Here is a 53815-nt window from a genome sequence, read left to right as displayed (position 1 = left end):
CGGAGGCATCGGTGGCGCGGTACCGGAAGTCCGGCAGCGCCACGGCAAGGCTTTCGACGGCGATGCCCAGCTCCCAGCGCGCCCGCCGCCGCACGGCGTCCTCCAGGGATTCGTCCGGACCCGGGTGGCCGCAGAAGGCGTTGGTCCACACGCCCGGCCAGGTGGCCTTGGCCAGAGCGCGGCGGGTCACCAGCACGCGGCCCTGCGGATCGAAGACATGGCAGGAGAAGGCCAGGTGCAGAGGAGTGTCGGCGGTGTGGACGGTGGCTTTGTCCGCCGTGCCGATCGGCCGGTGGTCCTCGTCGAGCAGGACTACCCGCTCGGGAGGTGAGCCTGCTCCCGGATGGCTCCTGGCGCCGTCGTTCATCTGTGCTGCCTCCTGCGGTTGAACAGTCAATTCTAGCCGCCCCGGCCGCGGTCCACTGCCTGTGGAGAAGTAGACTGGACTACCGGGTCTTCGCTGGAGGCCCGTTGCAGTACAAAGTTTTTTGGGGGACCAAGTGAATACGACTGAACAGCGCCCGGGCGCCCCGGCGCAGCGGCGGCATGGCCGCAGAGCCAAATTCCCAACGCGCCTTGCCGGCGCCGCCGCGGCGCTGCTGGTGGTCGCCGGCTGCGGCAGCGCCGCGGACACGGACGACGGCGGCGCTTCCGCACCGCCGCCGGCTGCGGAATCGACGGTGGCGGCAACCGCGGCGCCGACGCCCACCCCGACAGCGGACACCCCGACGGCGGACGCAGCGCCGCTGGATCCGGAAACGGCCGCGCCGGCCGCGGAAGGGGCGGCCGCACCGAATGCGCAGCCCGCGTACGCGTCGACCGCGCTGGACGTGCTGGCTACCCTGCCGGTCAAGGGCCGGGCGCCGAAGACCGGCTACGACCGGGACCAGTTCGGCGAGGCCTGGGCGGATGTGGACCGCAACGGCTGCGACACCCGCAACGACATGCTCCAGGCACAGCTCACGAACATCGTCTTCGTCAACAGCGTCCCCTGCAAGGTGTCCACTGGCGTGCTGGCGGACCCGTACACGGGCGTGAGCATCCCGTTCCAGCGCGGCCAAGGAACCAGCGACGACGTCCAGATCGACCATGTCGTGGCGTTGTCGGATGCCTGGCAGAAGGGCGCCCAGCAGCTCACCTTCGAGCAGCGCGTGGCATTCGCCAACGATCCGCTGAACCTGCAGGCGACGGACGGGCCCACCAACCAGCGCAAGGGCGATGGCGACGCCGCCACCTGGCTGCCGCCGAACAGGGCCTATCGCTGTGAATATGTTGCCCGGCAGATCTCGGTGAAGGCTGCGTACAGCCTGTGGGTCACGCAGGCTGAACACGACGCGATGGCCCGAGTCCTGGGGGACTGCTCCGGTCAGCTGGCGCCGACCAACCAGCAGGCTCCGGTCCAGCCGGCGCCCGCTCCCGCTCCGGCACCGGCCCCTGTTCCGGCGCCGGTCAAGCCGGTTCCTGCTCCCGTGCCTGTGCCCGCCCCGGCTCCCGCCGGAGTCCCGGCTGGCCCGGCGCCTGCAGCCGGCGTCAACTGCTCGGACTTTGCGGCGTGGGCTGCCGCCCAGGACTGGTACGAGTACTACCTGCCCACCCACGGGGACATCGCCGGCCTTGACGGCAACAGCGACGGCGCCGCCTGCGAATCGCTGCCCGGGGCGCCGTAGAACCGGCCGCCGCAGCGGCTGTATTCCCGCGGAAGCATCAGTGCTACGCTGGGCCGAAGATCGACGTTGAACCCGTCCCTGCGGGGGCGGGCTGCTCTACTGAAGTACCGTGAAACTGCTCCGGGTCAGCCCGTTGGCCGCAGTTCAGGCAACGGAAATCCCGGCAGCATCAACGGCGCCTGCGGCGCCGGGAACCGGGAGGGAAGTGCGTGACTGCACAACGTGTTCTGATTACGGCCGGAGCCAGCGGCATCGGGCTGGCCGTTGCCAAGGCCTTCGTGCACGAGGGGGCCCGGGTCCATATCGGGGACATCAATGAGGAGGCCCTGGCCCAGGCCATCCACTTCAACGAGGCAATCAGCGGCACGTCCTGCGATGTGGCGGACCCCGTTTCGGTGGAGAACATGTTCGCTGATGTGAGCGAGCAGCTGGGCGGACTGGACGTGCTGGTCAACAATGCGGGCATCGCCGGCCCGACGGCGCCCGTGGCGGACTACGATCCGGCCGCATGGGAGGCAGTCGTCGACGTCAACCTCAGCGGCACGTTCCACGTCACGCGGCATGCGATCCCGATGCTGAGGGAATCCGCACGCGGAACCATCATCGTGATGAGTTCCATCGCCGGCCGCTTCGGCTATCCCAACCGCGTCGGCTACGCCACCACTAAGTGGGGCCTGGTCGGTTTCACCAAGACCCTGGCCATGGAACTGGGGCAGTTCGGCATCACCGCCAACACGATCCACCCCGGCGCAGTTGAAGGAGCGCGGATCGAGCACGTGCTCCATGAACGGGCCAAGGCCTCCGGCCGCTCCGTGGAGGAGGAGACGACGAGCATGCTGGAGAACCAATCGATCAAGCGGTTCGTGGTTCCGGAGGACATTGCCGCGCTGGCGGTGTTCCTGGCCGGCCCGCACGCCCGGACCATCTCCGGCCAGATGTTCCCGATCGACGGCGACTCCAAATCCACGCAGTAACCAAGTCCAGGCAGCAGCCGAATCTACGCAAGGAGTCCCAGCATGTCGTTCAACGATACGCCGCACGTCCTGATCCTCGGCGGTGGCTACGTCGGCCTGTACACGGCGTGGGGCCTGCACCGGAAGCGCGCCACCACTCCGCTGAAGATCACCGTGGTGGAGCCCCAGCCGTACATGACCTACCAGCCGCTGCTGCCCGAGGTGGCCGGCGGGGAGATCGAGCCGCGGATCGTCACCGTGGAACTGAGCCGCGCGCTCAAAGGCGTCCACCTCTTCCGCGGCCGGCTGCAGTCCCTGGACATCGATGCCCGGAAGGCGACGCTGGAGTCCATCACCGGTGCCGTCGAGACCATGGAATATGACCACGTCGTCTTCGCACTGGGCGCGGTGACCCGGACCTTCCCGACCCCCGGCCTGGCCGAACACGGTATCGGGTTCAAGACCCTCGAAGAGGCGCTGTACACCCGCGACCACGTGCTGGACAGCATCGCCTGCGCGGCGGCGACCGAGGACCCGGACGTCCGAGCCAAGCTGCTTACGTTCGTGGTGATCGGCGGCGGGTACACCGGCGTCGAGGCGCTGGCCGAACTCAGCGACCTGTCCAAGCTGGCCGTTGACGAATACCCGAACCTGAGCCGGCAGGAGCTGAACTGGATCCTGATCGAGGCGCTGGACCGGGTGGCCCCCGAAGTGGGTCCCAAGCTGTCCGCATGGACGCTGGAGCAGCTGCGCGAACGCGGCATCGATGTCCGGCTGAAGACGACCATGAAGTCCTGCGTGGACGGGAACTGCGAATTCAGCGACGGCACCACGGTGCCGGCCAACACGATTATCTGGACCGCCGGGGTCAAGCCGAATCCGGTGCTGGATGAAACCAATGTGCCGCGCGGTCCCAAGGGGCATGTGAATGCCAACGCCAAGCTGCAGGTGGTCCGCGAGGACGGCAGCGTGGTTGAAGGCGCCTGGGCTGCCGGCGACTGCGCCCAGGTCCCGGACCTGACCGCAGCCTCGCAGCCGGCCTACTATCCGCCCAACGCCCAGCATGCGCTGCGGCAGGCCAAGGTGCTGGCGAAGAACATCCTGGCGGTGGTCAACGGCGGCGAGCCGCAGGAGTACCGGCACAAGTCCCTGGGCACCGTGGCCACCTACGGCGTGGGCAGGGGAGCGGCGAACGTGCTGGGCCTGCAGCTGAAGAACCGGCTGGCCTGGTACGTGGACCGCGCCTACCACGGGCTGGCCATGCCAACCTTCAACCGCAAGTGGCGGATCTACACGAGCTGGCTGTCGCAGGCCTTCACCAAGCGGGACATCACCTCGATGGAGGCCTACCGGCATCCGCGGGAGCAGTTTATCCGCGACGCCGGCGGCACCCGGAAGCACGCCGGCGGCGGCCGGAAGCACCGACACTGAAAGAACGACGGCGGCGGTCCGGCTTGGGGTGCCGGACCGCCGCCTGAAGGACGGGTTGGAAGTGCTAGAGTGCCCCGCCTGTCAGGCCGGGATCGGCCTGGCTGCCGCCGACCTGGCCCGGGGCGTCCACATCCCCGCGCCAGCCGCCGGTTTCGGTGCCGCGGGACTCGATGAACTCCTTGAAGCGCTTGAGATCGGACTTCACCTGGCGGTCGTCGGCGCCCACGGCTGCGCCGGCCTTTTCCATCATGGATTCCGGACTCCAGTCGAACTGCACCGAGACGCGGGACTGCGTGTCGTTGAGCCGGTGGAAGGTGACCACCCCGGCATGCTCCACGCCGTCGGTGCTCTTCCAGGCCACACGCTCGTCCGGATGCTGCTCAGTGATCTCGGCGTCGAACTCCCGGGTTTTCCCGGCCACGCTGGTCCGCCAGTGCAGATGGGTGTCGTCCGTCTGGACCACGGACTCGACACCGTTCATAAACTCCGGGAATGATTCGAACTGCGTCCACTGGTTGTAGGCAACACTAACCGGCACGTCCACGTCGATGGATTCCTGGACAGTTGTCATCGTGCATCTCCTTGTCGTCGGACTACACCTGCTACTAAGCACCGGTTGCTAAGTACGCTTAGTATGGTTCACGCTAGTGGCGGCGCACGGAGAGGGTCAAGGACCGGCTCAGCGGCAGCCGCCCGGACGCTAGCGTCTGGACAAGGAGTGGGAACCGATGGCACCTTTCAGCACAGTACCGTCCACATGGCGGGGACTGCCGGTCTTGGGAGGAGCCGCGGTCCTAGCCCTGTTGCTGGCGGGCTGCACCGCCGGTGACGGCGAGGATCCGGCGGCGACGGCTTCGCCGAGCGTCGTCGAATCCGGGACCGAGGCCCCGGCCGTTCCGCAGATCGCCGGGACGGCGGACATCCCGCAGATCGTCGCAAACGTGCAGCCGTCGGTGGTCACCGTGTTTACCCAGGGCGGCTCCGGCAGCGGGGTGATCTACACGGAGGACGGGCTGATCCTGACCAACGAGCATGTGGTCCGCGGGGCACAACAGGTCCAGGTCGCCTTTGCCGACGGCCAGCGCGTGGACGGCACCGTGGTGGCCACCGACGTCGTGACCGACCTGGCGCTGGTCCAGGCAGACCGCACGGGTCTGCCCCCTGCCCAGTTCGAAACCTCCCTGCCGCGAGTGGGCGAGCTGGCCGTGGTCATCGGCAGTCCGCTGGGCTTCGAGAACTCGGCCACCGCCGGCATCATCTCCGGCTTGCACCGGGACATTCCCGGCTCCGCGACCAACAGCCAGTCCCTGGTGGACCTGATCCAGACCGATGCCGCCATCAGCCCGGGCAACTCGGGCGGCGCCGTTGTCAATTCCGCCGGCCGGGTGGTGGGCATCAGCGAGGCCTACATCCCGCCCCAGGCCGGGGCCGTCTCGCTGGGCTTCGCGATCCCGGCGGCCACCGCCGTCGAGGTCGCCGAGCAGCTGCGCGAGGACGGGACGGCGGAGCACGCGTTCGTGGGCCTGGTGCCGGCCGCCATCACGCCGCAGATCGCCGACCAGCTGGGTCTGGACAGCACCGAGGGAGCGCTGGTGATCAGTGTCGTCGACGGCGGCCCGGCGGACGACGCCGGTATTCGCCCCGGCGATGTGCTGGTCCGGCTGGGCGACGCGCAGCTGCATTCCCCGGAGGACCTGCTGGCCGCGCTGCGGAACTACAGCCCGGGGGACACCGTCCCGGTGGAGGTGCGCCGCAGGGACGGGACAGCCGAGGTGGAGCTCACCCTGGTGGACCGGCCGCGGTAGCGCGTCCGGCGGAACTCAGGTGCCGGTGCCGGTCCTAGCCCTTCCGGTTGCGGCGTTCGCCAAGCCGCAGCTGGGCGATGCGCAGGCCGCCGATGATCGCCACCAATGCCCCGCCGGCCACTGCGGCGATGAACAGGGCCATGCCCAGCGTCAGGGAACCTTCGATGCCCAGGAAAGTCACGGTGACCAGCCGCGGGTTCTGCAGGATGAAGACGATCAGCAGGATCAGCAGGATCAGGGCCACCGCGGTGGCGACCCAGATGACACCCATGCGTGTCACATGCTGCTTCTGGGCAGACGGTTGCTGCGCCGGGGTGCGGTCCGGGGAAGGTGCCCGCTTCCCGCCTGTTCCCGGCATACCTGACTTCCGTGCCGAGCGGCCGTGCGGAACTGGATTCGTGGTCATGCTGCCTCAATATCCGTTGATGCCAGTTGATATCAGCGTACGCCGGGGAGGCTGCTTGAGCGACAGCCCGTCCCCGGCGCCGTCAGGACACTCTTCCTTTTTGCCACCTGCCCGGGCAAAGTTGGGTTATGTCTGTCATGGTGAGGTCCCTGGAAACAGCTGTCCCCGAAACCATCCTGGTCCAGAGCCAGGTGCGTGACGTTTTCGCGGAGCAGCCGGGGCTGAGCCGGCTAAGTTCCAGGCTCATCGGCGCCGCGTTCAATGCGTCCGGGATCGAGAAGCGGCATACCGTGTTGAAGGAATTCACCCTGGAGCCCCGTGACGCGAGGGTGTTCTTCGAGCCGGACACCCACCGGCTCAACAGCCCCAGCACCAAGGTCCGCAACGAAATCTACGCCGTGGAGGCCACCAAGCTGTTCGTCGAGGCCGGCCGGAAGGCGCTCGCCGCGGACCCGGCCCTGACCAACCGGGACATCACCCACGTGGTCACCGCCTCCTGTACCGGCTTCTACGCCCCTGGCCCGGACTACCAGCTGGTCCGCCAACTGGACCTGGACCCGGCCGTGCAGCGCTACCACATCGGGTTCATGGGCTGCTATGCAGCCTTCCCGGCCCTGCGCGCAGCCAAGCTGTTCTGCGAAGCCGACCCCGCCGCCGTCGTCCTGGTCATCAGCGCGGAGCTGTGCACGCTGCATGTGCGCAGCTCCGATGACCAGGACACCATCCTGGGTTCCTCGCTCTTCGCCGACGGCGCCGCGGCCGCCATTGTCAGCGCCCGCCCTCCGGAGGCCGGGACCACGGTCCTGGCACTGGACCACTTCGAGACGGTCCTGACCCCGGTGGGCGAGGAGGCGATGGCGTGGAACATCGGGGACGAGGGCTTCGAAATGGTCCTGGGCACCTACGTTCCGCACATTATCGACGACCACATCACCGGTGCGCTGGCACCCCTGCTGGCACGCGATCCGTCGCTGGAGGGCATGCCGCACAAGACGATCGAGCACTGGGCCATCCACCCCGGCGGACGCAGCATCCTGGACAAGGTGCAGGCCCGGCTGGATCTGAGCGACAAGCAGCTGGTGCCCGCCCGAGAGATCCTGCGCAACTACGGGAACATGAGCAGCGCCACGGTGATGTTCGTGCTCAAGCACATCCTGGACCTGCCCTCGGCCGGCGCGGCCGAGCGGGTCTGCGGCATGGCCTTCGGCCCCGGGCTGACGGTGGAATCCGGGCTGATGACCAAGCTGGTGGTGGATGCCTAGGTTGCCGGGAATGCCTGGTATACCTCCGCTGGGTGAGCGGGCCGCGGACCTGCAGGAGCAGATGGATGGTCCGGACTGCGACCCGTACCTGCTGGAGCGGACCTACGCCCAGTTCGGCATCGTCAATGCCTTCGTTTCCGGGTGGCGGCGTACGTACGCCACGCATATCCGCCCGCAGCTGTCCCACAGCCGGACCACCACCCTGCTGGACATCGGTTCCGGCGGCGGCGACATTCCCCGCGCCCTGGTCCGCTGGGCGGACAGCGACGGCTACCGGCTTGAGGTCACCGCCATCGACCCGGACGAACGGGCCCACGCCTACGCCACCTCCCGCCCAGCTGTGCCGGGCCTGACGTTCCGCCGGGCGTTCAGCTCCGATCTGGTGCGCGAGGGGCAGGCGTTCGACCTGGTCACGTCCAACCACATGCTCCACCATCTGACCGCGGACGAGCTGACCGGGCTGCTCCGCGACTCGGAGGCGCTGTGCCAGGTCAGGGCGGTGCATAGCGACCTGCGCCGCAGCGCCGTGGCGTATGGGCTTTTTTCGGTGGCCGCCCGGGTGTTCCGCCGCTCCTACATCCGCCAGGACGGGCTCACCTCGATCCGCCGCAGCTACACCGACGCCGAGCTCCGCGCCGCCGTCCCGCCGCAGTGGCACGTGTTCAGGCGCTTCCCGTTCATCAATCTGCTGGTGCTGGAGAAGTGTCCCGGCAACGGCGCCGCCGGGGCACGGGAGGCGGGCCGTGCTTGACGTCCTGATCGTGGGCGGCGGGCCCGCCGGCCTGTTCCTCGGTGCGCTGCTGGCGCAGCAGGGGGTCGATGTGCAGGTGCTGGAACGCCGCCGGTTGGAAGAGCGCAGCCCGCATTCGCGCGCGATCGGCATCCACCCGCCGTCGTTGGCTGCGCTGGAGCGGATCGGCCTGGCCGGCCCGCTCGTGGAGTCCGGCGTCCGGATCCGCCGGGGAGTCGCCCGCAGCCAGGGTCGGTTCGTTGCCGGACTGCATTTCGGGTGCCTGTCCGGCGCCTATCCCTTCGTCCTGTCACTGCCGCAGACCCGGACCGAGGACCTGCTGCGGCGCCGCCTCGAGGAGCTGCGCCCGGGGGCCGTGCGGTACGGCCTGGAGGTCCGGGACGTGGAACCGGCCGGCGGAAAGGTGATGGTCGCCGCCGTCGCAGGCTCCGGCGGCGCACGCCGGGAGTGCGCCGCGCGCTACCTCATCGGTGCGGACGGCGCGCGCAGCACGGTCCGCGGCGCGCTCGGCATCACCACCCGCCTGAAGAACCATCCGGATACCTACGTCATGGGCGATTTCGCGGACACGACGCCGGACGGCAGCACCGCCGTGCTCTACCTCGAGCCGGAGGGCATCGTCGAGTCCTTCCCGCTGCCCGGCGGTGTCCGGCGCTGGGTCGCATGGACACCGTCCCTGTTGGAGCACCCCACCGCCGAGGGCTTGGCGCGGACCGTCCGGCGCCGCACCGGAGTCGAGATCGATGCGGCCGGCAACACGATGCTGAGCGCCTTCGCGGTCCGCAGCCGGCTGGCCGCCGCCATGGCCGCGGACCGGTGCTTCCTGATCGGCGACGCCGCGCACGAAATCAGCCCCATCGGCGGGCAGGGGATGAACCTGGGGTGGCTGGACGCCGTCGAACTGGCCCCGTTGCTGGTCCGCGCGCTCGCCGGCGAGTCCGTTGCGTTCCAGCATTATGAACGACGGCGGCGGCTCGCCGCCCGGCGCGCGGCCGTCCAGGCGCAGGTCAACATGGCGCTGGGCCGGCCCCTGCGCCCGGCGCTGCTGCAGCCGCGGAACCTGGTACTGGGCAGAGGACTGGGCACAATATTCGGCGACCAGCTGGCGCGTGCGTTCAGCATGGCGTGGGCGGGCGTCCCCACCGAATGCCGTCAGCCGGCTGCGCCGGAATGACGGTCCGCCGCCCCGGCGGTGCCGGATGCGGCAAGCGCCGCGGCGGCCCGGGTGATGTTCCGGGACATGGCTTGGAAAATGATGCCGTGGAACGGGAGGACAGCCAGCCAGTAGAGGCGGCCGGAGAGCCCGCGGGGGAAGAAGATGGCGCGCTGCCGGTAGGTGCTGCCGGCGCCGTGGCTGTCCGCGGCCAGCTCCAGCCATGCCCTGCCCGGCAGGCGCATCTCCGCGCGCAGCCGGAGGCTCTGTCCCCGGTTGATCTGCTCCACCCGCCAGAAATCCAGGGCGTCGCCGGTCTGCAGCCGGTCCGGGTGGCGGCGGCCGCGGCGGTGGCCCACCCCGCCGGTGAACTTATCGATCCAGCCGCGGACAGACCAGGCGGCCGGGAGCGAATACCAGCCGTTCCGCCCGCCGATCCCTTCTATAACCCGCCAGAGGTAGGCTGCGTCCACCTCGCAGTCCCGGGTCCTTTCGTCCGTGAAGACCTTGTAGCCGGCCCAGTCCGGATCGCTGGGCAGCGGGTCCGCGGAGGCACCGGTTCCGGAGGCGCTGGCCCACGTGGTCTCGACCTCACCGGAGCGCATTTTGCCCAGGGCCAGGTTCACTGCATCCCGGTAGGATGTGAGGCCGCCGGGCGGGGCAGGCAGCAGCGCCTCGATGTCCCTTTCGGCAGTGACCGCATCGTGTTGGAGCGACTGGACCAGCGGCACCGCCATGGTGTGCGGAATCGGAGTGACCAGGTTGATCCACAGGCCGGCCAGCCGCGGCGCGGGTATCGGCAGCGCCAGGATGAGCCGGTGGGGCAGGCCTGCCGCCTCCGTATACACATTCATCATCTGTGCGTATGTCAGGACATCGCCGGAGCCGATGTCAAAGGCCCGGTTGATATTCGGCGGCAGGGCGGCTGCTCCGGCCAGGTAATGCAGCACATCCCGGATGGCGATGGGCTCGATCCGGTTGCGCACCCAGCGGGGCGCCGGCATGAACGGCAGCACTTCGGCCAGATGGCGGATCATTTCAAAGGACGCAGAGCCTGATCCGATGACGACGCCGGCTTGGAAAACGATGGCATCAACGGGACTGTCCAGCAGGATCTTGCCGACGGCGGCGCGGGACCGCATGTGCGTCGAAAGGTCCACATTGGCCGGGTGGAGTCCACCCAGGTAGACGATCCGCTGCACTCCGGCTCTCGCCGCCGCGGCGACCACCAGTTCTGCGGCCGACTTCTCCCGTTCCTCGAAGCCTTTGCCGGCGCCCATCGAATGGACCAGATAGTAGAGGACCTGGACGCCCGCCAGGGCCGCTTCGGTTGAATCAGGATCGCTGAGGTCGCCTTCCACGATGTCGACGTCGGCCGCCCACGGCACGTCCCGGAGCTTGTCCGGGGAACGGACCAGCACGCGGACCGCATGGCCGTCGGCGAGCAGGCGGGGTGCCAGGCGGCCGCCGATGTAGCCGGTGGCGCCGGTGACCAGGACAACCTTGCGGGAAGGGTTCATGGTGGAAAGGGTACGCTGCCGCATTGCCAAACGCGTTAGTAACTCCCGCCTCCGGTTGACTCCGCAGCACGCGCACGTCTGGGCGCTCAGACATGCGTGTACTGCTGACTCCACGAATGGGGCGACCGGGGTGGGGGGATAACCCCCGGTCAAGGATGCCAGCCAGCCGGATGGTCCGCGGAGATGCCCAGGCCATAAAGTCAAAGACGTGAAGAAAAAGACCGCGTTTTTGTGGGCAGCCAGCGTTGATCTGCTGCTCGACGCCATCATGGGAATGGTGTGGTTCCTCGCTGTATTCGTGCTCTACGCCGTGGGTGTGGGACTGGTGCCGGCGTTCGGGATCGGCCTGCTGCTGGTGGGGGCCGCCGGAGCCCTGACCCGGGCGACCGGGGAGGCCGAACGGGTCCGCGCCGCCGCGCTCTACGGGATTGACATTCCGGCCCCGGTCCGGAAAAGGGCCGCCGGCCGCAGCCCCTGGCGCCCGCTGAAACAGGCCCTGCTCGACGCCGTCGATTCGGCGACCTGGCGGACGATCCTGCACCATTTCATCAGCATGGTCTTCGGCTGGACCGTGGTTACGGTGGCGGTCGGCGGGCTGTCCTTCGGTGCCGCGCTGCTGCTGTCGCCGGTGCTGCCGGACGCTGTCCCCAGCATGTTCGGTGGCTCCGTCGACCCCGCCCGTTGGGCCGGACAGGCAGGGTGGGGCGGTGCCGCAGTCCTGGTCCCGCTCCTCGGCGCAGCCATTCTGGCGGCAAGCCTCGCAGCGGTTTACTTGGCCGGCAAGCTGGACCGTGCCCTCTCCGCCGCGCTGCTGGGTCCGCCCCGGAACGTGCAGCTCGAGGAGCGCATCGACACCCTGGCCGATGCCCGCCAGGGCGCGGTGGATGCGGCGGCACTGGAGCGGCTGCGGATCGAGCGGGACCTGCACGACGGCGCGCAGCCGCGGCTGGTCTCCGCGGCCATGACGCTGGGCATGGCCAAACGGAAGTTCGACGACGACCCAGCCGCCGCCCGCGAGCTGCTGGACCGGGCACACGCGGAGACGAAGGCCGCGATCACGGAGCTGCGCCAGCTGGCCCGCGGCATCCACCCGGCGGTGCTGACGGACCGCGGGCTGGACCCGGCGCTGTCCGCGCTGGCGGCCGGCTGCATCGTCCCGACCGCCCTCAGGGTTGACGTTCCCAGCAGGCCCAGCCCGGAAATCGAGGCCGTCATCTACTTCACCGTCGCCGAAGCCCTGACCAACGTGGCCAAGCACTCCGGCGCCTCCAAGTGCGAGGTCGCCGTCGTCCAGGACCATACCCGGGTGACCACGACGGTGCGGGACAACGGAACCGGAGGTGCCGCCGTCGTCGGCAAGGGCGGGCTGGCCGGCATGCGGGACCGCGTCCGGGCCGTCAACGGCACCCTGGCCGTCCACAGCCCGGCCGGCGGACCGACCCTGATCACCGTGGAGGTGCCATGCGAATCGTAATTGCCGAAGACGCCGTGCTGCTGCGGGCGGGACTGGTCCACCTGCTCACCGATGCCGGGCACCAGATGGAGGCCGCCGTCGACAACGCCACCGAGCTGCTGAAGGCGGTCAACGACCACCAGCCGGAACTGGTGATTGTGGACGTGCGGATGCCGCCCACCTTCACGGACGAAGGCGTGCGGGCGGCCGTCTTGATCCGGGCGCAGAACCCGTCCGCCGCGGTACTGGTGCTCTCGCAGTATGTGGAGGAGCGCTACGCGGGGGAACTGATCGCGGACAACTCCAACGGCCTGGGCTACCTGCTCAAGGACCGGGTCGCGGACGTCGACGAATTCCTCGACGCCGTGGCCGAGGTCGGCGCCGGCGGGACCGTCCTGGATCCGGAGGTGGTGGCGCAGATCGTGCTGCGCTCGCGCCGGACCAACAGCCTGGAATCGCTGACCGAACGGGAACGCTCCGTCCTGCAGCTGATGGCGGAGGGCCGGTCCAACGGTGCCATCGCCCGCCAGCTGACCATCGCTGAGGGTTCGGTGGAGAAACACGTCTCCTCCGTCTTTTCCAAGCTTGGGCTGTCCATCGAGGACAGCGGGAACCGGCGCGTGCTGGCCGTCCTGCGGTACCTCGAAAGCCGGCCCTGACCACTTCATCCACTCACTAGAAGGAACCCGCCATGACCATCGCTCCCGGAACCCCGTCGAGACCTCCTGCCGGATCTTCAGCCCGGCTGAACACCCTGCGGACCGCGCTGCTGGCCATCGGGTCCATCATCATTGCCTTTATTCTGGCGGTGATTGCCCTGAACCTGTTCAGCTCCGCCTCCCGGACCGATGCGTCCGGCACCTTCATGGTGGCCGAACCCGTCCGGGCGGTCCAGATCCGCACCGAAGCCAGCAACGTCCGCGTCGGGTACGGCGACGTCGCCGAACCGGAACTGCGCTTCGAGCAGGCCGAATCAACCAACAATGCCACCTTCACGCATGCCGTGGAGAATGGAACGCTGGTGCTGGACGTGCGCCACGACGGCGGACAGTGGTGGGACTGGCTGGTCTTCGGCAGCGACGTGTCCCGTCTGGAGGTCACCCTGCCCGCGGCCCTGGCCGAGTCCCGGCTGCCGGTCATCGTGGACAGCGGGGCGGGCAATGTTGATGTCCACGGAACCTTCGGATCGGTGGACGTGGCGACGGCGGCCGGCGGCCTGGAGCTGACGGGGCAGGCGGAAGACCTCAATCTGGAAACCTCTGCGGGGAACGTCCGCGTGGACGACTATGCGGTGGCCGGACGGCTCCAGGCCTCCACCAGCGCCGGCAACCTGACCATCGGCCTTACCTCCGTGCCGGACAGCGCCACGGTGGAAAGCTCCGCCGGCAACGTCGAATTCACCGTGCCGGACGGCGACTACCGGATCACCGCTGACACCTCGGCCGGCCGGGTGACGCAGAATGTGCCGAGCAATCCGCGCTCTGACCGCCACTTCCAGCTCACGACGGCGGCCGGTAACGTCACGGTCACCAGCACGGTCCCGTAGGTCCGCGCCGCCGGATGATGCTGGCCCTCTGGTGTGACCGGCGTTACGGGCCTATGGTGGGCAGACAGCTATGTCCCATCCGAGGGAGAGCACATCAATGTGTCAGGTGGAGGATGAGAACGTTGAGCAGTGAGCGGCTGGTCCTGAGGCCGTGGACGGACCGGGACGCCCAGTTTGTTCTTGATATGTATTCCCGCTGGGTGGTGCAGCGCTTCATCGGCGCCAACCCCCAGGTACTCACCCACGTCGAGCAGGCCCGTGAGCGCATCCGGCGCATGACGCAGGAAACTGCGCCGCCCCACGGCTACTGGGCCATCACTCTGGCGGAGAGCGGCGAGCCGGTAGGCAATGTCATGCTGCGGCCGGTCTTGGCCTCGGGTGAATCCGAACCGCTCCAGCCGTCCGGGGAAACCGAAATCGGCTGGCATCTTCATCCCGATTTCTGGGGCAAGGGCTATGCCACCGAAGCGGCAAAGCTGGTCCTTGACTACGGATTCGAGAACGGCATTCCCGAGATCCTGGCGCTGGTCAACAACGCGAACCGGGACGCAATGGAGGTGTGCAACAGGTTGGGCATGGAGCCCCAGGGATTGACGTCGGCCTACTACAACGACACCGTGGAGCTTTACACGCTGAAGGCGCCGCCGGAATAGGCGCGGCCCCGACTTGAGCCGGCCCTGGCAGGAAAGAACGACGCCGGCAGGCAACAAAGGCGCGATCGGCACCTTTCTTCCCTAGACTGGCATGGGCTGGCAACAGGAAGGAGTCGCTGGTGGACGCTGATATTTGGAACGGCCGCTATCGGGCGGCGCGCACGGAAGCCGGTGCCGGACTCTGGTCCGGCAAGCCGCACGGCAGGCTGCAGCAGATCGTCGGTGAGCTGGTCCCCGGTACCGCCCTGGACCTCGCCACCGGCGATGGCCGGAACGCCGTCTGGCTGGCACAGCGCGGCTGGACCACCACCGCCGTCGACTTTTCCACCGAGGGGCTGGACCTTGCCCGGGAGCGCGCCGGACAAGCCGGTGTCTCGGTGGACTGGCAGCTGGGCGACGCCACCGACTGGGAGCCGGCCGGCCGGTTCGACCTGGTGACCATCACCTACCTGCATCTGGCCGCGGAAGCCAATGCCGCCGTCCTCCGCCGCGCTGCGCGCTGGCTTAACCCGGGCGGCCACCTGCTGGTGATCGGCCATGACCGGGACAATGTGGAGTACGGCTCCGGCGGACCCAGCGACACGGCGATCCTCTACACCGCGGAAATGCTGCGCGACGCGGCAGCGGGGCTCCAGATCCTTGATGCGAAGCAGGTGCTGCGGAACACGGACGAGGATCCCGAAGGGCCGGGGGAGCGGCGGCGCATCGCGGTGGACACGCTGCTGCTGGCGCGGAATGCCGAATGACCGAACTCCGGCCCTGACCCGCCCTCCCGCTGTCCACGCCCCAGCCGTAGACTCGTACGTGGCGGGGAGCTGCCCCGCCTTTCCACCGAGGATTCCACTTCAGGAGGCTGCAATGAGCGGTCGCGTCGTGCACTTTGACATTCCCGCCGATGACGTGGAGCGGGCAACCATCTTCTACGCCTCGGCATTCGGCTGGAAGCTCGATCCGGTGCCGAACACGGACTACACCATCGCGTACTCCACGCCCAGTGATGAGCAGGGCATGCCCACCGAGCCCGGGGCTATCAACGGAGGCATCACGAAGCGGGGCGAGTCCCTCCCGCACCCGTCGGTGACCGTCGATGTCCCGGATATTGACGCCACGCTGGCCCGGATCACGGAACTCGGCGGCCAAACCGTGGTTCCCAAGCAACCGGTCATGGAGATGGGTTTCGTGGCCTACTTCAGGGATACCGAAGGCAATATCGGCGGGCTATGGGAGACCGCCAAGGCGCCGCTGCAGTAATCCGCAACTGAACACAAGCGCGACGGCGGCACGCCCGCTTTTGGTGCGTGCCGCCGTCGTCGGCTGTGGCGCCTACGGCTCCATCCGGGTGAGTGTGAAGAACCGGTTGCCGGCTCCGGGCCGGGTGCTGGGGATCAGCAGCTTGCCGTACTTTGCGCACCACTGGGGCGAGTCCTGGGTGTCCGCGGCCGCCGCGGCAACGGCGTCGATGTCATCAGACCAGAGCATCAGGTGCTCGCCGCGGTAACAGAACCGGACAAGTCCCAGTTCATGGTCCACGTGGATGGCGACGTCCACCCACTCCTCGAGGACGGTGGCCGCCGCCGGCGGCGCGCCGGTGGCGTCAGCGGGGTCGGTGCTGTTTTTCGTTGTGTCGGTAACCATCATCTTTTTCTCCATGTTGTTCTTGCCCGCAGCGGGCTGCAGAACTTCTCTGTCCTGCGGATGCGGACCGCTTCGTCATCCAAACCACCCGCGAACATGGGGTTGGTGTGTGACCGGTTGGAGCCTTCGCGGCGCCCGGCGGTTAAACGTCGTGTGCCACAGGTCACATCTCGTGAAGCACTTATGACTATATGTTCATCGTCTGGAGATAACAAAACATGTCGTCATGTTGAACAACAGCGGAAGTCCGTCGGCGGGTTGGTCGAGACTGGCTGAACCTGCGGCTCCGGTCTTCCGCCCCAGGGTCCGCCGCTGGAGAATTCTGTTGAGAGCCGGGATGCCTGGAGTTGCAGCAGGGTGCCGGCGGCCGGCAAAGGAGGACCGTGATGGAGACAGCAGCCGGAAGAGTGGTCGTGGGTCTGGATGGATCGGACGCTTCGATCGAGGCCCTGCGGCTGGCGCTTCAGCTGGCGCCGGCGCTCGATGCACCCGTCCATGCGGTGTACTGCTGGGGAATCCCCACCGTCTACGCCGCCTACACGGAAGCGGGCTACATACCCTACGAAGAGGCTGCGCGCCAGGACCTGGACAGGGTCCTGGCGCGCGTCTTTGGCCAGGAGACGCCTGCGTCGGTGACCGCCGAACTGGTGCACGGCCACGCCGCCGCGGTGCTGACCGAGGCCGGTTCGCAGGCGCGCATGCTGGTGGTGGGCAGGCGCGGCCACGGCGGTTTCGGCGGCCTGCACCTGGGGTCGGTAAGCAGTGCCTGCGTCACCCACGCGCAGTGCCCTGTCCTTGTGGTGCATGAGGGCTCGTCTTGAGCCATCGGAAGCGGTGGCTGAATTGGTACAATATGTTGTACCAACAGGAGGAATAATGGCTATCACCGCATCCGAGGCACGGGCCCGGCTGTTTCCTTTGATCGAGCAGGTCAATAACGACCACGCACCCGTGGAAATCGTGTCGAAGAAGGGCAGTGCCGTGCTCATGTCCCTTGAGGACTATGAGGCGCTGCAGGAGACAGCGTATCTGCTGCGCAGCCCAGCCAATGCCGCGCGGCTAACTGAAAGCATTGCTCAGCATCGGGGAGGAAAAGCGGTGCCCAGGCGGCTGGCTGAGTGAATGTCCTGTTCACCGACATCGCCTGGGAGGACTACCAATACTGGTTAGTGACGGACAAGGCGATGCTGAAGCGGATCAACCGACTGATCGAGGAATGCCGCCGGACTCCGTTCGAGGGCATAGGCAAACCCGAGGCGCTCAAGCATCAGTTGTCCGGATACTGGTCCCGCAGAATCAACGAGGAGCACCGGTTGGTGTATGCCGCGGAGGATGAGAAGCTCATCATCATCGCCGCACGGCACCATTACTGATCTGTATACCTGGGCGAGGGTGGTTTCGTGCTCAGACTGCGGCAGGCCCCTAAACTGACCAATGGTCGCTTTGCGTTGGCTTGGTGGCACGAATCCCAACCTGAACTGACCATTGGTCACTTCATTCCGGCCTCCCGCGCGGCAGAACCCGTCGATGCCGCCACGGCGTCAATCATGCTCAGCGCCTCGTCCGGGCCTGCCGGCACATCGGTGAGGGTCACAGGAACCGGCTTCCCCAAGAAGTCGCCGGGGACGGTTACCGCCGGCGCCAGCCAGACTGCATTCACCACCAAGTAGGTTCCCGCGCACGGCGGTTCCCGCGAAGTGACCATTGGTCGGTTCGTGCTGGTTGAGCCTTCGGATTCCAGCGTCAAGCGACCATTGGTCAGGGGCCTTCCAATGCCAAGTGGCCATTGGTCACCGGAGACGGGCCCTTGGTCGCGCGCCGCGGGGGCGGGACAATGAAGGAGCAGACAAGCCCGCGAAGGAGCCACCGATGGATCCAGCCACTCCAAAGGTTATCGTGGGAGTTGACGGCTCCGAATCCTCAGTGGAGGCCCTGCGCCTGGCAGTGCAGCTGGCGCCAGCGCTCGACGCCCCGGTCCACGTCATGTGCTGCTGGGATTTCCCCGGTATCTACGCCGGCTACGTTCCGCCGGATTTCGAAGGCTTCGGCAGCGCCGCGCAGCAGCGGCTGGACAAGGTCTTGGAGAAGGTCTTCGGCCATGAGGTGCCACGGAACGTCACCAGCGAGGTGGTGCGCGGCCCCGCCGCGGCGAAGCTGGTGGAGGCCGGTGCTGGGGCCCGGATGCTGATCGTGGGACGGCGCGGTCACGGCGGTTTCCGCGGCCTGCATCTGGGCTCGGTCAGCTCGGCCTGCGTCAGCCACGCCCAGTGCCCGGTCCTGGTGGTACACGAGGGCGCAAGGCCGGAGCACCACCATCACCACCGGCGCGAACGCAAGTCCCAGCCGCAGTAGCCGGACAGCTAGGCCAGGCGGCTTTCCGGCGACTTGGTGCGCGAGGGATCGCGCTCCGCGAGGTCCCCGACCACCTCGTCGATCCGGGCCATGATCTCCGCATCCAGGCTGACGCCGGCGGCCTTGACGTTGGAGGCGACCTGCTCGGGCCGGGAGGCGCCGATGATGGCTGCGGCGACGTTCTGGTTCTGCAGCACCCAGGCGATGGCCAGCTGCGCCATGGTGAGCCCGGCGTCGTCGGCGATCGGCTGCAGCTTCTGCACGCCGGCCAGGACGTCATCGGAGAGCCAGCGACTGATCATGTCCGATCCGCCCTTCGCATCCGTGGCCCGGCTGCCGGCCGGCGGCGCCTGCCCGGGCAGGTACTTGCCGCTCAGCACGCCTTGGGCCATGGGGGACCAGACAATCTGGGAGATGCCCAGCTCCTGCGACGCCGGCATCACCTGATCCTCGATCACCCGCCACAGCATCGAGTACTGCGGCTGGTTGGAGATCAGATGGAAGCCCAGTTCGCGGGCCAGCGCGTGGCCGGCGCGCAGTTGGTCCGCGGTCCATTCACTCACGCCGATGTACAGCGCCTTGCCGGCCCGGACGACGTCCGCGAAGGCCTGCATGGTTTCCTCGAGGGGTGTCTCGTAGTCGTAGCGGTGGGCCTGGTAGAGGTCCACGTAATCGGTCTGCAGCCGGGTCAGCGAGCCGTTTATGGACTCCATGATGTGCTTGCGGGACAGCCCGGTGTCATTGTGTCCCTTCGGGCCGGTGGGGAAGTAGACCTTGGTGAAGATCTCCACCGACTCGCGCCGCTCGTCCTTCAGCGCCGCGCCGAGTACGCCCTCGGCGATGGTGTTGGCGTAGACGTCCGCCGTGTCGAAGGTGGTGATGCCGGCGTCGAGGGCGGCGCGCACGCACTCGGTGGCGACGTCGTTCTCCACCTGTGAGCCGTGGGTGAGCCAGTTGCCGTAGGTGATCTCGGAAATCTTGAAACCGCTGTTGCCCAGATATCTGAATTCCATATGGCCGATGCTAGCGGCTGGGCCGGTGGCCTGTCTCCGACGGCGCCTGCCACTACAGCCGCGCGAACCGGTACATGAACGCGGCCATGGCGTCGCGGCTGATCGGCTGGAACGGCCGGTAGGTCCGCGTTCCGTCCGCCTCCACCCACCCCGTGGAAATCCGGGCGTCGGCCAGCCAGGCCATTTCCTTGTAGAACTGCTAGCCGGTCAGCACGTCCGGAACAGCGAGACGGCCGGCGCCACGTAATCATCGGAACCATCCACAGCCCGCAGCGCCGCAGCCGCATCCACCAGCCCCACCCCGCAGCCCTCGGTGCAGAGTCCCGGCAGCGGCCGGACCGTATCCTTGAGGGTCTTTTCCACCACCGCCGGGGTCGCCGCCGATCCCAGCTCGGCGATCAGCAGCGCGGCCACGCCGGAGACGTGCGGCGCCGCCATGAAGGTGCCCTGCATGTAGGAGTACGACTCCAGCCCGGGCACGGTGGTTCCGGAGTTCAGGGTGGAGGCGATCCCGCCGCCGGGTCCCCAAAACAGCTCGCCGCCCGGCGCGGTGACATCGACGCCGCCGCCGTAGTTGGAGTACGAGGCGCGGCTGCCGTCGCGGTCGCTGACTGCCACCGTGATGACGTTGCGGCAGTTGGCCGGGTGGAGTTGGCGGCCGGCTGGTTCTCGTTGCCCGCGGCGACGATGACGGCGGCACCCGCCTGGGTGGCGATGTTGATGGCCGTCTGGGAAGTGGAGGAGCAGAATCCGCTGCCGCCCAGGCTCAGGTTGATCACGTCCGCCGGGTTCGGGTTCGCCGCGATGCCGCTGACCGAGGCCCGCGCCTCAGGTGGGAGTCGCCGTCGTTCTTGGGGCCAGCAAAGTATGCTGATGGTTCCTGAGCTGAAAGGAACCGCCTCGATGAAGCAGCCGCAGGCCCGCGGGCCCCTCAGTACTGTCCTTCTTGAGCTGCTCGGCGGCACCCCGGGCACCGGTGCCGTGGCTGCGTCCGGGCTGCCGGCCCTGGCGGAGGCCGCTGCGGCGGCGGCCGATGACCTGATCGGCGACGACGACGTCCAGCTCGCGCTGTTCTGCCTGTACGAACTCCACTACGGCGGGCTCGACGGGGTGGACGAGCGCTGGGAATGGAACCCGGAGCTGCTGGCCGTGCGGGTGGAGCTGGAGGAGGCCTTCGAGCGCCAGCTGCGCGGCACCGCCGTCGTGCCTGCCCTGCCGGAACCGGAGGCGGGCGCGGTCGCCAAGGCGCTGTTCGAACTGACCGCGGACGACGGCGGCCCCAGCGTTTCGCGGTACGTCGCCGCCAAGGCGGGCAAGGATCAGCTCAAGGAGTTCCTGATCCACAAATCCGTCTACCAGCTCAAAGAGGCGGATCCGCACACCTGGGCGATCCCGCGGCTGGCCGGGCGGGCCAAGGCGGCGATGGTGGAAATCCAGGCGGACGAATACGGCGGCGGGCGGCCGGAGCGGATGCATTCGGCGCTCTTCGCGGCCAGCATGCGCGGCGCGGGACTGGACGACTCCTACGGCGCCTACGTGGACGCCGTTCCCGCTGTGACGCTGGCGAATGTGAACATGATGTCCCTGTTCGGGCTGCACCGCCGGCTGCGCGGCGCGATCGTCGGGCACCTGGCGGCGTACGAGATGACGTCCTCGCTGCCGAACAAGCGCTACGCGCGCGGCTTCCGCCGGCACGGCTACGGGCCGGATGTTGCAGGCTACTTCGACGAGCATGTGGAGGCCGACGCGGTCCACGAACAGATCGCGGCACGGGACCTGGCCGGGGGACTGGTGGAGGCTGAACCGCACCTGCTCGGAGACGTCCTCTTCGGCGCGGCCGCCGCGCTGGCGGTGGACGGCCGCCAGGGGACCCACGTTCTGGAGGCGTGGACCGCCGGCCGGTCCTCGCTGCGCGTTCCTGCGGTGGTTTCGGCGTGATAGCCAACGTCCGCTACATCCTGCCGCTGCGCTGGACCGACGACGGCGGCCTGGCCGAGCTGGTGCAGTACCTGGAGCAGCTGTACCGGTGGATCCCCGTGACCGTGGTTGACGGCTCGGAGCCGGAACTGTTCCGCGCCCACGCCCGGGCCTTCCCGGCGGCGGTGGAGCACATCGCCCCCGGGCCCTGGCCCGGACGCAACGGCAAAGTCGCCGGGGTCATGACCGGAGTGCTGGCCGCGGCGGAGGAGTACCTGGTGCTGGCCGACGACGACGTCCGCTACAGCCGCCCGGCACTCACCCGGCTGGTGGCACTGCTGGGGAGTGCAGACGTCGTACGCCCGCAGAATTTCTTCACCGCCCTGCCCTGGCATGCCCGCTGGGACACCGCCCGGACCCTGCTCAACCGCGCCCTCGGCGCGGACTGGCCCGGCACCCTGGCCGTGCGGCGGTCCCGGCTGGTGGAGGCGGGCGGCTACGACGGGGATGTGCTGTTCGAGAACATGGAGCTGATCCGCACCATCCGGGCCGCCGGCGGACGCGAGGTGCGGGCGCGGGACTTGTTCGTCGGCCGCGTTCCGCCCACCGCGCGGCACTTCCTGAAGCAGCGCGTCCGCCAGGCCTACGACGACTTCGCCCAGCCGCCGCGGCTGGCGTTGGAGCTGGCGCTGCTGCCGTTTCTGCTGTGGTGTGCGCGGTGCCCGGGCCGGCTGGCGGCTGTTGCTTTAGGTGCCGTGCTGCTGGCGGAGCGGGGGAGAAGGCGCGACGGCGGTGCGCGCGTCTTCGCGCCGGATGCGGCGCTGTGGGCGCCGGCCTGGCTGCTGGAACGGTCGGTCTGCGTGTGGCTGGCCGTGCTGGCACGGGCACGCGGCGGGGTTGGCTATGCCGGATCGCGGATCCGGACGGCCGGGAATTCGCCGAGGGAACTACGACGGCGGCTGGCCGGGAGCGGTGATCAGGTGCCGGCTGTGCAGCGGGCTGCGTAGGAGGGATGGACATGGAAGATGACGTGCAGGGGCAGAGTCGGGCGGAGATCGTTCCCTGTCCGGACGGACCGCTGCTGGTCCGCGGCGACTTCGAAATCGTCACCGCAGCCGGTGATCCGGTGCCGCGGACCCGGAAGACCGTAGCGCTGTGCCGCTGCGGAGCTTCCGGGCTGAAGCCGTTCTGCGACGGCACGCACAAGCTGACGGGGTTCCGGAGCGGGGACTGACGACTGCTCTGGTCCGGGCAGGAACCCGGGAGTATCGTGGGCCTCCGGCGGGGTCTCCCGTCGTCCTCTTTTCTAGTCGAAGGAGACGTTGTGAGCACGAAGGTCGAAAAGCAAATCCAGGTAAACGCGCCGCTGAGCACGGTGTACAACCAGTGGACCCAGTTCGAGGACTTCCCTCAGTTCATGGGCGGCGTGAAGAGCGTGTCGCAACTCGGCGATGACCGGCTGCAGTGGGTTGCCGAAATCGCCGGCGTCCGTCGGCAGTGGGAAGCAAGAATCCTGGAGCAGATACCGGATCAGAAGGTGGCGTGGGCGGCGACCGAGGGCGCGACGAACGCCGGTTCGGTGGCTTTCCAGGACGTAGATGGGACCCAGACCCTGGTGCATCTGACCCTCGAATACGAGCCTGAGGGCCTGGTGGAGAAGATCGGCGACAAGCTCAATGTCGTAGAGAAGCAGGCTGAAGCGGACCTGGAAAGGTTCAAGGCATTCATTGAGTCCGAGGACTACGCCACCGGAGCCTGGCGCGGGTCGATCAATGAAGGTGCCGCCGTGGGGACACCCGGCGTGGAGAGCGCCGACGCCTCACGCGGCGACAGCGGCAAGGCCGGCGTGTCGGGAAAGGTGGCTGCCGCCGGCATAGGTGTTGCAGCCGCCGCAGCCGCCGGTGTGGCCGCAGCGGCCGGACAGAAGGAGTCGTCCGAAGAAGAGACGACGCCGGCGCCCCGCGTCGCGAATCCGCCGGTGCCGGAAGCCCCGTCGGCCGGTACGGCGGAAACCGTCGTCGTTCCGGAAGAAACTGATCCAGGTGCCGAACCCCCGTCAGGGAGAATTATCGCGGACGGCCCGCCCGCCGGCGGGATCTAGAGAACGGTCTGGGGCGACGCCGGGCCGCCTGAACGGGCCGCCCGGGGTCGTCGTTGCGCGAAAGTGTCACCCGTCTTGGCACCGCGGCTATCCTTGATAGATGAGTGCCGAAGCACAATCAACTGTCATCTTTGACGATCGCTTCGCCCGGGAACTCACGGAGCTGGCCGTTCCCTGGCAGGCGCAGGATGTTCCGGACCCGCAATTGCTTGTGCTCAACGAGCCGCTGGCGACCGAACTGGGCCTCGACCCTGTCTCCCTGCGGAGTCCGGACGGGTTGCGTCTGCTGATCGGCAAATCGCTGCCGGAGGGTGCCACTCCGGTGGCGCAGGCCTATGCCGGCCACCAGTTCGGCTGGTACTCTCCCCGCCTCGGCGACGGGCGTGCGCTCCTGCTCGGTGAGATCGCCGACGCGGACGGCAACCTTCGCGACATCCACCTCAAGGGTTCCGGGCGCACACCGTTCGCCCGCGGCGGCGACGGCCAGGCCGTCGTCGGTCCGATGCTGCGCGAGTACATCGTCAGCGAGGCGATGCACGCGATGGGCATCCCCACGACCCGATCCCTGGCCGTGGTGGCAACCGGGCGTCCGGTGCGACGCGAGGCCGAACTGCTGCCGGGAGCCGTGCTCACCCGGGTGGCGAGCAGCCATCTGCGCGTTGGCAGTTTCCAGTACGCCCGGGCCACGGACGACATCAACCTCCTGCGCCGCCTCGCCGACCATGCGATCAGCCGTCACCACCCTGGCGCGGCGGAGGCCGAGCGCCCCTACCTCGCGCTGTTCCAGGCGGTGATCGCCGCGCAGGCGTCGCTGGTGGCCCAGTGGATGCTCGTGGGTTTCATCCACGGGGTCATGAACACCGACAACATGACAATCTCCGGCGAGACCATCGACTACGGCCCGTGCGCCTTCATGGACGTGTTCGATCCGGCCACGGTCTACAGTTCGATCGACGAGGGCGGACGCTACTCCTACGCCAATCAGCCGGTCGTGGCGGAGTGGAACCTGGCCCGGTTGGCGGAGGCCCTCCTGCCCCTCATCCATGAGGACCAGGAGCAGGCGGTCGCCCTTGCGGTGGAGTCACTCGGCGCGTTCCGCCAGCAGTACAGTGCTGCCTGGTTTGCGGGGATGCAGGCCAAGCTTGGTCTGCCCCAGAGCGCCGACGACGACGTGACCTCGCCTCTGGTGGACGACCTGCTCTCCCTTCTGAAGGCTGGCCGGATCGACTACACCTCGTTCTTTCGCAGCCTCGGCACGGCCGCCGGCGGCAACGCGGAACCGGCGCGGGGCCTGTTCCCCGACCCGGCAGCGTTCGATGCCTGGGCCGAACGCTGGCGCGCCTTGGGTCCGGACGCCGAGGCGATGGACCGGGTCAACCCCGTCTACATCCCCCGCAACCACCTGGTCGAGGAGGCCCTCGCCGCCGCGACCGAAGGCGACCTGGATCCGTTCAAACGGCTCCTGGGCGCGGTGACTTCCCCCTACGACGAGCGCCCCGGGCTCAAGCGTTACATCGCCCCGGCCCCGGAAAGCTTCGGCTGCTACCGGACCTTCTGCGGGACCTGAGGCTCTGCTTAAATCTTTAGCCTTTCCTGCCGATAATCCGGCTTGTTTCTTGAGGTTGGCGGGGCACAGTTAATGCATTAGCGGGGAAGCGCCGGGATTTAGGGCCTGACCCCGCAACGGGGGGGAGCAGCTTCTGCCGGGATCGTTCCAGACTGGGGGGTATGGACGGTCCCGGCAGAAGCTTTTAAACCGGCAGCAATATCAGGGGCTCTGTTGCGCCCCCGAAAACACCGCAGGCCCTGTGGTCAGACTTCCCAGTCTCCGGACTCGCCGCCGTTGAGGAAACCGCCGAAGAGGCCTCCGGCCTGATCGGTAAAATCACCCGCCTGATCGGTGAACCCTTCGCCCGCGGCGGAGAGTTCCTCTCCTGCAGCGGTCACATTTTCGCCCAGTCCTTCCGCTGCACCCGTGATGCCGTCGCCGATATCGGAGAAACCGTCGAGCAGGGGACCGGCGATCGCCGAACCGATGAAGGCGCCGGCCACCCCGGCCAGCAGCCCGGCACCGAGGCCTCCGGCGGCTCCGGCCGCCAGGGAGCCTCCCATACCGCGGCCGGAGCCGCGGCCCAAAAGCTTTTCCATGAAGCCGGGCCGGGACATCTCCGCGCGGGTCGCGGCCCGCGCCAGATCCGCGGGCCGGTCCGAACGGGGACGTTCGGAGGGTGGCAGGTGGCCGGAGAGTTCGGACTGCAGCATCGACCGCTGCTGCGGGGTCAGCCTGGCGAACGCCTCGGCATGGGCCCGCTCCATGTCCTCCGGAGGGGCCGTACGGAGCATGTACTTGTACTTGGCAATGGCAGCCCGGTCAGCGTCCGATCCCTGGACCGGAGGCCTGTTCTGGCTGCGGTGGTTCACCGGCTGGCCGTAGCCGCCGTAGCCGCCGGAGCTGCGCTGGCCGCCACCGTAGCTGCCGCCCCCGTAGCCGCCAGAGTTGCGCTGCTGACCGGTGCGCTGGGACAACTGGTCCTTCACATATTCCCCGGCCATCTTCTTGCCCTTTTGGAACAGCTTGTCGAACATTCCCATACTCGGCTCCTCGCCTCGTCTAATAAGTGCGCGGCGAATCGGCCGCCTACTCGTACAACTGCCGGCAGCCAAAGGCAGTTCCATGAGCGGTTGGAGCCGGTTGCGTTCTTGATGAAGTTCCGCCGGCCATGGATTGTGCTGGAGCGCGGTGGTAAGTTGCGTCCTATTGACGCTCAGGAGCGACGACCCAAAGGAGTGAGCTCTCATGACTGAATCCCATGGTGCTGGCGCAGGCTCGGATGTTGTTGACATCCTTACCGCTGATCACCAGGAAATGATGGAACTGCTCGGCCAGATCGAGGGCACGGCGGATGCCGGCCAGCGGCGTGACCTGGCCGATACCGTGATCGCGGAGGTGATGCGGCATGCGGTCGCCGAGGAGATGTTCGTCTACCCCGCGATGGAAAAGCATGTGCCCAACGGCGCCGAGGAGGTCGAGCATGACAAGAAGGAGCATGACGAGATCGTCCAGGTGATGAAGCGGATGGAGGACGTCGACGCTTCCGATTCGGCGTTCATGGACTTGGTCCGCGAGCTGGAGGGGCAGTTGCGCCACCACGCGAACGACGAGGAGTCCGAACAGTTCCCGAAGCTGCGGGCCCACATCCCCGGGGAGGAACTGGTGAAGATGGGTGAGAAGGTGCAGAACGCCAAGAAGGTGGCGCCGACCCGCCCGCATCCGCACGCGCCGCACTCCGAGCTGTTCCACAAGACCCTCGGACCGGGTGTGGGCATGGTAGACCGGCTTCGGGACAAGCTCACGGGGCGGCACACCGGCTAAGTGACGGGGCTCCGGAGCCGGACTGGCGGCAGGGCCGACGCGCCCCGCTGATTTGAAGAGTGCCGTCGTCGTTCCTAAAGCGAAAAGAGGTCGAGTCGAGGCCGACGATACGTCGAGTTCTCTGGATGCCGCCCGTGATTGATTGGAACGCCCTCTTCGCCCCCGACACCCCGTGGGTGGAGTTGTTCATCAGCGAGACGTCGGCTCGGCCGCCGGCATCAGCCTCACCGGCGATGTGGACAAGATCCAGGACGGGCTGATCCCGGGGGCCACCGTCCTGTTCTGGAGCGTAGCCGTGGACGCGGCGGCGTACCGGTGGCCGCGCCTGGCCAGGATCCTCAAGGGCCACCCCCGGTCCCTGATCATGGACGGGCGCCTGAACCGTCACGCGATGCGCCGGGAGTTCATCACCCTCGAGGAACTGGAATCCCAGCTGCCCATCCACGGGTTCGACGACATCGCCCAGGTCCGCCGGGCCTATCTGGGGCCCGGCGGAAAGCTGAGTTTTGTCCCTACGATCATGACACCAAGGACACACGATCCTCCGACGCGGAGCCTCCGGCTCCTTGAAAGCTGTCGGCTCCCCGACAGCCCGCCGGCGGACAGCTGGCTATCGTGGGACTATGCGCATGGACTTCAGCCCCAAGGAACTCTCCGGCCGCGACTTCTACAAGCTGCTGACGGCGGTGGTGGTGCCGCGGCCGATCGCCTGGGTCTCCAGCACCTCGGCCGCCGGGCTGGACAACCTGGCCCCGCATTCCTTCTTTACCGTGGCCTCGGTGAATCCGCCCATCGTGCAGTTCACCTCGGTGGGGGAGAAGGATTCGCTGCGGAACATCGTGGCCACCAAGGAATTCACGGTGAACCTGACGCCGGCCAGCCTGCTGGCGGAGGTCAACGCCACCGGGACCAACTTTCCTCCCGAGGTCAGCGAGTTCGACGCCGCCGGGCTGACCCGGGAGCCGAGCCTCACCGTGCGTCCGCCCCGGGTGGCGGAATCACCGGTGGCGTTGGAGTGCAAGCTTCACCGGACCTTGCCGATGGGGGACTGCACCCTGGTCTTCGGCGAGGTGACGCACGCCGTCGTGTCCGGCCGGGTCCTGGATGGCAGCCACCCGCGGATCGATCTGCTGGAACCGCTGTCCCGACTGGGTCTGGATGAATGGGGGACCATGGGGTCTATTCACGAAATCACGCGGATCCGCAAGGCGGACTGGCCGGGGCATTTCCGGCCGCGGAACGGTCTGCCGGAGTAGGAGCAGCGGCCAACAGGCTGCCTGCGCCGCTGATGGCGGGCTGCTGGCCCAGTGCCTTGAGGATCTCGTAAGTAGTGGCGGTGGCCGCGGTAACGACCGGCAGCCCGAGTTCATCCTCGACGGCCTGGACGGCCGCCAGCGACGGCATCTGCACGCAGGCGGAAAGTACGACGGCGTCAGCACCTTCGCGCTGCAGGTTCCGGGCGATCCCGGGCAGCTTCGCCGGATCCAGGCGGCCGACGGCCAGGTTGTCCGCAACTTCGAGGCTGACGGCGTCGAGGACTTCGATGCCGGCGCCTTCGATGTACTCGCGCACCAGCTGCGTCAGCGGCTTCAGGTAGGGAGCGACCATCAGGATTCTTCGGGCACCCATTTCCTGCAGGGTCCGCACCAGCGCACCGGCGCTGCTGGTCACAGCGGCCGGGTGTCCGTTGGCCGCGGCTGCTTCCGCAATGACCTTTTCGGAACCGGCATGGGCGCCGGGGCCCTGGGCCATTACCGCCACCAGGCAGGCATAGGCAATCACGTCCACGCCGGCGTCGGACACGGCGGCGGCGCAGTCGGCGGCCTTGCCAACCATGGCCATCAGTTCCTCGCGGTTGACGTTCTTCATGCCGGCCCGGGCCGAGTGGAAGGTGTAGGTGTGGCCGGTGGCTTCCGACTGCCGGCGGAACAGTTCCGGCAGTTCCGTTTCCATGGTGATGTTGGAGCTGGGAACGATCAGGCCGATCCGGGTCAGGTCAGGGATGTTCATGTGAGTCTCCGCTGCGTAGTGGTCCAAGTCTAAGGGTCCTTCTCCGAACTGGATCAGGGGCGGATCAGGGCAGGTCCCGATACCCTCGCGCGGCCTCCGCTGAAACGCTGAACGCAGGGGCTTTCCGTCCGCCCGCGTCCAGTTGAACCGAAAGAGGCCACCATGACCGCCCGAACACCCATGCCCAGCCACAGCCGAACAGAACCTGGGACCGCAGGGCTGACCTTCCGGTCGGTCCGCACTTTCTTCCTCGCCACTTTCGGCCTGTCTTGGGGCGCGGGCGCGTTGTACATGCTGTTCCAGGCCCAGGTCGACGCCGTCTTCGGGCCCATGGGCTATAACAACCCTGTCTTCATCCTCATGGTGTACACACCCGGAATTGTCGGCGTGGCCATGGTGTGGCGCCACTACGGTCTGAAGGGTCTGGGGCACTTCTTCCGCCGCTTCGCCCTGTGGCGGATGGCGCCGTCGTGGTGGCTTCTGCTGCTGGTCGCCATGCCTGCCGTGTACTACGCCGGGGCTGCGATCCAAGGCAACCTCACCGATCCGTTCCCCTACTCGCCGTGGTACGCCGTGCTGCCGGCCCTGCTGCCGATGCTCCTCATCGGCCCCATCGAGGAGCTCGGCTGGCGGGGCGTGGCGCTGCCGCTGCTCCAGCGCCGGTTCTCACCGATGCTGGCAGGACTCCTGCTCGGTTTGCTGGTGGCCATCTGGCACGCACCCTCGTTCCTGCTGAGCGGCACCAAGCAGTCCGCCTGGGAGTTCTGGCCGTTCTTCTTCGGTATCGTGGCGATCAGCGTCATCCTCACACCGATGTTCAACGCCGCACGGGGAAGCCTGCTGGTGGCCTTCCTGTTCCACGCGCAGATGAACAACCCGGTCTGGCCCGACGCCCAACCGTGGGACATGTGGCTGTTCGTGGCGGTGGCCGTCGCAGTGGCAGTGGCGAACCGCGAAGCCATGCTGGCCCGGGGCGCGGGGGCGACCGCGATTCTGGACACGAAAGGGAGAAGACATGAGCAGTAAACCGGCATTCGTCTACGTCACCTACCTCCACAGCACTCCGGAAAAGGTCTGGCAGGCACTGACCGATCCGGACATGACCACCGCCTACTGGGGCCACAGCAATGTCTCCGACTGGCAGGCCGGCTCCAGCTGGGCGCACCAGCGCACCGACGGCTCGGGGATCTCCGACGTGTTGGGCATGGTTGTGGAGAGCACCCCGCCCACGCGGCTAGTGACCACCTGGGCGGAGCCCAATGCGGAAACCGCCGAGCCAGGTGCGGCCGGGGTCTCCCGGGTCACCTTCGGGATCGAAGCCTACGGGGAGATCGTCCGGCTCACCGTCACCCACGAGGACCTGGCCGACGAAGCCGAACGGGACGAGGTCGCCGGCGGCTGGGCCGCGGTCCTGTCCAACCTCAAGACCCTGCTTGAGACCGGGCACGTCCTCCCGCAGGCACCGTGGGAGCTGCCGCAGCAGTAACACCACCGTCCCCGCGAAACCTCACCTTTTGTCGGATTTTCGTCCCCGAATAGGCATCTTCAGCAGTTTCGCGGGGTGGGGTACGACGGCGGCCGGTGACGTTCCAGCGGAAGCCCGCCGGCCGCCGCGGTACCGGTGGTCAGGATGGGCGAGGTTCTTGCTCCGTCCTTGCGCTTCCTGGCTCCTCGGGTCAGGCTCTCAGGTGGGAGGTGGACCAGGATCACGGCAGGCGGAGGAACTGCGGAGCAGTCACGGCGTGCAGCCGAACGGGCCGAGAAAGCACGGCGTGAGCTGGAAAACGCCGAGCGTTCCCAGAGAATGTGGGAGGCGGGAGCGGCTGGCGAGGTCCTCGTGGCCGGCCTGCTGGCGGAGCTGGAAGCGGACGGGTGGCGCATCCTGCACGATGTCCACTGGCCGGGCAGGCCCAAGGCAAACATCGACCACGTACTCATCGGTCCCGGAGGTGTCCTGGTCATCGACGCGAAGAACTGGACCGGCCGCGTGGAGATCCGCAATAACGGCCTGTACCAGAACGGCTATTCGCGTAGACGCCATGTGGAATCGGCCGAGCAGCAGGCCGCATCGATTGCAGCCCTGCTGGATCCGCCCTACCGCCGCTTTGTCCAGGCCTGGCTCTGCCTGGCCGGGCACCTGCAGGTGGACGGCCAGCTGTCCGGGGCAGTAAAAGTGCACGGCGTGGAAACCGTGCGGGACGCTGTCCACGCATTGCCCAAGGTCCTGGAGCCGCAGGCCGTGGCGGCGATCCACGCCAAGCTGCGGCTGCTGTTGACCGGCACCGCCTCTCCCGAGCTCCTCACCACCCGGACGATGCGCGACCGGGAAGACGACCTCAGCGTCCACAGCTACAGGACGTGGCAGGACCACAGGCAGGGCAGGCGTGACGAACCGGCCGGGGCCGTTCAGCAGCCGGGTAGCCTGCCGTCTCCCGCCCCGAAGGCGACACGGCTGCCGAAGCCCGGCAGCCGGCGTCGTAAGCGCCAGTTCCGGGGTGGAGTGCTCCGGATTCTCTTCGGGATGATCCTGATTTATGTCGTCGTGGCTTTGCTGTGGGGACTCCTCATGGGCCTGGTCCTGCGCACACCGCAGCCCACGCCACAGCCGGTACAGGGCGCGGCGGCAATGTGGGTGCCCGGCCTGCCCGCTGCAGCCGCGGTCTCAGGGACGGCCGTATTCCCGGCTTGAGGCAGGAACCTTCCGGACATCGCCGAACAGCGGCGAACCATCTGCGGCCTCGATGGACTCCCGGATGTGGGCCAGTGGGGCGGCTCCATAGTAGGTGAATTCGACGGCGGGCCCTTCCATGGCCAGCGTGGCTGAATGCGCGGTCCCGTCGCTGGTCCAGGTCACTTGGCCCATGACGCCTTCAGCCGTCGGGCTGATGGTGAAGCCGGGGCGGGCGAGCGCAGGACTGTACGGCACCAACAGCCGGTCGAGGCCCTGACGCTGCCGCCATTTGGTGCCGGCGGAATACAGCAGGAACTTCAACGCCTCGTCAGGGCGGCGGCAAACGAAATCAGGGCCGTTGCCGCTGCGGTTGTTCTGGAAGATGTTGAAGTACACGTCGATCCGGCCATCGCGCGGTTCGAGGACGATGCCGTAGCTGTCTTGGTCGTAGCAGAGCCAGCGCCCGTTTTTCCAGAGTGGTTCGGGGTCACCGAACCACTCGGCAGCCAGCTGGAGATACTCAGAATCGAAGCCCGCGTTCATGCGCTTTGGCCGCTGGTGGCCAGCTTGTCCCTGAGCCATTGCGGAGTGTGATCGGCTGTGCGGGGGTAGCGTTCCAGATCGGTTACATACTCGTCATCGCCGATGGGAACCTCCCATTCGGGCTCGTAGTCGTAGTTGTAACTGGCATGCAGATGGCCATCGTTCTCGACTTCCACGGCCATAGCGAACCACGTCCCGTGCCCTTCCCGGTACATGATGTCCCGGAGCTCCCTTACCCGCCGGTAGGACGGCCGTGGAGGAAATTCACGCTCTTCGACGCCGTTGCGATCCACGAAAATCAGGCCGCCCTGGACATTGCCGACGCACTTCATGCCGAACTTCAGCGAGGTCCATCCCGTCGCGGGCACCTCCGCCACCAAGCGCGCAATTTCCAGTTCAAGTTCATTCCGGCGGCCGACGATGTCAGCTGCGGTAGCACCTGCATTCACTCGTGATTCACTCCCAACTGTAGAAAGCTACCCGGACCCCGGCGGGCCTGCTACAGCCGCGCGAACCGGTACATAAATGCGGCCATGGCGTCGCGGTTGATCGGCTGCAGCGGGCGGTAGGTCTTGGACCCATCCGCCTCCGTCCAACCGGTCGAAATGCCCTTCTCGGCCAGCCAGGCCATTTCCTTGTAGAACTGCTGGCCGGTCAACACGTCCCGGAACGGGGCAACGGCCGGGGCGGTGTAAGCCGGAGATTCTGCCAAGCGGTACATGAAAGCCGCCATGGCGTCGCGCCCAATGGGTTCGAACGGCCGGTAGGTCTTCGTCCCGTCGGCTTCGGTCCAGCCGGTGGAAATCCCCGTGGAGGCCAGCCAGGCCATTTCCTTGTAGAACTGCTGGCCGGGCAGCACGTCCTTGAAGGGAGATACCGCCGGCGGGGTGTACGCGGGCGATCCTGCCATCCGGTACATGAAGGCTGCCATAGCATCCCGCTTGATCGGTTCGAACGGCCGGTAGGTCCTCGAGCCGTCCGCTTCGGTCCAGCCGGTGGAAATTCGCGCGGCCGCCAGCCAGGCCATCTCTTTGTAGAACTGCTGCCCCGTCCGCACATCCCGGAACGGGGAAAACGCCGGCGCCACATACTGTGCCGGCTCCAGGCTTCCTGTGACGGAGCGCAGGGCCGCCGCCGCATCCACCAGTCCAACGCCGCAGCCTTCGGCACAGGTTCCGGGCAGCGGCCGGGCAGTGTTCTTGAAGATGGCCTCGATACCGTCCGGCGTCGCCGCCGGCCCCAGTTCGGACACGAGCAGCGCGGCCACGCCGACTACATGCGGGGCCGCCATCGAAGTGCCCTGCATGGCGGAATAGGCTTCCCACGTGGGCGTGCTGGTCCCGGCGTTGAAGGTGGAGGCGATGCCGCTGGCGGCGTCCCCGCCCGGGGCAGTGAGGTCGACGGCGGAGCCGTAGTTGGAGTACGACGCGCGGTTCCCCTCACGCCCGCTGGCGGCCACGGTGATCACGTTCCGGCAGTTCGCCGGCGTCGAATTTACCGCCGGCTGGTTCTCGTTGCCTGCCGCGACGACGACGGCGGCACCGTGCTGGCGCGCGACGTTGATGGCTGTCTGGGAGGTGGTGGAGCAGGTCCCATTGCCGCCCAGGCTCAGGTTGATCACATCCGCTGGATGCGGGTTCGCGGGCACCCCGCCGGCTGGACCGCCCGCGGCCCAGATGATGGCGTCGGCCAGGTCGGAGGTGTAGCCGCCGCAGGCGCCCAGGGCCCGGACGGGCAGGATCTTGGCTGCCGGTGCCACGCCGGCGACTCCCTCTCCGTTGCCGGCGACGGCGGCAATGGTTCCGGCCACGTGGGTCCCGTGCCAGGAGGAACCGCCGGCGGCCGTGCCGATGCCGCACTCATCGACGGCATTCCAGTCGCCTTCGTCCCGCGGATTGGAGTCGCGGCCGCTGCCGTCGCGGGCCATGGTGGCGCTGCTGATCATGTCGTAGCCGGGCAGGATGTTGGCGTCCAGGTCGCTGTGGCTGGTGATGCCGGTGTCGATGACCGCCACCACGGCTCCGGCGCCGTGGGTCACATCCCACGCCCCGGGCACGCGCAGACCCGCGCGGTCCTCCCAGAGGCCCCACTGGCGGGGGTACAGGGGATCATTGGGCGGGACGGCAGCCGGCTGCAGGAGCAGATCAGGTTCGGCGTATTCGACGGCGGGGTCCGCCTCCAGTTCGGCGGCGACTTCCTCCGCCTCCGCGGCGTCCAGCTCACGGTTGGCCTCGACCACTTGCGCACCCATAGCCGTGCTGCGCACTTCCTCGACGGCGACGTCGAGCTCGTCGGCAACGGAGTCGTAGGCGTCTTCCCGCTCGGCGGGGTCCGGCGCGGCCGAATACTTGAACTTCACGATGATCCGGTTGGTCGCTGGAGCGGCATCCGCGGTCGCCGGGGCAGCGGGTGCAACCGGCAGCGGAGGTTCTTCAACGGCGGCGGCCGGGACGGCCCAGAGGGTGCCTCCGACAACGGCGGCGGCAAGGAGTGAAGCAGTGCCGGAGAGAAAACGTCGGCGACGCGGCTGCGACAAGCTGGCCTTCCTGGAATCGCGGCGTACAGGGACGATCGAAAACGTCGTTCCAAAAGTTTAGTGGTTAACAACTGGAATGGCGAGGGTTAATTATGCGGGCACGGCCAGTGCCCTGCGAGGAACTCACTGTGAAGGGTGCCAAGACTCTGCCCGGGACAGCGCCAGCTCCAGCTGCCTGCCGCCTGCTTCGGCGAGCAAATCAGAGTCGCCGACTACCACCAGCAGGCTGCGCGCCCGCGACAGTCCGACGTAGAGCTGTTCAGCCGCCCGCTCCAGATCCTTGAACCCGTTGACGCACAGGACGATGACAGAGCGTTCCAGGCCCTTGAAGCCGAGCACGTGGCCGTAGAACTCCTCTTCGTTGGCATGGAACTGGCGCCAGTACTCGGGGATGTCGTCGCGCTCGAAGAAGTCCTGATGGACGGGGTGGCGGCTGCTGGTGGTCAGCAGTGCGATCTGGTTATTGGCCCAGCCCTCCTCGATCAGGGCGTCGATGCAGTCCCCGGCCACGTCCAAGGCATCGTGGGTGGAGCATCGGACGCGGCGGACGGGCAGGCCGGTGCCCCCGCGCGGGGTGAAGTGCTCGCCGGCGAAGACTCTGAAGGTCTCCGCGATCCGGCGCGTGTTGCGGAGGTTGTCATCGATGTGAATGGGCACCAGATCCGTTGCCGGGTCGAAGGAAGAATCTCCAGCCGGGCCGTTCCAGCGGCGGTAGACGTCCTGGCCGTCGTCCATGAAGGCATACACTTCGCCGGCGGACGGATCCTTGAGGCAGGCTAAGAGGGCTTCCCACCACAGCGGAGCGAAGTCCTGAGCCTCGTCGACGACGACGGCATCTAGTTTCTGGTCAAAGTCCAGTTCCGCTGCAAGGTCCTTGAGCATCCGGGGCATATCCTCGTCGAAGTAGGCCTGTCCGGTGCCGTCGGGGATGCCCAGAGACCGGACGTACTCGTGGAACTCACCGGTGAACACCGGTTTGGCCTGGCGCCAGCCGGAGGTCCGGTCCTGCAGGTACTGGCCCAGGCCCTTGTTGTAACAGAACAGGCCAACGCGCTTGCCTTCCCGGCACAGCCTGCGGGCCTTCTCGACGGCCAGCCACGTCTTGCCGCTGCCGGCGCCTCCGGCGAACCGGACCCGCGGCAGGTCCCGGGTGGCGGAGAGCAGCACTGCCTGCCGCTCGGTGAGGTGGTCCTGGCGGTCCTCGTCTTCCTGCGGGTTGCCCTCCGGCCAGGCGTCGGACCGCAGGGCTCCCGTCAGCTGGGCGACGATGCGTTCCAGATACGCCGGCGCCAGCGGACCTGCCCCTCCGCCTTCCTGCTCGATCGCGGTCCGGATCTTTTCGGCAGGATCGGTCAGGTCATGTTCGTCGAGGACCAAGGTCCGTGGTGCTCCGGCCATGGACCAGTCCTGCGGCACCTGCGTATAGGGCAGGCAGACCATGTACGCGAAGCGGTTGCTCAATGGTGTGCCGAGCCGGTCACCGATCCAGTTCCGGAAGGCGTGCACCGATCCCTGCGACTGCGCCACCGGGCTCTGGATCGGGTGCCAGCCGTTCTTGTCGGACTGGTACCACTGCCCGTTGTCGATGCCGACGAGGCCGCCCTTGACCTCGATGGCGGCCATGCCGACCCGTGGCCACAGGACCAGCAGATCGATCTCATGTTCGGCCCTGCCGTCCCGGACATTGACGGAGTGGGCCAGGACGACGTCGTCCGGAAGACTCTTACGAAGCTTCTCCCAAACGGCCCGCTCGGCCATCTGACCTTCCCCGAATTCGGGCTCCTCCGGAATACAACGCATTTTCGTCCCCCTGAACATCCTGTGCTGCACCCCGTGATCCGCAGCACCCTCCCAAATGTAGCGCGAGATCGGTACTCCGATTCCTCGGCTAAGGCTGGGAACACAGTCCGATGAACGCCCCCAGTTCCTCCAGCGCCTCCGGTTTCGACGGCATGAAGTTGGTTAGTTCGGGGGAACGGATAATGACAGCGCGCCATTGTCCACGGGAGATGGCCACATTAAGCCGGTTTCGGTTGAGCAGGAACTCCATGCCGCGCGGGGCCTCGGACACGGCGGAGCAGGCCATCGAGACGATGACCACTGGTGCTTCCTGGCCCTGAAACTTGTCCACTGTGCCAACACGCACGCTGTCAAGCCCCTCGGCATGGAGGTGTTCGCGGATCTTCTGGACCTGGGCGTTGTATGCGGCGACCACCAAGATGTCCGATTCTTCCAGGGAACGAGGTGCCGCGTCAGGGGATTCGGTCCACGGCAGGCCCAGATGCCGCTGGATCTGCCGGACGACTTCTTCGGCTTCTTCAACGGATAGAGTCGAGTTTCCGCGGTGCGGTACCCGCACGCATTCAACTCCGGCCGGGAGTCCGTCCAAGTGACGTCCTCCGGCCGCCGATGCGGCTTCAAGCCGGCCCTCATAGGAGAGTTCGGATACCGCCCTGCACAAGTCGGGATGCATGCGCCAGCTGTCAGCCAGGAAGTAGCCGAAATCGGGCGGCAGAGTGGCATACCCCTTCGACAGCCAGCCCAAGGCTGATTCATCGACGGGCTCGGGGTGGGTTCCCTGCGTGACCTGGGGGAGTTGCTGCGGATCGCCGAGCAGCAACAGCCGCTTGGCGGCTTTGCAGACGGCCAATGTGTTCGCGAGCGAAAACTGGCCCGCCTCGTCAATGACCAGCAGGTCCATCGAATCGGCAGGTACGTTGGAACCAGTCATCGTCCATGCGGTACCGCCGACCAGACAGCCAGGTTCTTCGGCCAGCAGACGCGCAACGTCTTGGTCGGTCCGGAATTCCCACGGCACCTCGGACTCGTCGGTCTTCTTCGCAACCTGCTCGGCTGGAACGCCTGCCTTGACGATCGCGGCCCGGAGCATATTTTCGACGACGGCATGTGACTGGCCGACGACGCCGACTTTCCAGCCCTGCGCGACGAGGTTGGCGATGACGTGGGAACCGACATGGGTTTTGCCGGTGCCGGGAGGTCCCTGCACGGCAAGGTACGACCGTTCCAAGGCAGCAACTGCCTTAGTGATCGCTTCGACGTATCCGCCGCCGTGGGGAGCCACAGGGGGAAGCGAATCCAGCCCCTGAAGCCGCGGCGCAGCACGGCGCAATAGTTCCAGGGCAGCATTGCGCGGCAACTCCGGCAGAGTCCCGCCGACGGTGCGGGCAAGATCGGACAGGGCCTCACGCTGGCCCTTGGTCCGGATTGGCTCGTCGGGAGTCAGGGCGACGGGGAACTCTTCATAGGAATCGTCACCGCGTTTAAGCTTTTCTTTAACCGTCAAAACCGTTCGGTCGCTGACCCTCTCGAGGTCCACTATCTCGGTGCCGAACCGGCCGCTGCGCTGGTTCTTCCCGTCATCGTTCAGCCGAAGGGGCTCCGGGAACGGCGCGTCATACATCCGGTGCCACGTGGAACCCGGCCTGAAGTCCGAGCCCTCGGCCGTGGTCCCGGATAGTCGGATGGTGCGCGCAGGATTGCTGCGCGGCGTCGGCCTCGCCCAATCGTCGACGACGTCGGCACGCTCCACAGTGAACACGTTCCGGTCTTTCGCCCAGGCCTCGACGGGAGCGTTCAGCCGGTCGAAGTGTCCCCACCAGAACTGGCGGTCTTCGCGCCGGTGGTATCCGACAGCGGCGGCAACCATGGCGATCGCCTGGTCATCTGCGGACAGTTCCTTCTCGGTTGGCAGAGCGGCAACGTAGTCGAGCAGGGCGGCTTCCTCGGGCAGAAGTTCGTCCTGCGGAAGTTCATCCTCCTGCAGGACGCCCTGGGCGGGAGAGATGCCTCGTTCACCGGCAAGTGTCAGCAGCCAGTTGCGAAGCTCCAGGGTCGAGAGGCAGTCATATTCGTTGTAATCAGCAATCCCTTTCAGCAGTCGCTCAGCCTCCGCCGCCTTGCCGTCATTCCGCGCGGCACAGAAGTCAGCGTAGGCAACCACGGAGGCACCGGCGTCGGTCACGTTTCCGTGCCGCAGTTCGCTGCCCATGTACAGGGGTTCAAGCTTCTTGATGCTGTAGGAGTTCTCAGAGATTCGCAGGCTATTGCGAACCGTGGCATAGAGGTCAATCAGCACGCCGTCCCGCAGCAGCTTGTTGACCGCGTCCTCGCCCACCACATGCATCAGCGAGAGCCGGCGCAAAGCGGCTTTCTCATAGTCGGCGTAGTGGTAGATATGCATGTCCGGATACTGCCGCCGGCGCTCCGTCACATAATCAAGGAAATCAGTGAAGGCCTGGCGTTCCTCGGCACGGGAATGGGCCCAGAATGGGCGAAATGGAGGCTTGGCGTCCGGGCTGCAGGGCGTTTCCACCACACCGAATAGGTATTCCAGCCCCCATTTCCCGTCCGCGGGGTCCTGCCAGAGCGGATCGCCTTCGAAGTCGAAGAAGATGTCCCCGGGGCTGGGCTTCGGAAGCCTGCCGAGGGTGTGCTTCTCCAGCACACGGTAGCTGATGGTTCTCTCTTCATCGTTCTTGACGAAGGTTACGGCACCGTCCGGGTCCGCGGCGCCCGTCTGCATCCGTGCCTGGTCCCTCAGTTTTGCCAGAGCGCCGTCAGCTGGTTCGCCGGCCGGCAGATTCATCGCCGCCAGCTGGTCGATGGTAGTGACTCCCTCATTCATGAGGTTCCGGCGCCGGTCAAGGCTCATCCCGGCAACCATGAGCAGGTCCCGGTGTGCAGTGACCTGCTCTGCGCAGTAGTCACACCGGCCGCAGGCTGTGAAGCCGTTGCTGCCCCAGACGACGGCAGTTCCTGACGCGCGATGTGACCTCGTTAAATCCAGGAATTGGGACCGGCGCTCGCGGAAGACCGGCAGGAGATCCGCCAGCCTGTGGTCGCTTGACTTGCCGTTGCCAAGGATGAGGCTGACCATCGGCACCGGAGCGATCCCGGCCTGGATCAGCTGATCGCCATACGCTGCCAACTGCAGCAGAGCGGTGGCTTTCGCGTGCCGGGCCAGCTTCGTGTCGAACACTGCGTAGGCATCTCCCTGTTTAACCAGGAAGTCGGAGCGGCCGTGGAACTGGCCGTCGAAGAAGGCCGCTTGGAAGACCACGTCCGCTCCGCTATGGAGGGCGGCGATGGATTCGGAATGTTTCGTCAGCAGGGTCGCGCGGTCCGTGTCGCTGGCCGGAACGACGTCGTACACGCCGGTGCCGCTGTCAGCGTTCCATTCACCGAACTTGGTCAGGTACTGCGCCAGCACCGTGTGTTCATGGACATCGCCCAGTACCGCAGTGCGCGCGAGCAGCTCGTCCTTCTCGAAATCCGGCTTCTCGGCGCGGCCAAGTCGCTCGTCCAGCTTGCGCAGCAATTGGTACTCACACTGCGCAGCGATCACCAAGTCGCTGGCCGAATAAATCAGGTCCGGCTCCTGGCCGGCCAGCTCCGAATCAAGCAAAAACATGCTGCCCCCAATTCCCCTGTAATGCCCGTTTCCAGACCATTGTGTGTCGGGGCCAGCGTCCCCCAACGTCCGCTGGCCCTGACAGTTTCAGGTTTGCAGCCGGCTCCGACGTTTTTCGAAACTCGACTCCGGCGCCGGGAGAATTTCCCCGTCCAGCGGATGCTGATGACCATAAACCCTGCGGCGCCGACGGCAGTAATTACAAAAATTGCTTAGGCGTCAGGCCGGTCTAATGCGGCGTTACGAAAATTTTTTACGCCCGCAGCACCTTCAGAAACCGCGCATTCGGCCGTGCCGCCAGCAGCACCTTCCGCACCTCATCCAGCGCTTCCAGCGGCGTCACCTCGGCGGCCAGGGATCCGTACAGCGCCGCCACGGTCGGAGTCCGGCTCTCTGCCCGGACACAGTGCAGCAGCACCCGCTTGCCCTCGGACCGGAACAGCGCGACGGCGGCCGCCGCGTCCCGGAGCACGAAGTCCAGGTGCGCGTTGTCCTCGGTCTCCGGCGAATCGACCAGCCAGAACGCGGCGTGGTCCCGCTCAGCCACGTGGGTTTCGGCGGTGCCGACCCGGCAGAGGGAGACGACGGCGTCGTAGCCGTCCCGGCGCAGGGCCCGGGCCCCGCCCAGAACCACGTCCGGATCCAGCGGGTGGGCCACCACGTCCGTCCGGTCATCGCTGATGAACCCGGAGTTGTCGAAAACTCCGACCTCCGGCCAGGACCCCGGCGTCCGGCCCCGGCCCCTGACTAGCTGAGAGCCCAAGCGCAGCAGGTCGCGGGCGGTGTAGCCCGGCCAGCCGTGCAGGTCCCGGCGCCACTCGAACGGCACCGCCGACCAGCCGTAGACAGCGCCCAGCAGCCCGCCGGCGATGGCCGCGACGGTGTCCGTGTCATTGCCGCCGCGCACGGCCTCCTCCAGCGCCCGCCGCAGGAGATCCGGACCGGAAGTGACGGGACCGGCCATCCCGGCGGACTCCGTCGTAATGGCGGACCAGGCGCCTTGGAAGGCTTCGACCACCCAGCCGTTGTGCGCGAAGTCGCGCGGCCGGGACGCCTCGGCGGTCTCGATCCGCCGCCGCCAGACGTCCGCCCGCTCCGGCGGCAGGAAGCGGAGCCCGCCGCGGAGGTCCAGCTCGCCGGTGAGGATAGCGCGGCGGATGGCCACGGACCAGAGGGCGCAGGCTTCGCCGGCCTCGGGGTCGAAGTGGGTGAGCGCGCTGATGTCCATTGCGGCCTGCCACAGTCCCGCCTCGTCGCGGTCCAGGAAGGCCAGGGCCAGGGGAGCGGTCCGCATTTGGCCGCCAGCCCGCGGGCCAGCCAGCCGGGAGTGGAGCGGTCGCGGTACTTGGGGTGGACCAGGCTGGCCTCCAGCAGCGCGGACTCGAGCAGCGCCCGGTAGCGCCGGCGCAGCAGCAGCGCGTTGCCAAAGACCTCCAGCAGAGGCACACCGCCCAGTCCGATGATTACGCCGCGCTGCCCGTCCAGCAGGGCAGGGAAGACCTTCGACGCAGCCGAAAGGGCGCCCGAGCGGCGGAAGGACTCCAAATGGTCCACCAGCGATCCGGTCTCCGACGGGCCGTGCACCTGGCTGAACCGCGCCACCCGGTCCCACACCCGCGGCTGGGCGGCTGCGGTGCCGCGGTGAATCGCCAGTTCGGCGCGGACCAGCAGCGGAGCGCGGCGCTTCTGCCGGCGGTGGTCCCCGCCGCCGAGCCAGCGGCCCTGCTCCACGCAGTAGGTGCCGATGTTCCGGCGCTCGCCGGGCAGAAGTACGACGTCGGCTGCGCTGGTCCGGTGCTGCAGCCCGCCTTCCAGCAGCTCCCCTTCGAGGAGCAGGGCGGGCTTGACGCCGTGTTGGTCACGGTGAGCTGCTGGACCTGCGGTCCGTCCGCCAATTCCGTGACGGTGAAGTCCCCGGACTGGCCGCGCCGAGGCCGGTGACTGCCGGTGCGGCGGTCCACACCGAAAAGACGGTCAGCGGTCCGGCCTGCGTGCCGGCGCCGACGTGGAGCTGCGGAATTTTCATGAGGTCCCCCAACCTGTCCGAACGACTTTGAGCATTTCTGCTCTTTCTCCAGCGTAGGGCGGGTTGCCGAATTAAAGCAATAGTGCGCAAAATAGTTTTGTGACCTATATGGACAACGCCGGCAAACCCCTCACCGACTACCCGCGGCCCTCGGTCGCCGTCGACACCGCGGTGCTGACGGTTTCCGAAAGGGAGCTGAAGGTCCTGGTGGTGCGGCGCGAGGCGGAGCATCTCAAGGGGACACTGGCGCTGCCGGGCACGTTCCTGCACGACGAGGAGACGCTGGCCGGCGCCGTCCTGCGCTCGCTGAAGAACAAGGCGGGGATCACCGGGCGGCAGCCGCGGCAGCTCCACGTCTTCGACGACCCGTGCCGGGACGACCGCGGCTGGGTGCTGTCCGTGGCGCATGTGGACGCGGTCCCCATGGAACTGCTGGCGGAGACGCTGGCGGGCCACACCGTGGAACTGCTGGGAGTGGACGATCCGCGGATCGGCAAGTTGCCGTATGACCATCCGGCGATCGTGGCCAAGGCCGTCGAGAAGGTGCGCGCCGACTACCGGGAGCGGCCGGATCCGGCCGGCCTGGTCCCCGAGCCCTTCACGCTCCGAGAGCTTCGCCGCATCCATGAAGCGGTGCTGGGGGAGGAGCTGCAGCGGGACACCTTCAGGCGCTCCATGATGTCTTACCTGGAGCCCACCGGCGGCATGAGCGACGGCAGCCTTGGCCGGCCGGCAGCCCTTTTTCGGCGAAAGACGGAAACGTAGGATGGAACCCCGGGCCGATCGTTGAAAGAGGAAGGCCATGCTGCTGGAGCTGGGCGGTTTCGAACCCGGAGGCCCCCATGGCTAGCCGGAGCGACCGCCGCAACGCGCCCAAGGACAACTATGCCGAGTTCATTGACCGGCTGGACACAGCCAAGAAGAACCTCAGCGCGCGGCGGACCGCGCTCACCGAATCGCTGATGATCGTGGCTTCGCTATTCGACCAGAACGACACCGGCCTCCAGCTGTGGGCACAGCGGCGTGCACGCGCGGAAGCCTTGCTGGCCCGCCACAGCGGGACGCCGAAAGACTACGGGTCGCTGAGCGAACTGCACGATATCGCGCTAAAGATGGAGTCGATGTTCCGGAACCGCACGGACCGCGTAGGGGAGAGGCTCGCCGCCATCCAGGACCGCTGCGACGAGATTGATAGTTCCCTGCGCGAGCTCCAGAAGAGTCGGGACAAGTTGACGACGTCCCGGATGCTTTCGCAGGCACGGGAGAGCCTCAATAAGGCTGTCGCGGAGGTCAGCGGGGCACCGTATGACGGGGCTGTGCCGCCCGTTCCGGACCGGGGCCTGCGGGACGATCTGAAGCAGGCGCGGGAGGCCATCATCCTGGCCGAGGCGTTGCTGGAAGTGAAGGGGACCTGAGCATGGCCAAGCAGCCGGCGCCGGAGCAGCACATCATCGGTACTTTCACTTCCGAGCAGTGGCCAGGCACGGCGGGTCAGAATGTTGGGAGCGTCTTCGTTGGGATGGGCATCATCGGGTTCGTTCTGTGCCTGGTCCTGATGATTGTCATCCCCGGACTGAGAAGTTTCGGGGCGGTGACGTGGTTCACTGCCATCTTCGCCGTCACCTTCACCGTGCTGGGCATCGCCGCTCAGATCTCCGCGGCCCACGGGTTCTTGCGCAATCTCAATGCCAAGGTGAATGACACGATCCTGGCTCTGACCGGCGATCCGAATGCTCAGCTGTCCGTTCCGGAGCTCCGAGCATTGATCGACAACGGAAAGCACCACCCGCTGCCTGTCAATGGGATTCCCGGGATCGACCTGGCCGTCGTCCGGACACCGGGAGCGAAGCCCGGGCAGAACACGGTCTCTACGGTACGCGTCATTGTGACCGTCACGCCGCCCGATTACGGGATTGCGAGTTTTGACCGGTTGTTGGATGCGGCGGGCGGGACAGGTTCAGGTCCCACTGCGACTTACTGATCTAGGCCCATTTCTGACAGTGCATGGTGGACGCGCTTCCACCCAATGGTGGACCGTTCTTCTTCTGTCACGGTCTTCAGAAACTGGCGCACACGGGACGTAAAGCTTTGTTCAGGGGTGGACAACGCCAGACGGTACTCCTCGCTGAACAGGTACGAGTGACGACGCGCTGGCCGGGATCAACTCCGGGATCTTCGACCGGATCGCGAAGCTGCCGATGCCGGTGATCGCCGCGCTGGACGGATACGCGCTCGGCGGCGGAGCGGAACTGGCCTACGCGGCCGACTTCCGCATCGGCACCCCGGCCCTGCGGATGGGCAACCCGGAGACGAACCTCGGGATCATGGCCGCGGCCGGGGCGACCTGGCGGCTGAAGGAGCTCGTCGGGGAGCCGGTGGCCAAGCAGATCCTGCTGGCCGGGAAGGTCCTGCGCGGCGAGGACTGCCTGGCCGTCGGGCTGATCACCGAGCTGGTCGAGCCGGAGGAGCTGATGAGCGCGGCACATGCACTGGCGGACGCCGTTGCCGCTCAGGACCCGTTGGCCGTACGGATTTCCAAGGCTGTGTTCCACGCCCCGCGGGAGGCCCATCCCGTCATCGACACCCTGGCCCAGGGCATGCTCTTTGAGTCCCCGGCCAAGTTTGACCGCATGCAGGCATTCCTCGACAGGAAGAAGAAGTAGATGAGCAGCTCAGCACAGCCCACCGCGCTCCCCACACAGGTCGGTGTTCTCGGCGGCGGACGCATGGGCGCCGGCATCGCCCACGCGTTCCTGGTCAAGGGGGCCGACGTCGTGGTCGTTGAGCGGGACGAGGCCTCGGCGCACGCCGCCCGCGAACGCATCGAGTCCTCCGCCGCCAAATCGATAGAGCGCGGCGCCGCGGACGGCAGCCTCCACGAGATGGTCTCCAGGTTATCGGTGTCCGTGGACTACTCGGATTTCGCCGGCCGCCAACTGGTGGTCGAAGCCGTGCCCGAGCTGTGGGACCTCAGGGTCTCCTCGCTGCGCGGCATCGAGGAGCACCTGGACGCCGGCGCGTTCCTGGCCTCCAATACGTCGTCGCTGTCCGTGTCCGGGCTGGCCAGGGAGCTGGCGCGGCCGCAGAACTTCCTGGGGCTGCACTTCTTCAATCCGGTCCCGGCGTCCACACTCATCGAGGTAGTCATTGGCCAGCAGACCCGGCCCGAGATCGTCGAGACCGCCCGCGGCTGGGTCCAAGCGCTGGGTAAGACGGCCGTCGTCGTCAACGATGCCCCGGGCTTCGCCAGCTCCCGGCTTGGCGTGGCGATCGCGCTCGAGGCCATGCGCATGGTTGAGGAGGGCGTCGCGACCGCCCGCGGCTGGGTCCAGGCGCTGGGTAAGACGGCCGTCGTCGTCAACGATGCCCCGGGCTTCGCCAGCTCCCGGCTTGGCGTGGTGATCGCGCTTGAGGCCATGCGCATGGTTGAGGAGGGCGTCGCGACCGCCGAGGACATCGACAACGCCATGGTGCTGGGCTACAAGCACCCCACCGGTCCGCTGAAGACCACGGACATTGTCGGCCTGGACGTGCGCCTCGGCATCGCCGAGTACCTGCACAAGACGCTCGGCGACCGTTTCGCCCCGCCGCAGATCCTGCGCGACAAGGTCGCACGCGGCGAACTTGGCCGCAAGACCGGCAAGGGCTTCTTCGACTGGAGCTGAACCGGACCCTGGTGGCTGCCTAGTCCTGCCCTCGCGGATCCCGTTGCCCCGGACTAGGATGTGCCTCGTGGACGAGCGCCGCCGTCGAATTCCCGAAGGCCACAATTCCAGCGAAGCGCGGAGGCAACCATGGGCAGCGTCGTAATCTTCGCTCCTTCCCCAGTCCTGACCGTGACCGTGGAGGAGACTGAAGGCGCCGCAGATATCCATGTCCATGCCGGGGGCCAAGGCGTGTGGCAGTCCCGCATGCTCAACGCGCTCGGCGCACCGGTGACCATGTGCGCCGTGTTCTCCGGGGAAACCGGGCGCGTGGCGCGGCATCTGATCGCCGATGAAGGAATCCGGTTGATGACCGTCGAAGGCCAGGGCAGCAGCGGGGCGTATCTCCATGACCGGCGGGGCGGCATGCGCTACGTGGTTGCGGAGTCGCCGGGGGACCGGCTCACCCGCCATGAACTGGACGAGCTCTACGGGCTGACCATCCAGGCCGGACTGGACGCCGGAACGGTCATTCTGGCCGGGACTGCCCGGGAAGACGCCGTGCCCGCTGATATGTACCGGCGTCTGGCGGCGGATCTGGGTACCGCTGGCTGCACGGTGATCGCGGACCTGGCGGGGGAGAAGCTGACCGCCGCGCTGGCCGGCGGACTGGCCTTCCTGAAGATTGCCGACGACGAGCTCATGGCCAGCGGCCGCGCCGGCGGCGACAGCCCGGAGGAGATCGTGCAGGCCATGCGCCGGTTGGCCGGCGAAGGCGCCGACACCGTGATTGTCACCCGCGCCGAGCACCCGTCGCTGATGCTCCACGAAGACGAGGTCTGCGAAGTGCGCATGCCGCAGCTCGAAAGCGTCGATACCAGCGGCGCCGGGGACTCGCTGACTGCCGGCGTCGCTGCCGTCCTTGCCGACGGCGGGACCATGCAGGAGGCGGTCATCCTGGGCACCGCAGCCGGAGCCTTGAACGTGACCCGCCATGGGTTGGGAACCGGCCAGGCGGCGACGATCCGGCAGCTGTCCCGGCTGGTGAGGATCGTTCCGTTCCAGGAAGGCGCCGACGGGGAACCCGAAGAGCAGTTGAGCCCGGACGAGCTCGCACAGAAAATACGGAAACAATGACCACGCCAAGGATGGTCCTCGTGACCAACGACGACGGCATCGACTCTCCGGGGCTGCGGGCCCTGGCGGCTGCCGTGCACGAAGCCGGACTGAATGTCACCGTGGCCGCTCCTGCAGTGGAAGCCAGCGGCAGCAGCGCATCGATCACCGCGTCCGAGAACGAGGGACGCATCCAGATCGACCGGCGGGAACTGGACGGGCTCGACGGCGTGCCCGCCTTCGCCGTCCATGGCGCCCCGGCATTTATCGCCATGATCGCCACCCACGGCGCCTTCGGTGACGCTCCCGACGTCGTTCTTTCCGGCATCAACCGCGGAGCGAATGTGGGCAGGGCGATCCTGCATTCCGGGACCGTGGGGGCCGCCCTGACCGGGGGGACGAACGGAGGCCGCGCCATGGCCGTGTCCCTCGACACGGGCATGCACCCCGTCCATCTGCACTGGGGCCAGTGTGCACGGCTTGCCACCGGGCTGCTGCCGTTCCTCATGGACCAGGCCCCGGGCACGGTCCTGAACCTGAATGTCCCCAATGCGGTCAGCGCTGAGCCCCCCGAGTACCGGCCGGCAACACTGGCCGAATTCGGCATCGTCCAGACCACGATCGCCGAACGGGGCCATCAGCACGTGCGGCTCTCGGTCGCCGATACCCAGGAGGAGCCGGCACCGGACAGCGATTTTGCCTTGCTTTCCGCTGGCTTCGCCACGGTGACCGCCATCCAGGCTGTCACGGAAATGGCGCTGCCTGCCCTGGGCCACGCCCTGCCGCGGGTGGCCTTCTGAGTCCTTGGGGGCTCCGGGTCCGGCACTCTTGACGGACCACCTTGACGGTGGGATCCTCGGTTCTGTTTCGAGGAGGCGACCACCATGGAAGTGAAGAACTGGTCGGTAAATGTCGTTATCGACGAACACGAAGGCCAGACGCGCGCCACGGCGCGGCTGCAGGCTGAAGGCAAGAATGAACTGACAGGCAACGGGCTGGCACGGCTGAATCCGACCGACTCCGATGTGCCCGCGATCGGCGATGAGCTGGCGGCGGCACGGGCGTTGGCGGACCTGGCGCATCAGCTGATCGAGGCCACGGCGGCGGACATCGAGAAGTCCACCCACAAACCGTCGCAGCTCTACGCCTGAGCCTGAATACTGCTTCCGCAGCCGCGGGTTACCCGGCCGGACTTCGCCGGCCGGGGCAGCAGTGCTGTGCTGCGTTCAGACGGCATACTTCCGGTAGGGCCCCGGATGTCCCCGCAGTCGGCTGTCCGTAGCATTGGCTTCGCCTGCGGCAACGACACCTCAAGGCTCGGCACCCGATAAGGTGGCCGCCCGGCGTCGTGCTTTCAGGTCCCGTGCTCAGACTGCTCATGTTCCAGAACCGGAACCCGGAGTGTTGCGGCAACACGCCTGGTTTTCGGCGCTGAGGGCGCTAGAAAGTGAGCAGACTCGGCACCCCTCCGCCCGGGCGGCGTCGCGCTGCTGTCGACAAGGCGCGGGGCCAGGTTCCGACGGCGGCCGGTTGGCCTACTCAGACAAACGAACGAGAATGAACCACATGACTACGCCAACAACAGCCTCCCGGCCCGCGCCCTCGGCCATCCTGCTGGACAATCCCGTCGTCGCCGTGCTGCGTGCCAAGCATGCCTCCGAGTACGCGCCGGTTATCGACGCACTGATCCGCGGCGGCGTCCGTTCGATCGAACTGACGCTGAGCACCGAGGGCGTCTACGACCTGCTCCCGCGCATCGTGGAGGAGTTCGGCGGCGCGGCGGAGATCGGCGTCGGAACCATCACGGTTCCGGAAGAGGCAGCTCTGGCCCTGGACCAGGGCGCCCGGTTCCTGGTGACACCGGTGATGAACCTGGACGTGGTCCGCACGGCGGTGGAGCGCGGCATCCCCGTCTTCCCCGGCGGCCTGACCCCGACCGAACTGCTGGCCGGCTGGACTGCCGGTGCCACCGCGGTGAAGCTGTTTCCGGCCTCCACCGTGGGACCGGGGTACATCGGGCAGCTGCGTGGTCCGTTCCCACAGCTGCAGGTCATTCCCAGCGGCGGCGTCGGGATCGATGACGCGCCGGGCTGGATCAAGGCCGGTGCGCTGGCGGTCAGCCTGGGCGGGCCGCTGCTGAGGGACGCCTTCGCCGGCGGCGACCTGGCGCAGCTGACCGAACGAGCCCGGCGGGTCAGCGGGCTGGTCGCCGATGCGGTTGCCGCGCGGCAGGCCAAGGGGACCGGCAAATGACCGCAACGGCAGGCATCCAGGCGGCCACCGACGTCGTCACCCTGGGCGAGACCATGGCGCTGATGCGGGCGGACACCCCGGGCCCGCTGCAGCACGTTTCCACGCTCAGCCTGGGCATGGGCGGCGCGGAGAGCAATTTCGCGATCGCGCTGCGGCGCCTGGGCACGTCGGTGACGTGGGCCGGCAGGGTGGGCGCTGACAGCCTGGGCGATAAAATCCTGCGCGAACTGGCCGCCGAGCACATTACGACGGCGGCCGTCCGCGACTCTGCCGCACCCACCGGGCTAATGATCAAGGAACGCCGCACGGCGGAGTCGCAGAGGGTCTGGTACTACCGGAGCGGCAGCGCTGGCTCCCGGCTGGACCGCGGCGATGTGCCGGAGGACGCCATCCGGCAGGCCCGCCTGCTTCACATCACCGGCATCACCCCGGGGCTTTCGGCGACGGCAGCCGCCGCCGTCGACCATGCCGTGGATTGCGCGCGCGAGGCCGGGACGCTGGTTTCCTTCGACCTGAACTACCGGGCAGCGCTCTGGACACCAGACGTGGCCGGCCAGGTGTTTCGGAAGCTGGCGGCCCGTGCGGATGTGGTCTTTGCCGGCGAGGACGAGGCAACGCTCGCCGTCGGACACACTGACGATCCGTTGAAGCTGGCCCGTAGGCTGGCGGAACTGGGACCGTCGCAGGTGGTGATCAAGCAGGGCGCGGAGGGCTGCACCGCGCTGGTCGACGGCGTCACGTACGTCCAGCCGGCCGTGCCTGTCCGGGCCGTGGACACGGTCGGCGCCGGCGACGGCTTCGTGGCTGGGTACGTGGCGGAGCTGCTGGCCGGCGCCGGCGTGGAACACCGGCTGTGGACCGCCGTGCGGGTGGGGGCGTTCGCCTGCCTGGTGCCCGGCGACTGGGAGGGGATGCCGCGGCGTGCGGAACTGGGGATGCTGGAGGCCACGGAGCCGGTGACGCGGTAGGGAGCCGCGGTAGGGACTCGCGTTAGGGAAGAGCCCGTGGCTCCGGCACACTTAGACCAGCCGGTCGCGGAGTCTCTGGACTGCCTTGATCATCTGGCTGAACCCCGGCTCCTCGGCCGGGAAGTGGCCGCAGCCTTCGAGCATGACCAGCTCCTTTTCGGCAGCGATCCGGTCGAAGAACGGCTTGCTGACCTTCAGCGGCGTCCACCTGTCGTCGGCCGGATGGACCATCAGTACGGGCGTATCGGTGTAGCTCTCCGGCTCCACCGCCGGGGCCGCTTCCAGGAAGCTGCGCATCCATCCCAATGGAACCCGTCCGCCGCCGCCCCGCTTGTCCTTGAGTACTTCCTGCACCAGGCCCGGGTTGTTGGCGATATGGCGCATGTCCGCGATCCACCGGATCGGCATCCGCAGGCCGGCCAGCGGACCGGCGAGCAGGCGCATGGCAGGCCCGGCTGCCCGGGCCAGGGCGGGATGCCAGGTCAGGCGCTCGCGGACGTGGCCGGCGCGGAGATCCAGCAGGCAGGTCACGACCAGCGCCGCTGCCTTCCGGGTCGCTGCGGCCGCATCGTAGGCCAGCAGTCCGCCCATGCTGGCGCCGACGATCATCAGCGGCCGTTCGTCCTGCTCAGCCTCGACCAGGTCGATCAGCAGCTGCCGCCAATGGCGGTACCGGACGGATCCGGGGTCCGGTACCTCGGTCAGGCCGTAGCCTGGCAGGTCAGGGACCGTCACCCGCGTGCCGACCGTGGACAGATGAGCGGCGTAGGGCCACATGGCTGCAGTGTTTCCGCCGGCGCCATGGACCAGCAGCATTCGGACCGGTGCATCCGGATCACCCACATGCTGCAAATGGACCCGGTGGTCCCGCCACGTCCACATCGACGACGAGCGCGGGATCTGTCCGGAAGGAAGCTGCGGAACAAACCGCTCATAATCGCCCAAGGGGAAATGTGCCATGCCCTGAGTTTCCCATGGTTCACCCGGAGGGCGGCCGGCCTGTCTGAAGGCGCTGGTCAGTGCCCTGCCCGAGTGCGCCGGAATGCCACCACCGCTGCCGCACCTGCCAAGCCGCCGGCGGTCAGCCGGGCGCGCGTCGAACGCCATCCGCCCGTAACTGCGTTGGAAAGCGGCAGGGGAGTGAACACTGTGCCTTCGGAAGCGCGAACGCCGTCACCCCGCACCCCCAAGCTGCCCATCAGCCGGGCGATAGCGCGGTCATAGACCTGCGGCGCCGCCCGCTGGAAGGGAATGAAGCTTCCCTGCATCCTGCCGACGACGGTCTCGGGGCGCGGATGCTGGGCCAACCGGAGGATGGCCCGCGCCACCCGCTCCGGGCTGACGACCGGCGGCAGCGGATGGACTTCCCGGCCCGTGTAGTTGGCCGCATGCTGGTAGATCGGGGTGTCGATCGTCGCAGGAAGCAGCAGGCACACGTGGATGCCCTTCTCCGCGAGCAGTTCCTGGCGCAGCGACTGGCTGAAGCCAGCGAGGCCGAACTTGCTGGCCGCATAGGCCGACACATAGGGAGCAGCGATCTTCGAGAAAACGGAGCCCACCAGGATCAGGGTGCCCAGGCCCTGCGCCCGGAACGTGGGCAGGACCGCCCGCACACCGTGGAGCTGCCCGGTCAGGTTCACCTTCAGCAGCCGCTCGAAGACCTCCGGCGGTGTCTGTTCCACGGTGCCGTAGGCGTACGCCGCCGCTGCTCCCACCCACACGTCGATCCGGCCGAAATGTTCGACGGCGGCGCGCGCCAGGTTCTGTACCTGGGCTTCCTCGGAGACCTCGGTGGGGACAACAAGCGCCTGGGCTCCATGCTGCCGGCATTCGGCGGCCACGTCCTCCAGGCTGGTTGCGCTGCGGGCGGCCAGCACCAGGCAGACCCTTTTCCGGGCGAAGCCGAGCGCTGCGGCGCGGCCAATGCCGCTGGACGCTCCGGTAATGACGACGACCGGGGCGCGGTGCCGGCCCCTCACCGGAACCCTTCGCTTTGGGTCTGCTCGTCAGCCACCCGGACACCGTAGTGGTAGGCGAGCTTGCCGCCGAGGTTCCCCGAGGCGCCCAGCAGGCCCAGCGCGACCAGGCTGATGATGAAGGCCGCGATGCTGACCTCGTCATAGCCGACTGCGGAACGTACCAGGAACACGGCAATGAACAGCACCGTCACGGCCAGGTTGAGCACCATGTGGATGGTAGCCGTGCGGCGGGCGGGAGTGCCCGCGGCCAGCTGCAGATAATCGAGGAATCCGAAGATCGCCGCCAGGAGGGCACCGACGATGCCGATGCCGGTCAGCCACAGGGCGCCGCGTTCGAACACTTCGGTGTCGCCGGTGAACATCGCCACCAGATCGAAGACCAGGGCCGCCGTCCAGACGCCGATGGGAATGGTGATCAGGATTGGGTGGAACGGGTGGCCGTATGGACCGGCCAGGATGCTGCGGGGTTGTTTCGACTGCTGGTGCTGGGAAAGGCCGGGCATGGTTCCTCCTGCTCACAGGTGGTCCGCAAAGGTGGCTCCAGACTAGACCCCCCTTGGGCAGGTGGCTAGGTGCCGGCGTCGTGAGCTGGAATCAGGAAACCGGAGCCGGTTCCTCGGGGTCCTCCAGGGTCTGGCCGAAGGGCACCAGGTCGCTGAGGGCGACGGTGTAGCAGCCGGGGGCGGTTCGGGTGATGAGGATGCCCTGCCGGCGCTCGGCCATAGCCAGGCGCTGCAGTTCGGCAATGGCGGCGTTGAGGTGTTCTTCCGCTTCCAGCGGATGGGAGGCTTCCACCTTCAGACGGACAGGGGCAGAGGCAGCTGGAATGGTCATGGATTCCTCCGGAAGATCGGGGGACAGGATCACCTGCGGACCGGGCCGCAGAATGGGAACGATCGCCGAGCCTATGCCAGGTTTCCGACTGCGGTCAAGGTAAGCGGCCATGGTGTCGGGCTGCGCGGCCCGACTTTGGCTCTTCCCGTTCCCCGTCCTAAATAGTAAGTTGGCTTATGGATGCCTATCCGAATCCAACAACCAGGAACGACCAGGAGTGCACCATGACAGACAATCTTTTTGCCCGTTCCGTCCACGACCTTACCGCGGCAGCCTGGTTTGGCGGTTCCCTGATGGGGGCCGTCGGGCTGAACGGGGCAACATCGGAGGCCAAGGACCCGACCGAGCGGACCCGCCTCTCCAACGCGGGCTGGAAGAAGTGGGCACCGCTCCAGACCGCAGCCTTCGTCTCCCACCTTGTGGCGGGGGCGTTCCTCGTCGCGGACAACAAGGGGCGGCTGGCCAAGCAGGCGGACGTCAAGCGGCTCACGATCATCAAGGCCGCGGTGACAGTTGCAGGTGCGGCCGTCACGCTGTACTCGCGTGGGGTCGGCAAGAAGGTGGAGAAGCTCTCGGAGGAGGGGGCCGAGGGCGCCACGGAGCCCTCGCCCACGGCCTCCGATGAGCTGAAGGCGGCACAGGGCCAGCTCAAGTTCCTGCAGTGGGTCATCCCGGCCTTCGCCGGAACCGTGATCGTCCTGGGCGCACGGCATGGGGAGATGCAGCGGCCCGCCAACGTCCTGGAAGGCCTGCGGAAGAAGTAGCCTTCCTGGAGAAGCAACGCCTGCGCCCCGCGGCGGACTCGGTCCGCCG

The 53815-nt window shown here is 67.4% G+C and carries 57 protein-coding genes and 4 pseudogenes (1 of these 61 cut by a window edge); 39 read left to right on the top strand and 22 right to left on the bottom strand.

What is annotated here, in order from left to right; genetic code table 11:
• Positions 1-367 carry the 5' portion of an isopentenyl-diphosphate Delta-isomerase gene (idi, locus tag AC5RWU_RS07720; RefSeq protein ID WP_494031701.1) on the bottom strand. The gene continues 197 nt to the left of window position 1, outside the view, so the window shows 367 of its 564 coding nt (coding positions 1-367); the start codon lies at positions 365-367; its stop codon lies off the left edge, out of view.
• Between the two features lie 133 nt (positions 368-500).
• Between idi and AC5RWU_RS07715 the strand changes: the two genes are divergently transcribed.
• The 3 genes from AC5RWU_RS07715 to AC5RWU_RS07705 all read left to right on the top strand — a co-directional run bounded on the left by AC5RWU_RS07715 (position 501) and on the right by AC5RWU_RS07705 (position 4051).
• On the top strand, positions 501-1667 hold the full coding sequence (locus AC5RWU_RS07715; protein WP_494031700.1) for an HNH endonuclease family protein: 1167 nt from the start codon (positions 501-503) through the stop codon (positions 1665-1667).
• A gap of 209 nt (positions 1668-1876) precedes the next feature.
• Positions 1877-2641: an SDR family oxidoreductase gene (locus AC5RWU_RS07710; RefSeq protein WP_494031699.1), complete on the top strand. Its 765-nt coding sequence runs from the start codon at positions 1877-1879 to the stop codon at positions 2639-2641.
• Between the two features lie 42 nt (positions 2642-2683).
• Positions 2684-4051, top strand: a complete 1368-nt coding sequence (locus AC5RWU_RS07705; RefSeq protein ID WP_494031698.1) for an NAD(P)/FAD-dependent oxidoreductase — start codon at positions 2684-2686, stop codon at positions 4049-4051.
• Between the two features lie 64 nt (positions 4052-4115).
• Here AC5RWU_RS07705 and AC5RWU_RS07700 read toward each other — a convergent pair whose 3' ends face one another.
• Positions 4116-4622, bottom strand: coding sequence for an SRPBCC family protein (locus AC5RWU_RS07700; RefSeq protein ID WP_494030425.1), 507 nt, complete (start codon positions 4620-4622; stop codon positions 4116-4118).
• Between the two features lie 157 nt (positions 4623-4779).
• On the opposite strand from AC5RWU_RS07700, the gene AC5RWU_RS07695 reads away from it, so the two are divergent.
• Positions 4780-5856: a S1C family serine protease gene (locus tag AC5RWU_RS07695; RefSeq protein ID WP_494030424.1), complete on the top strand. Its 1077-nt coding sequence runs from the start codon at positions 4780-4782 to the stop codon at positions 5854-5856.
• A 34-nt stretch (positions 5857-5890) separates the two neighbouring features.
• On the opposite strand, the gene AC5RWU_RS07690 is transcribed toward AC5RWU_RS07695, so the two are convergent.
• Positions 5891-6127: a lipopolysaccharide assembly protein LapA domain-containing protein gene (locus tag AC5RWU_RS07690; RefSeq protein WP_494036952.1), complete on the bottom strand. Its 237-nt coding sequence runs from the start codon at positions 6125-6127 to the stop codon at positions 5891-5893.
• 263 nt (positions 6128-6390) lie between these two features.
• Between AC5RWU_RS07690 and AC5RWU_RS07685 the strand changes: the two genes are divergently transcribed.
• The 3 genes from AC5RWU_RS07685 to AC5RWU_RS07675 are packed head-to-tail and all read left to right on the top strand — an operon-like array spanning position 6391 to position 9449.
• On the top strand, positions 6391-7524 hold the full coding sequence (locus AC5RWU_RS07685; protein WP_494030422.1) for a type III polyketide synthase: 1134 nt from the start codon (positions 6391-6393) through the stop codon (positions 7522-7524).
• A gap of 10 nt (positions 7525-7534) precedes the next feature.
• Entirely contained in the window at positions 7535-8275 is a 741-nt protein-coding gene (locus tag AC5RWU_RS07680) for a class I SAM-dependent methyltransferase (RefSeq protein ID WP_494030421.1), read from the top strand.
• Positions 8268-9449 carry an FAD-dependent oxidoreductase gene (locus AC5RWU_RS07675; RefSeq protein ID WP_494030420.1) on the top strand — a complete coding sequence of 394 codons (1182 nt, stop codon included), beginning with the start codon at positions 8268-8270 and terminating at the stop codon, positions 9447-9449. Before AC5RWU_RS07680 ends, AC5RWU_RS07675 begins: the two co-directional genes overlap by 8 nt.
• Here AC5RWU_RS07675 and AC5RWU_RS07670 read toward each other — a convergent pair.
• Positions 9428-10972, bottom strand: coding sequence for an SDR family oxidoreductase (locus AC5RWU_RS07670; RefSeq protein WP_494036950.1), 1545 nt, complete (start codon positions 10970-10972; stop codon positions 9428-9430). The two genes, AC5RWU_RS07675 and AC5RWU_RS07670, sit on opposite strands and share 22 nt — an antisense overlap.
• Positions 10973-11156: 184 nt before the next feature.
• Here AC5RWU_RS07670 and AC5RWU_RS07665 point away from each other — a divergent pair, with 184 nt between their 5' ends.
• The 6 genes from AC5RWU_RS07665 to AC5RWU_RS07640 all read left to right on the top strand — a co-directional run bounded on the left by AC5RWU_RS07665 (position 11157) and on the right by AC5RWU_RS07640 (position 15851).
• Positions 11157-12422 carry a sensor histidine kinase gene (locus tag AC5RWU_RS07665; RefSeq protein WP_494030418.1) on the top strand — a complete coding sequence of 422 codons (1266 nt, stop codon included), beginning with the start codon at positions 11157-11159 and terminating at the stop codon, positions 12420-12422.
• Positions 12410-13060, top strand: coding sequence for a LuxR C-terminal-related transcriptional regulator (locus AC5RWU_RS07660; protein WP_494030417.1), 651 nt, complete (start codon positions 12410-12412; stop codon positions 13058-13060). Before AC5RWU_RS07665 ends, AC5RWU_RS07660 begins: the two co-directional genes overlap by 13 nt.
• A 32-nt stretch (positions 13061-13092) precedes the next feature.
• Positions 13093-13947 carry a DUF4097 family beta strand repeat-containing protein gene (locus AC5RWU_RS07655; RefSeq protein WP_494030416.1) on the top strand — a complete coding sequence of 285 codons (855 nt, stop codon included), beginning with the start codon at positions 13093-13095 and terminating at the stop codon, positions 13945-13947.
• 113 nt (positions 13948-14060) lie between these two features.
• Positions 14061-14600: a GNAT family N-acetyltransferase gene (locus AC5RWU_RS07650; protein WP_494030415.1), complete on the top strand. Its 540-nt coding sequence runs from the start codon at positions 14061-14063 to the stop codon at positions 14598-14600.
• Positions 14601-14719: 119 nt separating this feature from the next.
• Entirely contained in the window at positions 14720-15346 is a 627-nt protein-coding gene (locus AC5RWU_RS07645; protein WP_494030414.1) for a class I SAM-dependent methyltransferase, read from the top strand.
• 112 nt (positions 15347-15458) lie between these two features.
• Entirely contained in the window at positions 15459-15851 is a 393-nt protein-coding gene (locus tag AC5RWU_RS07640) for a VOC family protein (RefSeq protein WP_494030413.1), read from the top strand.
• Between the two features lie 72 nt (positions 15852-15923).
• Here AC5RWU_RS07640 and AC5RWU_RS07635 read toward each other — a convergent pair whose 3' ends face one another.
• A complete protein-coding gene (locus tag AC5RWU_RS07635; RefSeq protein ID WP_494030412.1) occupies positions 15924-16238 on the bottom strand; it encodes a hypothetical protein in 315 nt (104 codons plus the stop codon).
• A 383-nt stretch (positions 16239-16621) separates the two neighbouring features.
• Between AC5RWU_RS07635 and AC5RWU_RS07630 the strand changes: the two genes are divergently transcribed.
• The 3 genes from AC5RWU_RS07630 to AC5RWU_RS07620 are packed head-to-tail and all read left to right on the top strand — an operon-like array spanning position 16622 to position 17608.
• Positions 16622-17056: a universal stress protein gene (locus tag AC5RWU_RS07630; RefSeq protein ID WP_494030429.1), complete on the top strand. Its 435-nt coding sequence runs from the start codon at positions 16622-16624 to the stop codon at positions 17054-17056.
• 55 nt (positions 17057-17111) lie between these two features.
• On the top strand, positions 17112-17357 hold the full coding sequence (locus tag AC5RWU_RS07625; RefSeq protein ID WP_494030411.1) for a type II toxin-antitoxin system Phd/YefM family antitoxin: 246 nt from the start codon (positions 17112-17114) through the stop codon (positions 17355-17357).
• Complete coding sequence (locus AC5RWU_RS07620; protein ID WP_494030410.1) at positions 17354-17608, top strand: Txe/YoeB family addiction module toxin; 255 nt, start codon at positions 17354-17356, stop codon at positions 17606-17608. Before AC5RWU_RS07625 ends, AC5RWU_RS07620 begins: the two co-directional genes overlap by 4 nt.
• A gap of 116 nt (positions 17609-17724) precedes the next feature.
• Here AC5RWU_RS07620 and AC5RWU_RS07615 read toward each other — a convergent pair whose 3' ends face one another.
• Entirely contained in the window at positions 17725-17940 is a 216-nt protein-coding gene (locus tag AC5RWU_RS07615) for a hypothetical protein (protein ID WP_494030409.1), read from the bottom strand.
• Between the two features lie 164 nt (positions 17941-18104).
• On the opposite strand from AC5RWU_RS07615, the gene AC5RWU_RS07610 reads away from it, so the two are divergent.
• Complete coding sequence (locus AC5RWU_RS07610) at positions 18105-18587, top strand: universal stress protein (RefSeq protein WP_494030408.1); 483 nt, start codon at positions 18105-18107, stop codon at positions 18585-18587.
• Positions 18588-18595: 8 nt separating this feature from the next.
• Here the strand turns inward: AC5RWU_RS07610 and AC5RWU_RS07605 are convergent, their stop codons facing one another.
• From AC5RWU_RS07605 to AC5RWU_RS07595, 3 genes and pseudogenes are all read right to left on the bottom strand, one after another.
• Positions 18596-19600 carry an aldo/keto reductase family protein gene (locus AC5RWU_RS07605; RefSeq protein ID WP_494030407.1) on the bottom strand — a complete coding sequence of 335 codons (1005 nt, stop codon included), beginning with the start codon at positions 19598-19600 and terminating at the stop codon, positions 18596-18598.
• A gap of 52 nt (positions 19601-19652) precedes the next feature.
• Positions 19653-19784 (bottom strand): hypothetical protein, encoded by a 132-nt coding sequence (locus tag AC5RWU_RS07600; RefSeq protein ID WP_494036949.1) that lies wholly within the window; start codon positions 19782-19784, stop codon positions 19653-19655.
• A 23-nt stretch (positions 19785-19807) separates the two neighbouring features.
• Positions 19808-20379: pseudogene (locus AC5RWU_RS07595) on the bottom strand (S8 family serine peptidase).
• 124 nt (positions 20380-20503) lie between these two features.
• Between AC5RWU_RS07595 and AC5RWU_RS07590 the strand changes: the two are divergent.
• The 5 genes from AC5RWU_RS07590 to AC5RWU_RS07570 all read left to right on the top strand — a co-directional run bounded on the left by AC5RWU_RS07590 (position 20504) and on the right by AC5RWU_RS07570 (position 25185).
• Positions 20504-21538 (top strand): iron-containing redox enzyme family protein, encoded by a 1035-nt coding sequence (locus AC5RWU_RS07590; RefSeq protein ID WP_494030406.1) that lies wholly within the window; start codon positions 20504-20506, stop codon positions 21536-21538.
• Positions 21535-22524 (top strand): glycosyltransferase family 2 protein, encoded by a 990-nt coding sequence (locus AC5RWU_RS07585; protein WP_494030405.1) that lies wholly within the window; start codon positions 21535-21537, stop codon positions 22522-22524. The genes AC5RWU_RS07590 and AC5RWU_RS07585 overlap by 4 nt, the downstream gene beginning before the upstream one ends.
• Before the next feature lie 11 nt (positions 22525-22535).
• Positions 22536-22751, top strand: a complete 216-nt coding sequence (locus AC5RWU_RS07580) for a CDGSH iron-sulfur domain-containing protein (RefSeq protein WP_494030404.1) — start codon at positions 22536-22538, stop codon at positions 22749-22751.
• A gap of 90 nt (positions 22752-22841) precedes the next feature.
• The gene (locus AC5RWU_RS07575) at positions 22842-23618 is read left to right on the top strand and encodes an SRPBCC family protein (RefSeq protein WP_494030403.1); all 777 of its coding nucleotides are present in this window, start codon (positions 22842-22844) and stop codon (positions 23616-23618) included.
• Positions 23619-23718: 100 nt separating this feature from the next.
• Positions 23719-25185 carry a protein adenylyltransferase SelO gene (locus tag AC5RWU_RS07570; protein ID WP_494030402.1) on the top strand — a complete coding sequence of 489 codons (1467 nt, stop codon included), beginning with the start codon at positions 23719-23721 and terminating at the stop codon, positions 25183-25185.
• A gap of 245 nt (positions 25186-25430) precedes the next feature.
• Here AC5RWU_RS07570 and AC5RWU_RS07565 read toward each other — a convergent pair whose 3' ends face one another.
• Positions 25431-26210 carry a hypothetical protein gene (locus AC5RWU_RS07565; protein WP_494030401.1) on the bottom strand — a complete coding sequence of 260 codons (780 nt, stop codon included), beginning with the start codon at positions 26208-26210 and terminating at the stop codon, positions 25431-25433.
• Between the two features lie 205 nt (positions 26211-26415).
• Between AC5RWU_RS07565 and AC5RWU_RS07560 the strand changes: the two genes are divergently transcribed.
• The 3 genes and pseudogenes from AC5RWU_RS07560 to AC5RWU_RS07550 all read left to right on the top strand — a co-directional run bounded on the left by AC5RWU_RS07560 (position 26416) and on the right by AC5RWU_RS07550 (position 28247).
• Entirely contained in the window at positions 26416-26991 is a 576-nt protein-coding gene (locus AC5RWU_RS07560; RefSeq protein WP_494030400.1) for a hemerythrin domain-containing protein, read from the top strand.
• A 172-nt stretch (positions 26992-27163) separates the two neighbouring features.
• Positions 27164-27493 (top strand): annotated as a pseudogene (locus AC5RWU_RS07555) (DUF421 domain-containing protein); the annotation flags it as partial.
• 127 nt (positions 27494-27620) lie between these two features.
• Complete coding sequence (locus tag AC5RWU_RS07550) at positions 27621-28247, top strand: flavin reductase family protein (RefSeq protein WP_494036948.1); 627 nt, start codon at positions 27621-27623, stop codon at positions 28245-28247.
• Here AC5RWU_RS07550 and AC5RWU_RS07545 read toward each other — a convergent pair.
• Positions 28183-29001 carry a maleate cis-trans isomerase family protein gene (locus AC5RWU_RS07545; protein WP_494030398.1) on the bottom strand — a complete coding sequence of 273 codons (819 nt, stop codon included), beginning with the start codon at positions 28999-29001 and terminating at the stop codon, positions 28183-28185. The two genes, AC5RWU_RS07550 and AC5RWU_RS07545, sit on opposite strands and share 65 nt — an antisense overlap.
• A 162-nt stretch (positions 29002-29163) precedes the next feature.
• Between AC5RWU_RS07545 and AC5RWU_RS07540 the strand changes: the two genes are divergently transcribed.
• The 3 genes from AC5RWU_RS07540 to AC5RWU_RS07530 all read left to right on the top strand — a co-directional run bounded on the left by AC5RWU_RS07540 (position 29164) and on the right by AC5RWU_RS07530 (position 31690).
• The gene (locus AC5RWU_RS07540) at positions 29164-30027 is read left to right on the top strand and encodes a CPBP family intramembrane glutamic endopeptidase (protein WP_494030397.1); all 864 of its coding nucleotides are present in this window, start codon (positions 29164-29166) and stop codon (positions 30025-30027) included.
• Complete coding sequence (locus AC5RWU_RS07535; protein WP_494030396.1) at positions 30017-30487, top strand: SRPBCC family protein; 471 nt, start codon at positions 30017-30019, stop codon at positions 30485-30487. Before AC5RWU_RS07540 ends, AC5RWU_RS07535 begins: the two co-directional genes overlap by 11 nt.
• 318 nt (positions 30488-30805) lie before the next feature.
• Complete coding sequence (locus AC5RWU_RS07530; RefSeq protein WP_494030395.1) at positions 30806-31690, top strand: nuclease-related domain-containing protein; 885 nt, start codon at positions 30806-30808, stop codon at positions 31688-31690.
• Here AC5RWU_RS07530 and AC5RWU_RS07525 read toward each other — a convergent pair.
• From AC5RWU_RS07525 to AC5RWU_RS07495, 7 genes and pseudogenes are all read right to left on the bottom strand, one after another.
• The gene (locus AC5RWU_RS07525) at positions 31664-32215 is read right to left on the bottom strand and encodes an Imm61 family immunity protein (RefSeq protein ID WP_494030394.1); all 552 of its coding nucleotides are present in this window, start codon (positions 32213-32215) and stop codon (positions 31664-31666) included. The genes AC5RWU_RS07530 and AC5RWU_RS07525 overlap by 27 nt on opposite strands.
• Positions 32212-32664, bottom strand: a complete 453-nt coding sequence (locus tag AC5RWU_RS07520) for a hypothetical protein (protein ID WP_494030393.1) — start codon at positions 32662-32664, stop codon at positions 32212-32214. Before AC5RWU_RS07520 ends, AC5RWU_RS07525 begins: the two co-directional genes overlap by 4 nt.
• A 50-nt stretch (positions 32665-32714) precedes the next feature.
• Positions 32715-34751, bottom strand: a complete 2037-nt coding sequence (locus tag AC5RWU_RS07515) for a S8 family serine peptidase (RefSeq protein WP_494030392.1) — start codon at positions 34749-34751, stop codon at positions 32715-32717.
• A 123-nt stretch (positions 34752-34874) separates the two neighbouring features.
• Positions 34875-36509, bottom strand: a complete 1635-nt coding sequence (locus tag AC5RWU_RS07510; protein WP_494030391.1) for a nuclease-related domain-containing DEAD/DEAH box helicase — start codon at positions 36507-36509, stop codon at positions 34875-34877.
• Between the two features lie 130 nt (positions 36510-36639).
• Positions 36640-40182, bottom strand: a complete 3543-nt coding sequence (locus AC5RWU_RS07505) for a TM0106 family RecB-like putative nuclease (RefSeq protein WP_494030390.1) — start codon at positions 40180-40182, stop codon at positions 36640-36642.
• Positions 40183-40435: 253 nt separating this feature from the next.
• Positions 40436-41503, bottom strand: a complete 1068-nt coding sequence (locus tag AC5RWU_RS07500; protein WP_494030428.1) for an ADP-ribosylglycohydrolase family protein — start codon at positions 41501-41503, stop codon at positions 40436-40438.
• Between the two features lie 89 nt (positions 41504-41592).
• Positions 41593-41985, bottom strand: a pseudogene (locus tag AC5RWU_RS07495) (ARPP-1 family domain-containing protein); the annotation flags it as partial.
• 331 nt (positions 41986-42316) lie between these two features.
• On the opposite strand from AC5RWU_RS07495, the gene AC5RWU_RS07490 reads away from it, so the two are divergent.
• The 10 genes and pseudogenes from AC5RWU_RS07490 (at position 42317) to AC5RWU_RS07445 (ending at position 50189) form a co-directional block, all read left to right on the top strand.
• Positions 42317-42973, top strand: coding sequence for an NUDIX hydrolase (locus AC5RWU_RS07490; RefSeq protein WP_494030427.1), 657 nt, complete (start codon positions 42317-42319; stop codon positions 42971-42973).
• Between the two features lie 77 nt (positions 42974-43050).
• Positions 43051-43623, top strand: coding sequence for a hypothetical protein (locus tag AC5RWU_RS07485; protein ID WP_494030389.1), 573 nt, complete (start codon positions 43051-43053; stop codon positions 43621-43623).
• 2 nt (positions 43624-43625) lie between these two features.
• Positions 43626-44189, top strand: coding sequence for a hypothetical protein (locus tag AC5RWU_RS07480; protein ID WP_494030388.1), 564 nt, complete (start codon positions 43626-43628; stop codon positions 44187-44189).
• A gap of 160 nt (positions 44190-44349) precedes the next feature.
• Positions 44350-44871: pseudogene (locus AC5RWU_RS07475) on the top strand (enoyl-CoA hydratase/isomerase family protein); the annotation flags it as partial.
• On the top strand, positions 44872-45873 hold the full coding sequence (locus AC5RWU_RS07470) for a 3-hydroxyacyl-CoA dehydrogenase family protein (protein WP_494030387.1): 1002 nt from the start codon (positions 44872-44874) through the stop codon (positions 45871-45873). It abuts the pseudogene before it with no gap.
• Positions 45874-46002: 129 nt separating this feature from the next.
• A complete protein-coding gene (locus tag AC5RWU_RS07465) occupies positions 46003-46989 on the top strand; it encodes a 1-phosphofructokinase family hexose kinase (RefSeq protein WP_494030386.1) in 987 nt (328 codons plus the stop codon).
• A gap of 11 nt (positions 46990-47000) precedes the next feature.
• Positions 47001-47768, top strand: coding sequence for a 5'/3'-nucleotidase SurE (gene surE / locus AC5RWU_RS07460; protein WP_494036951.1), 768 nt, complete (start codon positions 47001-47003; stop codon positions 47766-47768).
• Positions 47769-47852: 84 nt separating this feature from the next.
• The gene (locus AC5RWU_RS07455; protein ID WP_494030384.1) at positions 47853-48119 is read left to right on the top strand and encodes a DUF1876 domain-containing protein; all 267 of its coding nucleotides are present in this window, start codon (positions 47853-47855) and stop codon (positions 48117-48119) included.
• Between the two features lie 415 nt (positions 48120-48534).
• Positions 48535-49221, top strand: a complete 687-nt coding sequence (locus tag AC5RWU_RS07450) for a bifunctional 4-hydroxy-2-oxoglutarate aldolase/2-dehydro-3-deoxy-phosphogluconate aldolase (protein WP_494030383.1) — start codon at positions 48535-48537, stop codon at positions 49219-49221.
• Positions 49218-50189 (top strand): sugar kinase, encoded by a 972-nt coding sequence (locus tag AC5RWU_RS07445; protein ID WP_494030382.1) that lies wholly within the window; start codon positions 49218-49220, stop codon positions 50187-50189. The genes AC5RWU_RS07450 and AC5RWU_RS07445 overlap by 4 nt, the downstream gene beginning before the upstream one ends.
• Positions 50190-50240: 51 nt before the next feature.
• Here the strand turns inward: AC5RWU_RS07445 and AC5RWU_RS07440 are convergent, their stop codons facing one another.
• The 4 genes from AC5RWU_RS07440 to AC5RWU_RS07425 form a co-directional block, all read right to left on the bottom strand.
• Positions 50241-51149: an alpha/beta fold hydrolase gene (locus tag AC5RWU_RS07440; RefSeq protein ID WP_494030381.1), complete on the bottom strand. Its 909-nt coding sequence runs from the start codon at positions 51147-51149 to the stop codon at positions 50241-50243.
• A gap of 56 nt (positions 51150-51205) precedes the next feature.
• On the bottom strand, positions 51206-52168 hold the full coding sequence (locus AC5RWU_RS07435; RefSeq protein ID WP_494030380.1) for an SDR family NAD(P)-dependent oxidoreductase: 963 nt from the start codon (positions 52166-52168) through the stop codon (positions 51206-51208).
• Positions 52165-52671, bottom strand: a complete 507-nt coding sequence (locus AC5RWU_RS07430) for a DUF2231 domain-containing protein (protein WP_494030379.1) — start codon at positions 52669-52671, stop codon at positions 52165-52167. Before AC5RWU_RS07430 ends, AC5RWU_RS07435 begins: the two co-directional genes overlap by 4 nt.
• A 91-nt stretch (positions 52672-52762) precedes the next feature.
• On the bottom strand, positions 52763-53002 hold the full coding sequence (locus AC5RWU_RS07425; protein ID WP_494030378.1) for a hypothetical protein: 240 nt from the start codon (positions 53000-53002) through the stop codon (positions 52763-52765).
• Between the two features lie 224 nt (positions 53003-53226).
• On the opposite strand from AC5RWU_RS07425, the gene AC5RWU_RS07420 reads away from it, so the two are divergent.
• On the top strand, positions 53227-53766 hold the full coding sequence (locus AC5RWU_RS07420) for a hypothetical protein (protein ID WP_494030377.1): 540 nt from the start codon (positions 53227-53229) through the stop codon (positions 53764-53766).
• Positions 53767-53815 lie beyond the last annotated feature (49 nt).

Source organism: Arthrobacter sp. B0427-1-12 (assembly GCF_059092905.1).
The sequence above is the reverse complement of the archived record's forward strand: the minus strand, read 5'-3'. Positions and strand labels throughout refer to the sequence as shown.

Excerpts from the sequence above, each read along its gene's own strand:
- AC5RWU_RS07705 (WP_494031698.1), top strand. The coding sequence starts at position 2,684 with ATGTCGTTCAACGATACGCCGCACGTCCTGATCCTCGGCGGTGGCTAC.
- AC5RWU_RS07700 (WP_494030425.1), bottom strand. The coding sequence starts at position 4,622 with ATGACAACTGTCCAGGAATCCATCGACGTGGACGTGCCGGTTAGTGTT.
- AC5RWU_RS07695 (WP_494030424.1), top strand. The coding sequence starts at position 4,780 with ATGGCACCTTTCAGCACAGTACCGTCCACATGGCGGGGACTGCCGGTC.
- AC5RWU_RS07690 (WP_494036952.1), bottom strand. The coding sequence starts at position 6,127 with ATGGGTGTCATCTGGGTCGCCACCGCGGTGGCCCTGATCCTGCTGATC.
- AC5RWU_RS07685 (WP_494030422.1), top strand. The coding sequence starts at position 6,391 with ATGTCTGTCATGGTGAGGTCCCTGGAAACAGCTGTCCCCGAAACCATC.
- AC5RWU_RS07680 (WP_494030421.1), top strand. The coding sequence starts at position 7,535 with ATGCCTGGTATACCTCCGCTGGGTGAGCGGGCCGCGGACCTGCAGGAG.
- AC5RWU_RS07670 (WP_494036950.1), bottom strand. The coding sequence starts at position 10,972 with ATGCGGCAGCGTACCCTTTCCACCATGAACCCTTCCCGCAAGGTTGTC.
- AC5RWU_RS07660 (WP_494030417.1), top strand. The coding sequence starts at position 12,410 with ATGCGAATCGTAATTGCCGAAGACGCCGTGCTGCTGCGGGCGGGACTG.
- AC5RWU_RS07655 (WP_494030416.1), top strand. The coding sequence starts at position 13,093 with ATGACCATCGCTCCCGGAACCCCGTCGAGACCTCCTGCCGGATCTTCA.
- AC5RWU_RS07650 (WP_494030415.1), top strand. The coding sequence starts at position 14,061 with ATGAGAACGTTGAGCAGTGAGCGGCTGGTCCTGAGGCCGTGGACGGAC.
- AC5RWU_RS07640 (WP_494030413.1), top strand. The coding sequence starts at position 15,459 with ATGAGCGGTCGCGTCGTGCACTTTGACATTCCCGCCGATGACGTGGAG.
- AC5RWU_RS07635 (WP_494030412.1), bottom strand. The coding sequence starts at position 16,238 with ATGATGGTTACCGACACAACGAAAAACAGCACCGACCCCGCTGACGCC.
- AC5RWU_RS07630 (WP_494030429.1), top strand. The coding sequence starts at position 16,622 with ATGGAGACAGCAGCCGGAAGAGTGGTCGTGGGTCTGGATGGATCGGAC.
- AC5RWU_RS07625 (WP_494030411.1), top strand. The coding sequence starts at position 17,112 with ATGGCTATCACCGCATCCGAGGCACGGGCCCGGCTGTTTCCTTTGATC.
- AC5RWU_RS07615 (WP_494030409.1), bottom strand. The coding sequence starts at position 17,940 with ATGGTCACTTCGCGGGAACCGCCGTGCGCGGGAACCTACTTGGTGGTG.
- AC5RWU_RS07610 (WP_494030408.1), top strand. The coding sequence starts at position 18,105 with ATGGATCCAGCCACTCCAAAGGTTATCGTGGGAGTTGACGGCTCCGAA.
- AC5RWU_RS07605 (WP_494030407.1), bottom strand. The coding sequence starts at position 19,600 with ATGGAATTCAGATATCTGGGCAACAGCGGTTTCAAGATTTCCGAGATC.
- AC5RWU_RS07600 (WP_494036949.1), bottom strand. The coding sequence starts at position 19,784 with ATGGCCTGGCTGGCCGACGCCCGGATTTCCACGGGGTGGGTGGAGGCG.
- AC5RWU_RS07590 (WP_494030406.1), top strand. The coding sequence starts at position 20,504 with ATGAAGCAGCCGCAGGCCCGCGGGCCCCTCAGTACTGTCCTTCTTGAG.
- AC5RWU_RS07580 (WP_494030404.1), top strand. The coding sequence starts at position 22,536 with ATGGAAGATGACGTGCAGGGGCAGAGTCGGGCGGAGATCGTTCCCTGT.
- AC5RWU_RS07570 (WP_494030402.1), top strand. The coding sequence starts at position 23,719 with ATGAGTGCCGAAGCACAATCAACTGTCATCTTTGACGATCGCTTCGCC.
- AC5RWU_RS07565 (WP_494030401.1), bottom strand. The coding sequence starts at position 26,210 with ATGGGAATGTTCGACAAGCTGTTCCAAAAGGGCAAGAAGATGGCCGGG.
- AC5RWU_RS07560 (WP_494030400.1), top strand. The coding sequence starts at position 26,416 with ATGACTGAATCCCATGGTGCTGGCGCAGGCTCGGATGTTGTTGACATC.
- AC5RWU_RS07550 (WP_494036948.1), top strand. The coding sequence starts at position 27,621 with ATGGACTTCAGCCCCAAGGAACTCTCCGGCCGCGACTTCTACAAGCTG.
- AC5RWU_RS07545 (WP_494030398.1), bottom strand. The coding sequence starts at position 29,001 with ATGAACATCCCTGACCTGACCCGGATCGGCCTGATCGTTCCCAGCTCC.
- AC5RWU_RS07540 (WP_494030397.1), top strand. The coding sequence starts at position 29,164 with ATGACCGCCCGAACACCCATGCCCAGCCACAGCCGAACAGAACCTGGG.
- AC5RWU_RS07535 (WP_494030396.1), top strand. The coding sequence starts at position 30,017 with ATGAGCAGTAAACCGGCATTCGTCTACGTCACCTACCTCCACAGCACT.
- AC5RWU_RS07530 (WP_494030395.1), top strand. The coding sequence starts at position 30,806 with ATGTGGGAGGCGGGAGCGGCTGGCGAGGTCCTCGTGGCCGGCCTGCTG.
- AC5RWU_RS07525 (WP_494030394.1), bottom strand. The coding sequence starts at position 32,215 with ATGAACGCGGGCTTCGATTCTGAGTATCTCCAGCTGGCTGCCGAGTGG.
- AC5RWU_RS07510 (WP_494030391.1), bottom strand. The coding sequence starts at position 36,509 with ATGGCCGAGCGGGCCGTTTGGGAGAAGCTTCGTAAGAGTCTTCCGGAC.
- AC5RWU_RS07505 (WP_494030390.1), bottom strand. The coding sequence starts at position 40,182 with ATGTTTTTGCTTGATTCGGAGCTGGCCGGCCAGGAGCCGGACCTGATT.
- AC5RWU_RS07490 (WP_494030427.1), top strand. The coding sequence starts at position 42,317 with ATGGACAACGCCGGCAAACCCCTCACCGACTACCCGCGGCCCTCGGTC.
- AC5RWU_RS07485 (WP_494030389.1), top strand. The coding sequence starts at position 43,051 with ATGGCTAGCCGGAGCGACCGCCGCAACGCGCCCAAGGACAACTATGCC.
- AC5RWU_RS07480 (WP_494030388.1), top strand. The coding sequence starts at position 43,626 with ATGGCCAAGCAGCCGGCGCCGGAGCAGCACATCATCGGTACTTTCACT.
- AC5RWU_RS07470 (WP_494030387.1), top strand. The coding sequence starts at position 44,872 with ATGAGCAGCTCAGCACAGCCCACCGCGCTCCCCACACAGGTCGGTGTT.
- AC5RWU_RS07465 (WP_494030386.1), top strand. The coding sequence starts at position 46,003 with ATGGGCAGCGTCGTAATCTTCGCTCCTTCCCCAGTCCTGACCGTGACC.
- surE (WP_494036951.1), top strand. The coding sequence starts at position 47,001 with ATGGTCCTCGTGACCAACGACGACGGCATCGACTCTCCGGGGCTGCGG.
- AC5RWU_RS07455 (WP_494030384.1), top strand. The coding sequence starts at position 47,853 with ATGGAAGTGAAGAACTGGTCGGTAAATGTCGTTATCGACGAACACGAA.
- AC5RWU_RS07450 (WP_494030383.1), top strand. The coding sequence starts at position 48,535 with ATGACTACGCCAACAACAGCCTCCCGGCCCGCGCCCTCGGCCATCCTG.
- AC5RWU_RS07445 (WP_494030382.1), top strand. The coding sequence starts at position 49,218 with ATGACCGCAACGGCAGGCATCCAGGCGGCCACCGACGTCGTCACCCTG.
- AC5RWU_RS07440 (WP_494030381.1), bottom strand. The coding sequence starts at position 51,149 with ATGGCACATTTCCCCTTGGGCGATTATGAGCGGTTTGTTCCGCAGCTT.
- AC5RWU_RS07430 (WP_494030379.1), bottom strand. The coding sequence starts at position 52,671 with ATGCCCGGCCTTTCCCAGCACCAGCAGTCGAAACAACCCCGCAGCATC.
- AC5RWU_RS07425 (WP_494030378.1), bottom strand. The coding sequence starts at position 53,002 with ATGACCATTCCAGCTGCCTCTGCCCCTGTCCGTCTGAAGGTGGAAGCC.
- AC5RWU_RS07420 (WP_494030377.1), top strand. The coding sequence starts at position 53,227 with ATGACAGACAATCTTTTTGCCCGTTCCGTCCACGACCTTACCGCGGCA.